This is a genomic window from Bifidobacterium sp. SO1, from assembly GCF_018555335.1.
Lineage (GTDB): Bacteria > Actinomycetota > Actinomycetes > Actinomycetales > Bifidobacteriaceae > Bifidobacterium > Bifidobacterium simiiventris.
Window position 1 is genome coordinate 57,672 of sequence record NZ_JAFEJR010000009.1, and the last position, 57,671, is coordinate 115,342.

Consider the following 57,671-nt stretch of genomic DNA (forward strand, 5'->3'; position numbering starts at 1 on the left):
TCTACTACTGGTTTGGCTCGCAGCTGACCGGCTGGGACTGCAACGACAACATGTACGCGACCGCGACCGACCTGCACGGCCCGTGGAGCGAGTGGAAGCCGTTCACGCCGGCCGGTTCGCGCACGTTCGACTCGCAGTGCGACATCATCGTGCCGCTCGACGGTGTGGCTGCCGGCGGCGACGACTATCACGCGAGCCGGTTCCTGTACGTCGGCGACCGTTGGCATAACAAGGATCTCGGCAACTCCGAGCTCGTCACACTGCCGATCGAGATCGGTGACGGCGAGGCGCTGCTCGAATGGCACGACGAGTGGGACAACGGCCTGTGATGTGATGCGGGCCGCGCGTTCGGTCGATGCAGTGGTCATTGAATAATCGTCGGCGGGTTGGCCAGTCGCTCCGGACGGCCCGCCGGCTCAATGGCGGCGTATGCGTGGGTTTTCCTTTCTTTTTCCTGCGTGTGCGTCGCCGTTTTGCATATATGTGCGTATATTCGCATATATTGGAAGACGGTATGCACGGCATACCGGAATCGGGGGAATCATGGATTGCAACGGCAAGGTGCTGTACGCGTTCGGCGACAGCATCATCGAGGGGCACACGTATCCGCAGCGTTCGTGTGCGAACGTTGTCGCCGAAGCCGAGGGGATGCGTCTGTTCAAGTTCGCTCGCAACGGTGCGGCTATACTGCCGCGGCCGATGACGCGGCCTGACTTGGGCGGCCAGATCATCGACCAGTGTGACGAGGTTCCGGCCGGTACGCCCGCGCCCGACGTGATCCTGTTCGACGGCGGCACGAACGACGGTCATCTGGATCGGATCATGGACCGGCTCGGCGAAGTGATCGATGGTTTTGATGTGCCATCATTCGACCGCGGCACGTTTGCCGGCTGTTTTGAGGCGACGATCGCGGAATGCCGTCGTCGTTGGCCGTCTGCGAAGATCGTGTACGTGGCGACCGCAAGACTTGCGAACGTTGACATGACGATCCAGTCGGCTCTGTATGCGATCGAGCTGGAGGCATGCCGCAAGTGGGGTGTGGGCGTTGCCAACGTATTCGACGACGCCGATCTCGACCCGCACCGCGATGCCGATCGTGTCGCGTATTCCTTCGATCGCAACGGTTCCGACGGTTTGCCCGGCACCCCGCAGACCGTCACCTACGAGCACCCCGAAAGCCAGCCCAGCGGCACCCATCCGAATCTGGTCGCCGTCGAACGCTTCTACGCCCCCATCATCCGCCGCGCCCTGCGCTTGCTGTAGCGGGCAAGCCGTCACGCGTTTGGCGGCCTATTGCTTTGCCGTGTACACTGACGCGCTCCGCCCTTGTCGGGCGTTCTTATTCTTGGCTCCCTCGGTTGAGGGAGCTGGCCGCGAAGCGGACTGAGGGAGCGTCGAACCCATCACATTAAGCCCCGACACAGCACCAGTCCGATGCTGTCTCATCGAGTCGATAATGTCTCAGTGCAACTATTTTGGGCTGAAGCCGTTCTTTTCCGGAAATAGTTGCGCGTTATTCGTCGTGTATGGGTGGCGCTTGCGGCAATGGTATTCACTGGATGGATTGTCGGCTTGGTTTTTCCATCCCGTGCGCACACGATTTCTCGCTCGATGACATGGTCGGGTGGTTTTTCGTCCAGCGCGCAGCAAATGACAGTGATTCGGCGTTTTCGATTTGTGTGTGTCCGCGAAATCGTATAGAATCGCAGCGTTGCGATTTTTATGCGATACGACGACGTGCAGAAGCGTCGATGCTTCATGAAGAAAGGACTGGCGTATGTACTCGCTAGGCAAGAATTCCCCGGAAATCCCGGCATATGCGGACACCAGGTCCATGGTCTCGGAACTGGGTGCTCCCGGAGACGTAACGATTCGATTTTCGTCCGATCCGGCCGGCATGAACTGGCTGCGCGACGATCATCCGTACGCCGCGGTCAGCACCCCGGACGGCATCCAGTCGTCCGTCCACATGCTGCGCGACGGCGACACCATCGTCACCACGGTCCTGCTCGGCAACGCCACGAGCAAGCCGATCACCACCGCGGTCGGCGACATCGGCATCACCCTGCCGCTCGAGGACCGCTATTTCGACGAGACCGACGACTACTCGATCGACCGCCACTGCAACGTCCACCTGTTCTGCGGCGGCGCCTGCAGCTGGGCACTCGCCCTGCGCATGAGCGGCAACGCCCCGCACCTCGGCCTGATCCTCACGGAAGGCGCGCTCGCCGACTACAGCACGAGCCGAGACTTCGTCCACTACAGCAACGACCGCGGCTGCTTCGTCCTGCACCCCGAGGCGATGGAATTCGCGCCCGGCCAGACCCGCACGATCTCATGGACGATCTTCCCGTGCGATTCACGCGAGGATTTCTTCCAGCAGGCCGCCGAACGCAGCGCGTTCATCGACGCCCGCTGGAACACGTACGTCGCGTTCCCCGGCCAGACCGCTGTCCTGCACATCCGCCCGTCGTTCCAGCCCGGTCAGGATGACGCCGTCACCGTCAACGGCATCCCCGCCGCCCCCGAACCGGACGGCTCGTACACCTTCGCCTTCACCCCGTCCGACGACGACCCGTACACCCACGACGAATACCGCGACCGCACCGGCGAGCACACCTTCACCGTCCGCGTCGGCGACCGCACCGTGCGCACGCGACTGTTCGTCTCCGCCCCGCTCGACGAACTCATCGCCCAGCGCGTGCGCTTCATCGCCCGCAAACAGCAGTACCGCGGCCAGAACGAGCACCTGATCGGCGCGTACCTGCCGTACGACAACGAGGATCGCCGCCAGTACTATTACGCCGGCGACGACAAGGGCAACGTGGTCAACGACTACAACGCCGGCCGCGAACGCGTCGGCATGGGCTTGCTGATCGCCGCGTATCTGCGCGAACTGGATCGCGGCATCGTCACGGACGAGAACGGCGACCTGCTGGCCGACGTATCGATGGCGTTGTCCGGCGCGATGCCGGGCGGCGAATGGAAACCGCTGCGCGACGAACTGTCCGACAGTCTGCGTGACTACCGCACGTTCGTCGAACGTGAGCTGGTCGATGCCGAAACTGGCGAGGTGTTCAACGACGCGCCGCGCGACAACACGGTCACGCGACTGTACAACGCGCCGTGGTTCGCACGGCTGTACGTCGAGTTCTACAAGTTCGGCGGCGATGTGGAGGACCTACGCGTCGCATGCCGCATCATCCGCTGGTTCTACGCGGGCGGCGGCAGCCGGTTCTACCCGATCGAACTGCCGATCCTCGCGCTCAGCCGTGCGCTCGAACAGGCCGGAGAGTTCGGTCTGCGCGACGAGATGCGCGACCTGTTCGTCGACCATGCACGAACGTTGGCGGAACTCGGGCTGCACTATCCGAAGCATGAGGTCAACTACGAGCAGTCGATCGTGGCGCCGGCCGCGAGCGTGATCCTGCAGACGGCCGCGCTGACCGGCGACCGGGACCTGCTGCGGGCCGGATTCGAGCAGTTGCGCGTGCTCGACCAGTTCAACGGATGCCAGCCGGACGCGCACATGAACGAGGTCGCGATCCGTCACTGGGACGGTTTCTGGTTTGGCAAACGTAAGCAGTACGGCGACACGTTCCCGCATTACTGGAGCGGACTGACCGCCGACGTGTTCGATCTGGCGGCCGATCTCATGGACGACGAGGATGCGGCCGAGACGCTGCGTCGCCGTGCGGCCGCGTCGCGTCGCGCGCTGTTGCAGCTGTTCTTCCCGGACGGCACCGCGTCGTGCGCGTACGTGTTCCCGTTCTCGGTGAACGGCGAGCGAACGCATTTTGCCGATCCGATGGCGAACGACCAGGACTGGGCGCTGTATTTCATCGTTCGGCATATGCTGGACGCGGAGTGAATACGTTGGCGGCCGCGTGCGGGGCCTTGTGACGGATGTCTGGCGGATATCCGCCACAAGGTCGGCAGGCGGTCGCCGTCATACGTGACGCATCGCAATGATGTACTGCGGTGACGTAGACGACAGACATAACAAGGGAGTTTTCAATCATGACCGGAACATCATCAACCCAATCATCGGCCGCATCAACCCAGCCGACGTTCGCCGAGCGTCTCGCCTCCCGCGGCAGCATGCTCTACGGCGGCGACTACAACCCCGAGCAATGGCCCGAATCCGTCTGGCACGACGACATGCGGCTGTTCAAGGAAGCCGGCATCAACGAGGTCACCCTCAACGTCTTCTCGTGGGCGCAGCTGCAGCCCAGCGAAGACGAATACGACTTCAGCAAACTCGACCGCATCGTGCGCACCGTCTCCGACGCCGGCATGTCGATCGTCATGGCCACGTCCACCGGCGCGCTACCGGCGTGGATGAGCCTGCGCCACCCCGACGTCAACCGCGTCGACGAGCGCGGCCGCAAGATGCGCCACCGCGAACGCCACAACGCATGCATCAACAGTCCGACCTTCCGCAAGTACTCCGCGGCGCTCGCCGGCAAACTCGCCGAACGCTACGGGCGACTGCCCAACCTCGTCGCGTGGCACGTCGGCAACGAGTACGGCGGCATGTGCTGGTGCGACACGTGCGCGGTCAAGTTCCGCGAATGGCTGCGCGCACGCTACGGCACGATCGAGGCCGTGAACGAGGCGTGGAACTCGGCGTTCTGGAGCCACACCTATCACAGCTTCGACGAAATCTTCCCGCCGAACGAGCTCGGCGACACGACCAGCTGGGGCGGCAAGGCGATCCTCGGCGGGTTTTCGCTCGACTACCAGCGTTTCTACGGCGAGTGCGTGCTCGAGTCGTACAACGAGGAGAAGGCCGCGATCCGCGAGTTCGACCCGGTCAATCCGGTCACGACGAACATGATGGGAACATACCCGACGTACGACTACTTCCGCTGGCGGGCGGGCGCGAATCCGGCGGACGGGACGGTCGGTGACGCGGCTGTTGCGTCCGACGATGCGACTGCCGCGCCCGCGCCGACAGCACCGACCGCCGGCGGCGTGGATGTCGTCTCGTGGGACTCCTACCCGCGCCCCGACACCGACCCCGCGAACGTCGCGTTCTGCCACGAGCTCATGCGCGGCGTGGGCGGCGGTAAGCCGTTCATGCTCATGGAGCAGACCCCGAGCCGGCAGAACTGGATGGCGTACAACACGCAGAAGCGCCCCGGCCAGATGCGCGAGCTGAGCTGGCAGGCCGTCGCGCACGGCGCCGACACCGTGCAGTTCTTCCAGTTGCGGCAGAACCGGTCCGGCTGTGAGAAGTTCCACGGCGCGCTCATCAGTTCCGACGGCACCGACCGCACACGCGCGTTCCGCGAATGCGCCGAGCTGGGAGCCGAGCTGGGGCGAGTCTCCGGCCGTATCCTCGGCAGTCGCGTCGCGCCGGCGAAGGTCGCGCTGGTCTTCGACTGGCAGTCGCGCTGGGCGATCGGCATGTCCGCCGGCCCGACGATCTCGATGGATTACGTGGCCGAAGTGCAGCGTTGGTATCGCGAACTGCACCGCCGCAACATCCAGGTCGACATCGTCGGACCGTACGATTCGTACGATGCGTACGATCTCGTGCTCGCGCCGTGCCTGTACATGATGCGCGCGGATCTGGTCGAGCGGTTGCGCGGATTCGTGGCCGGCGGCGGACGACTGCTGCTGACCGCGCTGAGCGCCCTGACCGACGAGCACGACAGCCTGTACCAGGGCGAGATCCCGGTGCCGCTGCGCGATTTGACCGGCGTGTGGGTCGAGGAGACGGACGCGCTCGACCCGAGCGAGCACGTGGTGCCGCTGCGGTTCGCGGATGATACGGATCTGGCCACGCCCGCGGACTATACTGAGGATTCTTCCGTCATTGCAGATAGTGCGAACGACGCAGCGGCCCCTCACGGCCGCGTGCTGTTCGACGTGCTTGAGGCCGATGAAGGCACAGCGGTACTCGCCACCTATGGCAGCGAATACTATGTTGGTACGCCCGCCTTCACGTTCCGCCCGAGTACGGGCAATGGCGGTGTGTTCTATGCGGCCACGTTCCCGGACGATGCGGCCATGCCGCGATTCGTGGACGCGCTGCTCGCCGGCACCGGCATCACGGGTCTCACCGATGCGCCGCTGGTCGGCACTGTTGAACGGTCCGCGATCGCGCAGGATGCCACGGTGCGATCCGATCTGCGCACGGTTGATCTCGAAGTCACGCGTCGCATCGCGGCCGACGGTACCACGTTCACGTTCGTGCTCAATCCCGTGAATGCACCCGTTGCCGTCGACCTGCCGGCCGCGCTCGCCGGCCGCGATCTGCTGACCGACACGACCGTCACCCCCGGCCACCGCGTCCTGCCTCCGTTCGCGGTGCTCGTCATCGAATCGAAATAAGGAAAAGGAGCGTGCCACTATGCCGGTGGTGCTGAACGGACGTTCCGCAGTCCGTTGGAATGATGCGGAAGACGAGACTGTACCGGAGCCGGTCGCGTATGCGATCGAAGATCTGACGCATGACCTGGGTGTCGCGTTTGCGGGAGATGGCAGTACGGACGACGCGGACGACACAGACGGCGCGACGATCAGCGTGCGTTACGACCGCACGCTGGCTGAGGAGCAGTATCGCGTGACCGTCGACCCGTCCGCGAACGCGGTGATTGTTGCCGGTGCGGACGATCTCGGCTGCATCTACGGCCTGTACGCGATCAGCCGCGAATGGCTCGGCTTCGAGGACTTCTGGTTCTGGAACGACCAACGCCCGGCGCCGCGCCGCTCGCTCGAACTGCCCGATGCCGCGCGGCTCGACTCGCATCCCGCCGCCGTGCGCTACCGCGGCTGGTTCGTCAACGACGAGGTGCTCATCGTCGCGTGGAACATCCGCAACGACAACGAACTGACGTGGCGCATGATCTTCTCGACGCTCCTGCGCTGCGGCGGCAACCTCGTCATCCCCGGCTCCGGCCAGAACATGGCCCCGCACTGGGATCTCGCGCACCGCATGGGCCTGTACGTCAACCAGCACCACGCCACGCCGCTCGGCTCGCGCCTGTTCTCCGAAGCCTACCCCGGTCTCAAGCCGCGCTGGCCGGAGGATCGCGACAAATACGAGGCGCTGTGGCGCGAGGCGATCGCGCAGCGTTGCGGCGCTGCAACGGCCGACGGGGCGGCCAAGCGCGGCGATCCGAAGGTCGTGTGGACGCTCGGCTTCCGCGGCAGCTGCGACGGCCCGTTCTGGACCGACGACCCGCGGTACACGACCGACGAGGAACGCGGCCGCGTGCTGTCCGAAGCGATCAAAGCCGAATACGATCTCGTCCGCGCCGCCGATCCGAACGCGCCGGTGAGCACGTATCTGTATTCCGAATCGCTCGAACTGTACCGCAAGGGACTGCTGCACTTCCCCGACGACGTGATCAAGATCTGGTCCGACAACGGTTACGGCCGCATGATGGTGCGCCGCAACGGCAACTGGGACCCGCGCGAGCCGGCCATGCCCGACGCCCCCGATCCCGGCGAAAACGGCATTTACTATCACGCGTCGTTCTTCGACCTGCAGGCCGCCAACCACATCACCCAGATGCCCGAGTCGGCCGACGACATCACGCGCGAACTCGAAACCGTGATCGCGAACGGCGGCGACTCGCTGTGGGTCGTCAACTGCTCGAACGTCAAGCCGCACGCCTTCACGCTCGACCTCATCGCCCGCCTGTGGCGCGACGGTTCGCTCGCATCGCAGCCGGCCTCTGCCGAGTCGTCCGTGCCTGTCGTGTCGGCTGCAACACAGCCGTCATTTCCTGTCATTTCGACCGAGGCGAAGCCGAGCGGAGAAATCTCTTCCCCCGCCGCTCCCTCACAAGATGTCTCGACTGCGCTGCGCTCCGCTCGACATGACACAAAGCAACCGGCCGATCCGCATGCGCAGGTCGACGCGTTCCTGCTTAACTACTGCCGCCGCTACTACGGCGAGGCATTCGCGCCGGCCGTGGCCAAACTGTTCCGCGCATACTGGGATGCGGCCGCGAGCTTCGGCGGCGAGTGGGACCAGAAGTGCGGCGAGCAGCTGTACACGTACATTCCGCGCATGATGATCACGCACTATCTGTCCGGAAGTCGCGACGAGGAAGACGATCTCAAGTGGCTGGTACGTGGGGACTTCGTCGCGCAGATCGCATGGGTCAAGCGGCTGTGCGCCAACGCCCTGCCGCGGTACGAACGGCTTGTGCGCGACTGCGAACGAGCAGCGCTCGACGCGGAGGATGCGGAGATTGCGACGGCCTGTACGTGCGGTGACGCAGCGTCGGATGGTCTGCATACGTCGGCTGCCGATTGCGCAGACCCGACGTTGCGGCAATCCACCGGCACCCGCGCCGCCCGACTCATCCGCGACACGATCGGCCTGCAATCGACCGTCTACCGCGAATGCGTTGCCGGCACCCTGCTCGTCTGCGACGCGCTCGAACAGGCGCTCGCCGGCGACTTCAAGCACGCGTTCTACCACGCCGGACTCGCCCGAGAACGCTTCCAGGCCGGCGACGCGGCGATGCGCGCCCGCGAACACGGCGTCTGGCAGGGCTTCTGGGCGAACGACTGCCTTGCGGACGTGAAGTTCTCCGGGCAGGTGTGCGCCACGCTCATGTCCTACCTGCGCAACCGCGGCGACGGCCCGCACTACGTCGGCTGGAAGCATGAGTTCTGCTACTCCGAGCAGTGGCGTGACGTGATCGTCGTGCTCAACATGGAGAACCACGAGTCCGACGACGAGATCTTCCAGGCCATGAAGCGCGCGTGGCAGCGGTGATCTGTATCGGTACGGAAAAATATCGGTGATCGATGATCGTGTGGAAAGCGTGAAAAACGTTGCGATAGTGCGGGACTCACCGAGCTGATTGCGCGGTTGTGGATTGTGTTTCGATCGGTAATATATGTAACGGTACATATATGACCGACAAGTGGACGGCGATGTCATGCTGTGTGTCGCCGCCGACCGACGAAACGTAAGGGGTTTGACATGACCGACAAGCTCGTCGCGACGCTCGACAAGGCCGGGGTGCGCAAGATCAGCACCGACCTGTGGGGCATCTTCTTCGAGGACATCAGCTATTCGGGCGACGGCGGCCTGAACAGCGAGCTCGTGCAGAACGGCGCGTTCGAATACAACCGCGCGGACAGCCAGGACTGGAGCAACTACACCGCATGGCGCAAGATCGTGCCGGCCGGTTCGTTCGCCGCGTTCGCAGTGGGGGAGAAGGCCCCGGTCGCGATCGAGAACCCGCACTACGCGACCGCCGAGATCGGTTCGGTCGACGGCGGCTCGCCCGCGCTCGAGAACCTCGGCTTCGACGGCATGGTGTTCCGCGCCGGCGAAACCTACCACTTCTCCGTCTGGACGCGCGTCCACGGCAAGGAACTGCCGCTGACCGTGACTTTGCGCGGCGATCACGGTGAGACGCTTGCCGAAGCGAACCTCGTCGCCCCCGAATCCTACGCGTGCGGCGACTGGTCGTGGCTTCAGGCATCTTTGACTATTCCGGCTCAGGAAGGCGAGGGGTGTACGCTCCCTCAGTCACAGCCTACGGCTGTGCCAGCTCCCTCAGCCGAGGGAGCCGAGAATGAAGACCACCCCATCGTCGCCACGCAGGGCACGCTGCGCATCGCCTTCGACCAGCCCGGCACCATCGACATCGACTTCGTCTCCTGCGAGCCGCAGACCACCTATCAGGGCCTCGAGCACTTCCGTCCGGACCTTGTCAAGGCGCTCGCCGACCTGCATCCGCGCTTCATGCGCTTCCCGGGCGGCTGCATCACGCACGGCCTCGGCATGAGCAACATGTACCGCTGGAACACCACCATCGGCGACGTGGAGCACCGCCCGCACAACTTCAACGTGTGGGGCTACCACCAGTCGTTCCGCATCGGCTTCTACGAGTACTTCCGCCTGTGCGAGACCATCGGCGCCAAGCCGCTGCCCGTGCTGCCGGCCGGCGTGAGCTGCCAGAACACGAGCCAGGGCCCGGTTCCGGTCGCGCAGGAGGATATGCCCGCCTACATCGACGAGGTGCTCGGCCTCATCGACTTCTGCAACGCCGACCCGGCCACCAACGAGTGGGCTGCCATGCGCGCCGAAATGGGCCACCCGGAGCCGTTTGGCCTCGAATATCTCGGCATCGGCAACGAGGACCTCATCGACGATGTGTTCAAGAACCGCTTCCAGCAGATCTTCGACGCGGTCAAGCGCGAGTATCCCGAAATCACCGTCGTTGGCACCGTCGGTCCCTCGCCGGAGGGCAAGGACTATGAGGAGGGCTGGGCGTACGCGCGCGAGGCCGGCATCCCGATCGTCGACGAGCACTCGTATCAGGCGCCGAGCTGGTGGTTCCACAACCTCGACCACTACGATGATACCGATCGCAAGGGTCCGAAGGTCTACCTCGGCGAATACGGCTCGTGGGGCACGGGCCTGATCAACGGCCTGTCGGAAGCCGCGTTCATGAGCCGCATGGAACTGAACGGCGACGTGGTGCACATGGCATCGTATGCACCGCTGTTCTGCAAGCACGGCCACGGCAGCTGGAACCCCGACCTCATCTACTTTGACAACGAACGCACCTATCTGCCGTACAGCTACTGGGTGCAGCGGATGTACGCGACCACCACGGCCGACACCGCATGGCCGGTCGCGGTCAGCGGCCCGACCACGTTCCGCCGCGAGCTGCCGAACAAGATCGGCCTCGCGCTCGGCGGCGGCGCGCACGCCGACTTTAGCGACTTCTCGATCGAGACGGCGGACGGCCAGCGCGTCGACCTGCCGGACGTCGAATACCGCGGCAGCGGCATGACGCTGCCGGTCGATCTTGCGGCCGACGCGTACACGATCCGCGCGACCGTCACGTACTACACCGGCATGTGGGGCGTGCAGATCACGTCCGGCGATCTCGACGGCAAGAACCGCAACCGCGTCTCGCTCGGCCGCGGCTTCGCGCTGCAGGTCGTGCGCGACGGCAGCGGCTACAACATCGGCGGCACGGAGACGTCGATGGATGCGGTGCGGCCGGGCACGGTGTGGCATGTGCGCATCGACGTGGCCGATCGCGGCGAGTCGATGAAGCTGTACATCGACGACCAGTTGGTCGCCGAAGGCCGTGAGGTCGCCGACGAGCCGCGCCGCACGGTGACGGTGTCGCGCGATTCGACCGCCGGCGTGGACTATGTGCGCATCGTCAACGCGCTGCCCGATGCGGTGGACGTCGACCTGACGCAGGTGCTCGACGAGCTGGGCGTTCCGGCCGAGTCGCGTGCGACCGTGACCGCGACCGTGCTCGCCGGCGATGACCCGTACGCCGGGCAGGAGCCGGTCGGCAGCGAATCGCCGCAGCCGACCGCCCACGAGGTGAACCTCGTCGCCGGCACCTACGCCGCCCCCGCCTGGTCCTTCACCACCTTGGCCATCAAGTAGTCGATTCCCTGTCATTGCGAGCGAAGTGCATCCCATGTCATTTCGACCGAGCGAAGCACATCCCCCGTCATTTCGACCGAGCGAAGCACATCCCCCGTCATTTCGACCGAGCGAAGCGAGCGGAGAAATCTTATGGAGAACAACACCTCAGTAAGATTTCTCGACTCCGCTTCGCTCCGCTCGAAATGACACAGGGCGACGCTTCACTCGGTCGGAATGACACAAGAAACAGACGTTGCGTTCCTGTCGAAATGACATGAATCGGTGTGTCTCGGTCTGTCGGCAAGGGGAGTCGGAAACGTAACATCGTGACGGTACGATCGGCACGACGCCAATAACGCAAGGAGCACATGGTGACAGATCGGAACACTGACCATCCAGCTGATCGCGAAGTCGCCTCCACTCCTTCCAGCGCTGCCCTGCGCGCCGCCGTCTCCACGCCCGGCCCGCGCAAAATCACCCTGCGCGACGCCATCGGCTTCGGCATCGGCGACTTCTACGGCGGCGGTCAACTCACGCTCATCGCCACCTATCTGTCCCTGTTCTGGACGCGCTTCTGCGGCATGTCCATCGCGCAATCGCAGACCATCATCGGTCTGAGCGCGTTCGTCAGCGCCGTCGCCGCACTCTGCTTCGGCGTCGCCGACGACAATCTTTATCGTTACCCGATCGGCCGCCGTTTCGGCCGTCGCCGTCTGCTCCTGCTCATTACCGCGCCACTCATCCTGTTCGGCGTCTTCCTGTGGATCCCCGGCCAGCCGCTCGGCGTCTACATCGCCGCATACGTCCTGTGGGTCGTGCTCGCGCAGCTCTTCCAGACCGCCTACAATCCGCTGCCCGGCGAAATGACTCCCGACTTCAACGGCCGCACCAAGCTCTCCACCGTCCGCATGTTCATCTCCACCGGCTCGGCCACCGTCATCCCGCTCGCCGGAGGCGCGGCCATCGCCATCGCGGGCGAGTCCAGTCCGGCCGGTTACATGGCGTTCATCATCGCCACCACCATCCTGTTCGCGCTCGCCGTGTTCGCCAGTTGGCGCGCCACATGGGAGATGACCCCGGAACAGGCCGGTTTTGGCGCGTATGAGCGTGGCGAGATCCGTGAGGGCCACATCGGGGTCGCCGGCTGGCTCAGGCGCGCCGGCAAGGTGCTGCGCGAGTACGCGAGCACCCTGCGCGTGGTCGAATTCCGCAAGCATCTGACGATCTACCTGCTCGTGCAGATGTCGATGGACGTGTTCGGCCAGACCTTCGTGTTCTTCGTCGTCTATGACTGGAACCGCACCGCCGCGTTCGCCTCGCTCCTGCTCGGTTGCACGGCGATCTCCCTGCCGCTTATGCCGCTGTTCGGCCTCGGCATGGCCAAACTCGGGCCGCGGCGCATGTACGCGATCAACTACGCCGGGTGCGCTCTCGGCGTGATCTGGCTGTTCGTCGCGTGGATGATGGCCGATTCGGGCGTATTGGCCGGTTCCGCATGGACGGTGTTCGCCGTGGCCGGATCGTTGTGGTTCTTCGCGTTCAAGGCGCTGTGCGGCTATCTGCCGTGGGCCGTGTTCCCGTACATCGCCGACATCGACCAGCTGGTCACGCGGCGCTACCGTTCGGCCACGTTCGCCGGACTGCAGGCGTCGCTGCGGCAGGTGTGTTCCGGCATCGGCACGATCGCGGTCGGCGTGATCCTGTCCGCGGTCGGCTTCGACGCGACCCGGGCGTCGCAGTCGCTGCCCGCGCGCATCGGCTTGGGCGCGGTGCTACTCGGCGGATTCGCAGCCGCGATGATGATCTGCTGGATCGTCTCCGCGCATCTGATCATCGACAAACGCACCGATGCGATCGTGCTGCGCGAGATCGACCGGCTGCGCAACGGTGGCGGCAAGACCGACGTCGATCCCGAAACCCGCCGCACCGTCGAGTCCCTCACCGGACTGCCCTACGAGCAGTGCTGGTGAGTCGCCACGCGGAAGGATTGACACGATTGAACAGGTCGTGGCGTACAGTGGAACGCAGAATCCTACCGATGTGAGCAAAGGACGAGATCATGGTCACGATGAGCGATGTCGCCAAAGCAGCCGGCGTGTCACGCGCTACGGTGTCGTACGCGTTGCGCGGCGACCCGCGCATCACCGAATCCACCGCGAAGAAAATCCGCGAAGTGGCCGCCAGCCTGCACTACAACGCGAACCTATCGGCCCGCTCGCTGCGTTCCGGCCGCACCGGCATCATCGGCGTGGCGATCTTCGAACTCGACCGTCCGTATCCGTCCGAAATGAGCGCCGCCATGTCGCGCGAGATCGCGAGTCGCGGCTATCAGGCCATCGTCCAGCAGACATCCAGCGAAAAGGACGACGAGATCGCGATCCTGCAGAAGGTCACGAGCCAACTGTGCGACGGCATGATCTTCAGCCCGGCCAAGGTCGCCGACGAGGAACTGCGGGCCATGTCGCACGGCAAGCCGATGGTGCTGCTCGACGACCTGTCGCCCGACCCGGTGTTCGATTCGGTCGCCACGGCCTGCGAGGCGGGAGCCCAGGCTGCCGTGAGCCATCTGATCGAAGTCGGCTGCAAGCATATCGTCGTGGTCGGCTCGCCCTATGAGCTGCTCGTGGAGGACCGCATGGCCACGACCGTGCGCGGCCGGCGCGTGCTCGGCTGTCTGCGCGCGTTCGAACAGGCCGGCATCGAGACCGGGCCGAACAACTTCCTCGACATCGAAACGTGGACGTCGGATTGCGCGCGCGAGGCCGCGCATCAGTTGGTCGATGCGGATCACGATCGTCAGGTCGACGGCGTGTTCTGCATGACCGATACGGTCGCGCTCGGCTTCCTGCGCGGACTGGCCGACCGCGGCGTGCGCGTGCCGGACGACATCGCGGTGGCCGGCTTCGACGGCATCTCGGAAAGCGAGTATTCGATTCCGTCGCTGACCACCGTGCGCACCGATCTGGACGATCTGGCGCACAAGGCCGTCGGCCTGCTTCTCGACCAGATCGAAGGCGACGGTGATCCGCGCGAACCGCAGCGTCTCACCGCCGATTTCGATCTGGTCGTGCGCGAATCCACCCGCCGCTAACGGTCCGTTTTTTGTCATTTCGACCGAGCGAAGCGAGTGGAGAAATCTCTTTCAGTCAATGCCTTCTGGAAGATTTCTCGACTCGGTTTCGCCTCGCTCGAAATGACAGGTAAGTCACCGTCACAGGCTGCGGGCGGCTTCGACGACCCAGCGGATGTGATCCCAGTCGATGTTCGCGTCGATCGTGCAGTCGCCGCCCAGAATCAGTCCGCGCTTGCCGTGGTCGAGGATCAGGTCGCGCGTGTACTGCTGCAGCTCGTCCTTGCTGCCGGTGTAGATCAGTCCGCGCTGGATCTTGCCATCCCAATGCGTCTCGAACCCGCCCATGCACGAGCGGCCGCCGAAGAACGCGCGCCCGTCGTCCAGGCTCAGCCCCTCCACGAACACCGCCCAGTTCACGGTCTTCACCGGGTAGTCCTGCCAGATCGCGAGCTGGTTCGGCGCGCCCGCCCAGCCGCACATGTGCATGATGTTGTTCTCGGAATACCGGTTCGCATGCTCGAGCACATACAGGTCGCTCGGCGTGACGAGCCGGCGGTACTGCTCGACGCTGAAACGCGTCGCCTCGCCGCCCTGCACGCAGTAGTACACGCCGTCGCATCCGGCCTCCTCGATCAGGCGGCGGCACAGTTCGGCCTGCGTGACCGCGATCCGGTCGAGCGCGGCCATCACCGGTTCCGGCGTGGCCTTGAGCGCGTCGGTCACGTCGTCGTACGTCTTGCCGGCGACCTCGTACGCGAACCGCAATGCGGACAGCGGGCAGAACACGTTGTAGAACACGCAGCGTTCCTTGCCGATCGCCTCGACGATGCGCTTGGCGCGTTCGACCTGATCGATGATGTACGGGTCGTCCGGCGCGAGCGGGCGGATCGCCGACCAGTCGTCGTGCGCGATCGTGTTCGCGTCGATCGGATACGGGAAGTAGCCGTCGCACATGATCTTCACGAAGTCGAGATCGGTGTCGCGATAGTACTTGAGATGCGCCGCGATGTTCGCCTCGCCCGTGGCTTCGTCGCCGGCGAAGTGGAACCAGAAGCCGACCGGCACGTGGTCGACCGGCTGGTTGTTCATCGCGTGCAGCATGCGCGTGCGTTTATCCATGATTGCTCCTTTGGGGTGGTTGGGTTGATGTGCAGTATTTTTCCTGGTCATTTCGGCTGGCGTGGTCTTTCTAGTCATTTCGACCGAGCGCAGCGAGCGGAGAAATCTCTTCCCGCTGACGGCCCTGGAAGATTTCTCGGTTCGGCTTCGCCTCACTCGAAATGACATGACGCGTGTGCTGATTGATGCGGCACTAGCGCTCACGCCAGCGACCGATCAAGCCGCGGAATCGCCGCCACGTAAATCGCGAACGTTTGCCACAGTGCCCCCATCATTGTTTGAATCGATTAAAAGACCCATATGCATCATCCTACCCGTTTCCGGTCGGCCGGTACATACCCATTCCGGATAGTTGAACGGCCGGCCGAACGTCACCGTCTTACGCGGCGTCGCGCAGATCGGCGCGGCTCAGCGAACCGGTCGCCGGCAGCAGCCCGTCGGCTTGCAATGCCGCCGCCATCTGATCCAGACACCGTTCGAGCAGCGGGTACGGCATCGCGAAGTTCATGCGCACGCATCCCGCGCCCGCAGCCCCGCACTCGCGGCCGTCGGTTAGCGCCACGCCGGCCTTCTCGAGGAAGTATCGAGCCGGATCGGCGATCCCCAAACCGTTGAAATCGAGCCACGCGATGTACGTGCCCTGCGGCCGCACATACCCCACGCCCGGGAACTGCCCGTGCATCCGCTCGTCGACCAGCGCCGCGTTGCGCTTGACGTACTTGAGCACCTCGTCGAACCACAGTCCGCCCTCCTCGTAGGCGGCCGTGGACGCGATCGCGCCGATCGTGGCGGTCTGGTGCTCCGACCACTCGCAGCGCGCGTCCCACATCGCCACGTCGTCGGGATTCGTCAGAATCACCTGCGCGCACTTCGTACCCGGGATGTTGAACGACTTCGACGCGGAGGTCGCCGTGAACGCCTGCCGCGCGGTCGTCTCGTCGATCGCCGCGAACGGCACATGACGGTAGCCGTCGAACACGAACGGCGCGTGGATCTCGTCGGAGAAGACGCGCACGTCGTAGCGTTCCGCCAGTTCGGAGATCCGCAGCATCTCGTCGGTCGTGCAGACCTTGCCGATCGGATTGTGCGGGTTGCACAGCACGAACGCATGGCAGCCGGCGCGGAACGCGTCCTCGATCGCCGCGAAGTCGAACTTCCAGTCTTCGGCCGCGTCGTCGCGCAGCATCGGAATCTCGATGCAGTCCACGTCGTACAGCCGCGGCAGGCTCAGGAACGGCATGTACGCCGGCGTCGGCACGATCACGCTGCCGCCGTGGCCGACGATCTCGCGCAGGAAGATCTCGAACGCCTCGACCACGTCGGGCACCACACGCACCTGCGCGGCATCCACGTTCCACCGGTAGCGGTTGCGCTGCCAGTCGGCGCACGCCTTGGCGACCTGCCGCTTCCACGGTGAGGGGATATAGCCGAGCGCGCACTCGCTGACGGCCTGGTCGATGGCCCGCTGGATGCACGGCGCCAGACCGAAGTCCATTTCCGCGATGAACGCGCCCACGCAGCCGGGGTAGCGCGACCACTTATCGCTGCCGCCGCGCGCGAGTTCGTCGGCGGTTTTCTGATCGATGGCCTGTGCGTCGAATCCGATGATGTCCTTGATGTAATCCATGACTTCTACTGTGGCGCGCCGCGACCACGGGCGACACCGGGATCGTCCGCATGTTGCTTAGACAACCTATAAGCAAACGAATGGGTCGGGCAGTCGTGCGTGGCGATCGTCTGATTGTCCAATCGTCTTGTTTCCTGTCATTTCGACCGAGGCGATAGCCGAGCGGAGAAATCTCTTCCCGCCAACGCCTCAGAGGGTTTCCGGTTTGGCTTGTCTCGTTCGATGAGGCGCGCAAGCTGCTCAGTGCTCAAGCAGCGGCCCTGCGGCCCACCGCAGCTCGTCGCACAGCGTGCGTACGGCCGGTCGCGCATCGCCTCGTCGCGTGATGATGCCGACGCTGCGCCGCGCGTATGGGTCGTCGATCGGGCACAGCGTGAGGTTCGCCGGCAACGGCGCCATCGAGGCAAGCCTGGAGACGATGGATACGTTCTCACCAATCGCGACGAGGTTCTGCGTGGTCGCGTAATCGTCCACGCAATACGTGATGTTCGGCTTGAAATCCTCGCGCGCGGCCATGCTCAGCAGGTTCGTCTGGCAGAACGGGCAGCCGGCGATCCAGTTGCATGGTGCGAACGTGCGCAACCTGACCGGCGTGCCATGTTCGCGGAACCGCTTGGCCGACGCGAACGAGCTTTTCATGAGCAGCAGCAGCGGATCATCGCCGAGGTCGTCGAACGCCAGCTCGTCGTCGTTGATGACGAGATACTGCGGGATGCTGTCGTAGCGGAAGATCATCGCGCAGTCGGCCGTGCCCTGCGTGACGGCCTCAATCGCCTCGGGCGGTTCGGCCTGCGCGAGGCTCACGTCGATCGGCGAGTCGACGCTGAGCTTGGCGAGCGCCTTCGAGACGATGGTCGAGCAGATCGACGGCGGCGCGAGCAATCGCAGCGTGGTGTCGGCGCGGCGTCGGTATTCGTCGAATTCCTTGCCGGCCTGCGCGAGCCGCAATGCGATGAGTTCGCCGTGTTTGGCGAGGATCATGCCGGCTGCGGTGAGCTTGACGCCGCGTCCTTCCCGTTCGAGCAGCGCACAGCCGCAGTCGCGTTCGAGCTTGCGTACCTGTTGGCTGATGGCCGGCTGCGACCAGCCGAGTGCGCGTGCGGCGGCCGACAGTGATCCTTGCGTTTCGATGTGCCACATGGTGACCAGCAGGTTCGGGTCGAATGATGGACACTCGACACGCCGATCGTCGGCGGTTGCGCTGGGTGCGGTGCTCATATTCGTCTCCTTATGGATGCGTGGCCGTGACCGTCCGTGCGGTGTGCGTCAGTCGTTCGCGAGGGCGCATGATTGCGGCGATCCGGCGTGACCGAGGCGGCTGCGGATGGTGCCGTGACGCGGGGCGGATCAGTCCTGATATCCCGATCATAGCGGCGATGCCGGCATGGACGAACGATTTGACACGATTGAATTACGTGAGGTATAACGTCAAACAAACCGTAGTTAATCGAGTCAATTTCGTTTGACGCAGTGTACGGGAGATCGGATTGGCGTGGCGACGGGGCTGCGGCAGTCTGCGCGCGCTCGCGCGAACACAACCCAAGGAGAGCATCATGAACCACAAGGAAACCCCCAACAGTATCGTTCCGGTCATCCCGGCAACGGGCAACCCGGCGTCCGCACACGGCCTCCGTCGCCGCACTCGCGCGATCAAGGTCGCCGTCGCATCCGCCGCCGTGCTCGCCATGCTCGTCCCGATGGCCGCCTGCGGATCGACCTCGGCCGGGTCAAACGGTGGCAAGACCACGCTCACGCTGTTCTCGTGGGACAACGACAAGACGATGGAGCCGTATATCGCCGCGTTCGAGAAAGCATACCCCGACATCACTGTCGACCAGTCCAGCGCGCCGAACAACGCCGACAAGGACTCCACGCTTGCCGCGCGCATCTCCGGCAACCAGGCCCCCGACGTGTTCTACATGGGCGGCGCGAAAACCACGCGCACCGTGCGCAACGGCTACGCGCTCGACGTGACCAACGAGCCGTTCGTCAAGAAGATGAGCGACGCGAACCGCGACTGGATGAGCAAGGACGGCAAGGTCTACGGCGTGTCCATGACCTCGTGGGAGTCCGGCATCGTCTACAACAAGGATCTGCTCGCCAAGGTGGGCGCGACCGGCATCCCCGAAACATGGGACGAATTCCTCGACCTGTGCAAGAAGCTCAAGGCCGCCGGCATCACGCCGTTCCTCGAGCACCTCGACGAGACGCCGCACCTGCTCGCCGCATGCCTCGGCGGCCAGTACGCCAAGAAAGGCAACTCGATCGGCGACGAGATCATCACCGTGGAAGGCAAGTCCACGTTCGCCAAGGAATACACCGACTGCCTGACCCAGTGGAACCGCCTGTACAGCGAGAACATCGAGGACCGTTCCGCGGTCGGCGTCAGCTCCGACGAGGTCGTGCAGCAGTTCGTCGGCGGCCAGCTCGCCATGTACATCACCGGCCCGTGGGATATCAAGACCCTCAACGACTCCGGCGTCAACTGGGACATGGATCTCGTGCCGACGTTCAACGACGCCGAGGCCCGCTACGGTGCGGGCGCGGCCAGCAACGGCTACGCGATCTACTCCAAGCTCACCGGCAAGAAGCTCGATGCCGCCAAGAAGTGGCTCGAGTTCATGGTTAGCGACGACGCGCTCAAGATCCAGGCCGCGGCCGGCAACGCCGTCACCGTGCAGGGCTTTAAGCAGGATGTCGACGAGCACTACAAGAAGGTTTACGAGAACGGCCTCGTCAAGAGCCGCTACTACCTGCCGATCATGCACTGGAACACCTACAGCTCCGGCCTGAGCCCCGAGGTCGTCGCGCAGATCCAGCTGCTGGTGCAGGGCCGGCAGAACCCGCAGCAGACCGCCGAAAACCTCGATAAGAAACTGGCGACGCTCAAGTGAGCCGCGCAACGAGGCCCGAGACGGTTACTCGGGGGAGCGCGGCTGACATGCGGGGAAGTGTGGCTGCGACGGATGCGGACCGTCCGACGCTGGATTCGTCACGGTCCGATGTGCGGTCCGGCAGTGCGCAGGTCGCCTACGACGATCGCCGCTGCCTGATCCTCGGCGTGATCGCCTCGGCCTCGCTGTTCGCATCCAGCGCGTTCGGCGTCGGCTCCAGCATCGCCCTGCCCAACTGGCAGACCGCGTACGGTTTGAGCAACTTCGTCACCGGACTGCTGCCCACGCTCATGCTGCTCGCGGGCGCGGCCGGCGCGCTGTTCGGCGGCATCCTCGCCGCCCGGTTCGGCAACCTGCGCGTGCATCATCTGGCGATCCTGTTCGTCGCGATCGGCAACCTCGTCGTACTGTTCGCGCCGAACCAGTACACGCTCGCGGTCGGCCTCATGGTTGGCGGACTGGCCGGCAGCTTCGACACCCCGGTCGTGCTCGCGGTGATCGCCGAACGTGTGCCGCTTGCCCGGCGCGGCCATGTGATCGCGATCTCCGACATGGCCGGCCTGTTTGGCCTGATCGCCGCGGAAGGACTCGCGTTCGCCGCGACCGTGACCGGTGCCGCCGACGTGACGATCGTGTTCGTGTTCAACGTAGTGCTGTGTTTCGCGGTGTGGGGGATCCGCATGTTCAGCGTGCGCTACCACCGGCTCGAGGACTCGTTGCTGGAGGCCGAAACGCGGCGGCTGCACGCGGAGGCCGTGCGTGCCGGTGATGACGACGATGCCGCACGCGCGGCTGCAAACGTCGCCGAGAACGGTGCAAACGCGCGTATGCGCCGGCAGCAACTGCTTCCGTCGCTGCTCATCACCTGGGGATTCTTCCTGTGCTGGCAGCTGCCGGCGAACACGTGGGGAGGCTTCCTCAACTACTTCCTCGTGTCGGTCGGCGGTCAGTCAAACGCCTTCGCGACCGGCGCCGCGTTCTTCGCGAACATCATCGGCATGCTCATGATCATCTTCGTCTACCGTCGGTTCATCGACAGCCGTCACCGGTACGTCATGATCTACTGCGGACTGGCGGTCGGCATGATCTCGTTGGTCGCCGTCGCGCTGGCCGGCGGCCAATGGCAGATCTTTACCGTCTGCTACTTCCTGTACTGCGCGGTCAACATGCTGCACGGCAGTCCGGTGTACAAGATCTGGTGCCAGGAGCTGTTCCCGGCACGGTTCCGCGCACTCGGTATGGGCGTGACCACGTTCGGCGTGCAGATGATCATCGCCGTGTTCGGTCTGCTCACGCCCACCCTCATGCACGGCCATTTGCACGCGATGCTGTGGTTTCTTGCCGGTTGCCTGTGCGTCAACGCCGTCGTCGCCGCGCTCGCCATCGGCTATATCCGCCGCCACCATATTCCCGACCCTGCGGTGTGATTTGCGTGGGGCGGCATAGTGTTGCCGTCCCACTGCGCTGACGAGGTGTCGCGGAGTTCGCGTCGCGTGTATCGGAAGTCTAAACGCAAAAAGCGGTGGGTCGGTTCCCGAAGGAGCCGACCCACCGCTTACCAGGAGGAAGGAAGGAAAGGTAGGGAGGTCAGATCAGGACAGGGACTTGAGCTTGTCGTCCATGTTCTTGGCGGTCTGTGCCGGCGTCTGGCTGCCCTGCACGAGGAGCTGGAACTGCGCCGTCCACTCGGTGTTGATCGCGTTGCCCTTGAGTCCCCAGTGGTTGACCGGCAGGTAGTACTTGCTGGTCAGCAGGCCGTTCTTGTATACGTCGGTGTAGCCCGGGTCGACGTCCTGCTTGTAGCCCTGCACGGTGACGATGTTGCCGGCCTTGGCCTGCAGATCCAGCGCCTCCTTGGAGACCATGAACTCGAGCCACTTCTTCGCGGCGTCGGCGTGCTTCGTCTTGGAGTAGATCGCATAGCCGGGGGACGGGGAACCCGCGCCGTAGTTGGCCTCGCCGCCCTCGAACGTCGGCACCAGACCCATCTTCCAGTGCTGGCCGCCCTCGTTGAGCTTGGTGAAGTCCCATGCGCCGGTGATGAACATCGCGAGCTCGCCTGCGTTGAACTGCTGCACGATCTGGTCGCCGCTGACGCCGACCGAATCACGGGATTCGATGTCCTCGTCGTACAGCTTGTACCACTGCTTCAGGCAGTCGGTGTACTCGGCTGAGAACGTGGTGGTACCGTCGATGATCTTTTCGTCGCCGTCCTGGTTGCCTTTCTTGGCGTACTGGCCGCCGACGCAGGCCGCCACGAGGTGCGGGGTCTCGTCGATGTGTTCGAGGAACGGGGTGATGCCGGCCGCCTTGAGCTTCTTGCACAGCTCGAGGAACTCGTCCCATGTGGACGGGATGCCGGTCGCGCCCACCTTCTTGAGCAGGTCCTCGTTGTAGACGATGCCGGACTCCCACGAGGTGACGGACACGCCGTAGATCTTGCCGTTGGCGGCCAGGTAGTCCTTGTTGGCCTGTGCCACGTTCTTCATGAACGGCTCGTTGGTCACGTCCATCACCAGTCCGCTCTTGACCTTCTGGTCATGGCGAGCGTTGCCGAGCGTGAACACGTCCGGGGCCTGGCCGCCGGAGAAGCGTTGGTTGAGGATGGAGTCCTTGTCGCCGTTGTTGGGGGCGCTGGACTGGTCGACCTTGATGTTCGGGTATTTCTTCTCGAACGCCTCGATGTACGGTTTCATGGCCTCGTCGTTGTCCCACGTGAACATGGTCAGCGTGGTCTTGCCGTCCGCCGAAGTGCCGCTGTTGCCGGAACCGCATGCCGCCATCGGCGCGATCGTGGCCACCGCCGCGACTGCCGCCACCGCCGTCTTGACGAAGGTGTTGCGCTTCATTTTCGTTCTCCTCACTGCGATCTGCCGCGACCGCATTCTCAGCTACTATATCCACTGCGATATCCGTAGTTTGAAACGATTATTTGAACCGTTTCAACTGCGTTGGTACAGTTATATACCCGCGGATTGAATCGAGTCAAATTCCTGCCGGCGGACAGCGTCGTGGCGGGATGGATGTGTGACGATAAACGAAACGCATGTCTCATGCGGAAAGACTTGGAAAATCAACGGAAACGATGATTGCGGTGATGATGATGCCGGACTGTCGCGTCGGCGTGTCGCGTGGACGTATCTCTGCCGATGCGGACGAGGTGAGGTCGCGGGGTCCTGCGGCCGATGGTTCGGGAAGATTTCTCGACTCGGCTTCGCCTCGTTCGAAATGACGGAGAACGGGTTGGGCGCTTTGGGGTAGCGGTAATTCGACGGCTTCGCGGCCATGCCCTTGGGAGCGACTCCTCATCGCAAAAAGGCGGTGTTTCGGTCATTGGTGACCGAAACACCGCCTTAGATGCGTGATCGCGGGGAGTGCCCCCCTAGGTCGATTCAGTTCGGATCGTCGCTCAGCTCAGCGAGGCGAGCTTGGCGTCCATGTTCTTCGCGGCCTCCTCCGGAGTGACCGAACCCTGCACGAGCAGCTGGAACTGCGCCGTCCACTCGGTGTTGATCGCGTTGTTCTTCGCGCCCCAGTGGGTCACCGGCAGGTAGTACTTGCTCTCCATCAGGCCCTTCTCATACACGTCGGTGTAGCCGGGGTCGACCTCCTGCTTGTAGCCCTTGACCGTCACGATGCTGCCGGACTTGGCCGTGATGTCGAGCGCCTCCTTGGACGTGATGAACTCAAGCCACTTCTTGGCCGCGTCCATGTGCTTGGTCTTGGAGTAGATCGCGTAGCCCAGCGATGGCGAACCCGCGCCGTAGTTGGCCTCGCCGCCCTCGAACGTCGGCACGAGGCCCATGGCCCAGTTCTGGCCGCCCGCGTTCAGGTTCTTGAAGTCCCATGCGCCGGTGATGAACATCGCCAGTTCGCCGGCGTTGAACTGCTGTACGATCTGCTCGCCGCTGACGCCGACCGAATCGCGCGTCTCGAGATCGCGGTTGTACAGTTCCATCCACTGGTTGAGGCAGTTCGGATACTCCTTGGAGAACGTGGTGGTGCCGTCGATGATCTTCAGATCGCCCTCGGTGTTGCCTTCCTTGGCGTACTGGCCGCCGAGGCAGGCCGCCACGAGGTGCGGCGACTCGTCGATGTGCTCGAGGAACGGCGTGATGCCGGCGTCCTTGAGCTTCTGGCACAACTCGAGGAACTCGTCCCACGTTTCGGGGATGCCGTCATAGCCGACCTTCTTGAGCAGATCCTTGTTGTAGACGATGCCGGATTCCCACGAGGTGACGGACACGCCGTACACCTTGCCGTCCTTGCCGAGGTATTCCTTGTTCGCCTCGCCGAGGTTCTTGACGAACGGCTCGTCAGTAATGTCGAGCACGAGGCCGCCATTGACCTTCTGGTCGGAGGCCGCGCTGCCGAGGAAGAACACATCGGGTGCCTGGCCGCCGGAGAATCGCTGGTTCAGGATGGAGTCCTTGTCGCCGTTGTTCGGCGCGCTGGATTGATCGACTTTGATGTTGGGATATTTCTTTTCGAACGCCTCGATGTACGGCTTCATGGTTTCGTCGTTGTCCCACGTGAACATCGTCAGCGTGGTCTTGCCGTCCGCGGAGTTGCCGCCGCTCGTCGACCCGCATGCCGCCATCGGGATGATCGTCGCGCCGACCGCAAACGCGGCCACCGCCGTCCTGATCCACTGGTTGCGCTTCATTGCTGTTCTCCTCACTGCGATCGTCCGCGATCGCCTCTTCTTTGTTGCCATCTACTGCGATGACTGTCGCTTCGGATTGGTTGTTGATTGTGGCTGTGTTCCGAAGCTGTCATTTAACGTTATACGCTACGATTTTAATCGTGTCAAATTCTGCGGTACGATACTTACGTGACACGATTCAACCTAGTTTCCCAACGGTCGAAAAACCTAGGAATCACAGCCGATCAGAAGGAGTCCGAACGTGGTGACCATCAATGATGTGGCGAGGGCCGCCGGCGTGTCGCGGGCGACGGCCTCCTATGCGCTGCGTGGCGATCCGCGCATCGCCGTGGCTACCGCGAACAAGGTCCGTCGCGTGGCCAGCCAACTGCGATACACCGCGAATCTGTCCGCGAGATCGCTGCGATCGGGCCGCAACGGCGTGATCGGCGTGGCGATCTATGAGCTCGACCGCCCGTACCCGGCCGAGATGAGCGCCGCGATGTCGAACGAGATCTCCCGTCGCGGCTGCCAGCCGATCGTGCAGCAGACCTCCAATTCCAAGGAAGGCGAGATTTCGATCCTGCAGCGCGTGACCAGCCAGCTGTGCGACGGCATGATCTTCAGTCCGGGCAATGTGGGCGATCAGGAGCTCAAGATACTCTCGCACGGCAAGCCGATGGTGCTGCTCGACGACAGTTCCCTCGCGCCCGTGTTCGACTCGGTCGACACGCCATGCGAGGAGGGTGCGGCCGCCGCGATCCGTCATCTGGTCGACGTCGGCTGCCGCGACATCGTGGTGGTCGGCCCTGACTATGGGCTGTTGGGCGACCCGCGCGCCGCCGCCGGCGTGGAGGGGAGGCGCATGCGCGGCTGTCTGGCCGCGTTCGAAGAGGCCGGGATGATGACCGCCGATGTGGCCGCCCGGTTTGTGCACACGCGGTGGAACGCCGACGATGCGCGGCAGTGTGCGCGCGATCTCGTGCGTTCCGGGAGGCGGTTCGACGGCGCGTTCTGCCTGACCGACACCACCGCGATGGGATTCGTCCGCGGGCTCGCCGACTGCGGCGTGCGCGTGCCCGACGACGTGGCTGTGGTTGGATTCGACGGCATCGCCGCGGGTGCGAATCTCGTGCCGTCGCTCACGACGATTGCCGTTGACCTGGACGATTTGGCCCGCAAGGCCGTCGACCTGCTCATGGGCCGCATCTGCGAGGATCCGTCCAATCCTGCCCCGCCCCGCCGCCTCACCGCCGATTTCCATCTCGTCCAGCGCGAATCCACGCGTCGATGACAATCTCCGCGACACGGTTTGACACGATTCAAACTTGTGGTGTATAACTGAGTCATCACGGTTTGAAACGGTTCAAATAATCGTTCCAAATCGATGGGCTTCGTAGAAGACAGTCATCGAGGCGATCGTCGCTGATCGCAGTGAGGAGACGGAAATGATCGGTTCGATCAACCCACCCGGCCGACTGCCGATGTCCATCGCCAATACCTTCCAGGGAATCGAGTAACAATGAGCAATCAAGCAACCGGCGTCGTGCTGAGCGACAAGGATCTCGACAAGCGCCGTCGTCACCGCAACTTCATGGAGGATCTCTCCGCGTTCTGGTTCCTCCTGCCGATCATCGCCTGCTTCGTGGTGCTGCTGCTGGTGCCGCTGATGCAGACCCTGTACTTCTCGTTCACCGACTTCGACGGCCTGAACCTGAACCCGAACTGGGTCGGCGGCAAGAACTACGCCAAGGTCTTCTCCGACTCCTCCATCCTGCAGGGCCTCGGCTTCACCCTCGCCTACGCGATCCTGACCACCCTGCTGGTCACCGTCATCGCCATCCCGCTGGCCGTCCAGCTCAACAGGCGCTTCCTCGGCCGCAATTTCGCGCGCTCGCTGTTCTTCTTCCTGTCCGTGCCGTCCGCCGCCGTGCTCGGCATGATCTGGAAGTTCATCTTCTCGCCGCTCAAGTCCGGCCTCATCAACTCGATCCTCGCCGCCGTGGGCCTCGGCCCGATCCCGTGGCTGTCGAACTCCCGCCTCGCCCAGTTCTGCGTGATCTTCGTGGCCGTCTGGGCCCAGATAGGCTGGCATGCCACACTGTACCTGGCCTTCCTGCAGTCCATCCCGTCCGACCTGTACGAACAGGCGCAGGTCGACGGTGCCAGTCCGATGCAGCAGTTCGTGCACATCACCCTGCCGCAGCTCGTGCCCGGCATCGTCACCTCCACGTTCCTGCTCATGTCCGGCGGCCTGAAGGTCTACGATCTGCCGTTCACCCTCACCAAGGGCGGCCCGGGCTACGCCACGAACACCGTCTCGCAGGCCATCATCACCCGCGGCATCGGCATGAACGAGTATGGCATCGCCTCCGCGCTGTCCGTGCTGTTCGCCATCGCCATGCTCGTCGTCACGTTCGCCCAGCTCGGCGTCTCCCAGCTCATCGCCAAGCGGTTCGAGTAGGCATCGCCGCCGCATCGAACCAGGCAATCGAAATCAGTAATCAGACATCAAGCAAGAAGGTCGTTATGAACAATACTGTCGCCAAATCCAAGGGACTGGGCAAGTCCGGCCGCGAACGCGTCGGCTACTGGGTGCGCACGGTCGTCATCCTCGCGCTCGCACTGATCTGCGCCGTGCCGCTGTGGTACGTGGTCATCAACACGTTCAAGACGTCGAAAGACATGATGGTGCACCCGCTTGCGCTGCCGGAAGGCGCATGGCAGTTCGGCAACTACGTCACCGCGTTCGAGAACCTGCCGTTGGTGCAGGCGTTCGGCAACACGCTGTACGTGACGATTCTCGGCGTCGCGTTCCAGGTGTTCATCGGTTCCCTCGCCGCGTACGGCATGATCATCCGCAACTCCAAGTTCACCGCCGCGATCGGCGCGATCCTGATGATCGCGTTCGTCATCCCCGGTCAGGCCACGTTGATCCCGCTCTACCGCATGGAGGCGCAGACCGGACTCGTCAACACGCTCACCGGTCTGGTCGTGCTGTACCTAGGCGGTTCGGTGTTCTGCTACTTCCTCATCGTCGGCTACATGCGCAAGCTGCCGTTCGAGCTGGTTGAGGCGGCGCGCATCGACGGCGCCGGCCCGTTCCGCATCTACTGGACGATCATCCTGCCGCTGATCCGCCCGATCCTGACCACCGTGGTCGTGTTCCAGACGCTGAGCACGTGGAACGACTTCATGAACCCGAACGTGTTCCTGTCCTCCGGCGACAAGAAGACGATCGTGCTGCAGGTCTACAACGCGGTCGGCGAGTTCAGCACCGACTGGACCACGTTCATGACCATCATCGTCATCTCCCTCATCCCGGTCGTCATCTTCTTCATCTTCTGCCAAAAGTGGATCGTCGCCGGCCTGGCTGCTGGCGCGGTTAAGGGCTGACGCGTTAAGTGGGAAGCCCGGTGGGCTTCCCGTAGCGTCAGCCTGAGCGAGCCGATAGGCGAGTGAAGGTCGGATTGAGTCCGAGCGTAGCGAGGTCCTTAATTGCAGGGCCGGAGGCGAGCCGTTAAGCAGCAAACAAATCTCGCGCATGGCGCGAGTTCCTCATTGCGGCGCCGCAGGCGACGCGTCGGAAACCCATCCCCTTAGCCTCCTGACGTTGACGGAGCCTCGGCCCCCTCGGCTGAGGACATTGCCGTTAAGCAAACAGCGGAGCTGTTTGTAGGCGATGCGCGAGCCGACAGGCGAGCCAGCAAGAAGTCAGCCGTAAGGCTGTCCATAATTGCGGATGGCTGTCAGCGAAGCTGACTGGGGGAGCGTCGGCGGGCCGACCGTTTCTCACGCTGCCATCCGTATCCGAGTTTCACGTAGAGCAGATGCCAAACCAAGAACATCCGCCGAACACAACCGTTCAAGAAAGGTCGCGTTTCAATGAACCGTCGCTGGACCCAAGCCGAGATCTGGTCGTGGTACCGCAACCACGATTGGATCTCCGGCTGCAACTTCTCACCGAGCACCTCGCTCGGCGGCATGTTCGCGCTGCTGCAGGAATACGGTCACGAACAGATCCGCCGCGAGTCGGCCAAGGAGATCGCCCTCGCCGCATCCGTCGGACTCAACTCGGTGCGCGTCTTCCTGCCGTTCGAGGTCTGGCATCACCAGCGCGACGCGTTCTTCGCGCACCTCGACGAGTTCCTCGCCCTGCTCGACTCCTACGGCATGACCCTCATGCCGGTCATCTTCAACGACTGCCGACCGCCGAAAAGCCAGTACCGCGAACCGGTCTTCGGGCCGCAGCCCGAACCCAAGCCCGGCTTCTTCGGCGGCACCGACGAGAACTCGTTCGACACGGCCACCCAGACCGGCAAGCACGTCGGCTACAGCATCTTCGACGAACCCGACATGCAGCCGGTCGCCGAACAGTACGTGCGCGACCTCGCCCGCCACTACGGCGATGATCCGCGTATCCTCATCTGGAACGTGTGGAACGAGGTCGGCAACTCCAGCCGCGACCGCATGTCGCTGCCGCTCATGCGCAAGGCGTTCGCGTGGCTGCGCGAGGAGAACGTGAGCCAGCCGCTCACCGCCGAAGTCTGGGGTGCGCAGATGCCCGACGACGCGTCGTACTACGAGTGGCTCAACAACCCGCACTTCTTCGGCGACATCGACCGCGAAAGCATCGAACTGTCCGACATCGTCACGTTCCACTACTACGGCGACTACCTGCACTCCAAGCGGCTGATCGCGTGGCTCAAACAGTTCGGACGGCCGATGATCAACACCGAATGGATGCACCGCCCGTTCGCGAGCTGCATCGAAACGCATCTGCCGCTGTGGAAGCGCGAGGGGATCGGCAGCTACTTCTTCGGATTCGTCAACGGCAAATCGCAGCTCAACGTCGTGTGGGACTTCATCAAACCGTATCCGAGCGTCGACCAGACGCTGTGGATGCACGACATCTTCCACGCCGACTTCACGCCGTACGACCCCGACGAGATCGCCGTGCTGCGCGCATGTAACGCCGACAAGACCCTGCCGGATTCGTGCCGGCCGCCGGTCGATCGCTAGTCGATCGCCGACTTCACGAAAGGACCATCATCATGACCACCGTTCTCGAGCCGCCGGTCGCGCGGGCCGTACCGTACGATCAGCTGCCGCACCGCGTCAACAACGCCGTGCTCGCCACCAATCCGCTGCACCGCTACTGCGCCGATCCCAACCTCGCCATCTTCGACGGCCGCTACTTCCTGTACTGCACCGACGACGGCGTGGACGACTGGGGAACGACGTGCTTCAGCGTGTACGTGTCCGACGATCTCGCCTCGTGGGAGCGTTACCCGGCGCTCGACCTGCGTGACGTGCCGTGGTGGGACGGCTCCGACGGCGCGTGGGCGCCGAGCATCGTGCGGCGTGCGGACGGCCGGTACGTGTTCTATTTCGTGGCCGGATCGTCGATCGGCGCGGCCGTGGGCGAATCCCCGTACGGGCCGTTCGTGCCCGAACCGGAGCCAATCGTGCGGCGCGGCACGCACCAGTGCCATACGATCGATCCCGGCGTGTTCGTGGACAAGGACAGCACGCGGTACCTGCTGTTCGGCAACCGTCGTGCGTGGGCCGCGCCGCTGAACGAGGACTGCCTCTCGTTCGACGAATCGCAGGCGTTCTCGTGGGTGCCGGGCGACTTCCGCGAGGCCATCTGGATCCATGAGCGGGGCGGCATCTACTATGCGAGCTGGTCGGAGAACGACGCGAACGACGAGGACTACCAGGTGCGCTACGCGACGGCTCCGTCGCTGCATGGCCCGTGGAGCGGGCCGCGGCCGTTGATCGATTTCGACCCCGCGCATAAGCTGTACGGCACCGGGCACCACAACATCGTGAACATCCCCGGCACCGACGAATGGATCGTGGCCTACCACCGCTTCGCCTACAATCCGGACGGCCGCTGGGAGGGCGGCAACGGATTCCATCGCGAGGTCGTCTTCGCCCCGCTCGTGCATCGCGACGACGGATCTTTGGAGCCGATCCATCCCCAGACCGGTTCGTACGTCCGGCCGTTGACGTTCTGACGCGTCCCGTTCCTCGCCCGCGGAGATGACTTCGCGGGCGATATTGTCTTTGCCGTGCGCGCCGGTGTCGGTCTCGTCTCGGGGCTCTCGTTTCGGGGCTTATGGGCTGCGCCGACTTCGACCCGCCGACCGGTCGTGATGATCTGGTTTCTGCTGTCTGGTGTTGGCTATGCCTCGCCGTTTACACTCCCGGGCATACGGTCGTTTCCACGCCTCGAACCGGCCGTATGCCCGGTAGCGTCCGTCGAGATCGGGCCCGAATCCGGGCTTACGGTCGTTTCCGTGTTCCGAACCGGCCGTATGCCCGGGAAGTTGCGCGTGGTGGTGGCCATGTTCCCGGGCATACGGCCGTTTCCGACCTCCATGCCGGCCGTATGCCCGGGAGGTTTGCGTGTCCGATGGGTGTGTCCCGGGCTTACGGTCGTTTCCGGTCTCTATGCCGGCCGTATGCCCGGGAAGGGGAGGGGTGAGCCGAGTCCCGTCACCATTTGTTGCGGCAATGGCGTGCGAGTGGGGGGAGTTGAACTCTGCCGACGTTGCGGGCTTGGGTCATGATGACTGGTTTGGCCTGTGTTCGCTTGGCTCCTGTCCGGTGTTGAATCACGCGTTTTCGGCTGGTTCGGGTTCGTTCGTCACTTTTTTTGTTACGGCGGATCTGAGAAGGGCTGGTATGTCGGAGCTTGTGCTATGAAGAGTTAAGGGGTGCCAGATATGAATCCGGCACCCCTTGCGGCTCTAATGGGGATGGGTTTGGAGCCACCCCGCCGGTTTCGACCCGTTCCCTAAAAGTCCTTCGTGCGCGCCTGAAGAGCGGGAGCGGCTAGCAGTGTTTCCACCGGCACCATCCATCATAGTCGATATCATGATCGGCGTCGATGACGTTCTCTAGCAGGAATCGATTCGGCCGTCCGACAATAGTCGGGCGACGTTGCCGCGTCCTACGCGGCGCGGCCCTAATGAAAGGCGCGATCATGCGCAGTTTGGATGAGGAGCCGCGCGGCGGCTCGATGCTCGGGTACATGACGGTGATGTTCATCGTCGTTTCGGCCAAGATCGATACGGTCACGGCCGACTGCATCTGCATGGGCTTGACGGCCTACGTGATGTGGCAGCATCACAAGGAAAGCCGCGAGTAGCGACACACTCAGCCCCGGCGGTATGAACTGGCGGGGTCGATGACGGCCCGTGCAGTGCCCCGAGAGCTTGGCCCGCACGGGTCTTTTTTCATGATCGCTGAACCTTCCTGTTGTATTTTTGTATCGGAAGGAAAGTTGAGGAAAGTTAAATCCGATAAGGCTGTTCATGATGAGATCGTTGGAATTTCAACGATCATAGGATTTTTGTGAGTGATGCGGTCAAAGGGAAGATGCCGGATTGGAAAGTTAGGGAAAGTTAAATCCGCTGGTAGGTGACTCGCGCTGTGCTGCTCTGCTCATCGTCTCGGATCCGAGGTTCGGGACATGTGTCTCGGGCATGATATGTTGGGGCGTCCGCATTCCTCTGGTACGCGGGCTCTTCTGGAAGGATCCGGACGCTGCGGCGGCGTATTGAGGGCGTTTGCTCCTAGGATGGCCGTTTTCTGGTGAAATCCGGACGTTCGGGGTCGGATCGGTGTCCGTTTTCTCCTAGAAGGAGGTTTGATATGTGGGGTTCTGTGTGGGATTGCTGGATTCCGTCAAATTTCCGTCTTGTCGTCGGATACAGGAAAGCCCCGAACCATTGGTATTCCAACGATTCGGGGCTTTCGCTCCTGCGTGCGAGTGGGGGGAGTTGAACCCCCACGAGCATACACTCACTGCCACCTGAAGACAGCGCGTCTACCATTCCGCCACACTCGCAGACAATCGACTAACTTACACCCGACTTGCATTTTGCGCCACTTCGGCGTGTCGCGATGGATGCCGGATGCGGCGCGGTGAGGAACGCGGCGGAAAGCACGGTGAAGCGATGTGTCCAAAAGCGAGTGTTTTCGCCGTTTTTGGCGCGTCGCGTGGGGATGGCTGTTTGTATGGTGGGATCGTATCGTCCAAGTTGTGGGGTGGAGAGACGAAAATGAATCGGCTGCAATCTCGGTCGCGGTGCATGATACTCATGTGCGCCATGTTCGTGGGCGCGGTCATCCTATTGTTCTGCTCGTGGTTTGCGACGGCAGCGCTGGTCGCGATCGCTGCATCCGTCATCGGCCTGTGCTCGCTGCGCGAATGCCGCATCTGTCACCGTTTCGATACCCTGATCCGTACCGACCAATACGGCCAAATCTGCCCTACCTGCCAGCGCATGATCCTCGAAGGCCGTCAGCAGGAACTGCTCGAGCGCCGGATCGGCTGAACGGTCGCCGGCGACGATCGGCCTCCGCGCAACTACCAGCACGCGATGTTGCTGTCAGTGCGCGATTCGGTCCCGCCGACCAGCGAAACTCCGCCGCGAGCCCGCGCGCAATCATCGCAGCCACAGCCGTCCAGCCGCATGATCATCTGTCCGCGGCCGAAATCGGCCGTTTCCAAACCGACCGTCACCTCGTGCCCGCGCCGGGCCAACTCCCTCGCAACCGCCGCGTCGAACCGCGTCTCCACGCGCATCGCATTGCCGTGATCCCATCGCCAGCGCGGCGCGTCGAGCGCCTGCTGCGGGTCCATCCCGAAATCGATCGCGTTCATCGCCACCTGCACATGCCCCTGCGGCTGCATATACGCGCCCATCACGCCGAACGGCCCGATCGGCCGGCCGCCCCGCATCAGAAATCCCGGAATGATCGTGTGATACGTGCGCTTGCCCGGCTTGAGCGCGTTCGCGCGCGTCGGATCGAGCGAAAAATCGGCCCCGCGGTTCTGCAGCGCGATCCCCGTCCCCGGCACGACGATGCCCGAGCCGAACCCCATGTAATTCGACTGGATATACGACACCATGTTGCCCTCGCCGTCCGCGCAGCACAGGTACACCGTGCCCGAACTCGACGGCGTGCGCGTCGTGCGTACCTCGGCTGTCTCGCCGATCAGCCGCGCCTTCGCCTCGCCGTACTCGGGCGCAAGGTACCGCGCGTAGTCGAATCCGGTGTCGTCCGGATCGCTGACCGTGTCGAACGCGTCCGCGAACGCGAGTTTGATCGCCTCGATCTGCCGGTGGTACGTGAGTACGCGGTCGTCGTGCGCGACGTCGAAGTTGCGCAGGATGTTCAACGCCATGAGTGCGACGATGCCCTGTCCGTTCGGCGGGATCTCGCATACCTGCCAGCCGTCGCGGTAGTCGAGCCGCATCGGATCGACCCAGCGCGGCGCGTATGCGGCCAGATCGTCGTATCTGAGATAACCGCCGTCCGCGCGACTGGCCCGGTCGATCGTGCGGGCGAGATCGCCTTCGTAGAACGAGCGTGCGTTGGTCGCGCCGATCTCGGTCAGCGAGTCCGCATGATTTGGCAGCGTGACGATGTCGCCGGCCTGCGGCGCATGATGATCGTCGCCGTACGTGAATGTGCGGAACCATTCCGCGAACCGGCCATCGTTGTCATCGCTGCCACCGTTCGCACGACGGTAGCTGTCGGCGCCGCGCCGCCACCAGTAGGCGAGGTTTGGATTGGCCGCGTAGCCGTTGCGCGCGTAGTCGATGGCCGGCGCAAGATCGTCGGCCAGGGAGAGATTGCCGTAGCGTTCGTTGAGCGCGGCCCATGCGGCGGGCGCGCCCGGCACGGTGACCGGCGTCCAGCCGAGGTACGGCATGCGACCGTTCGCAGTGATGTTGCCGTCCGCGATGACGCGGTCGATGGAGATTCCGCGCGGCGCCGGGCCGCTGGAGTTGAGTCCGACGAGCCGCTGATCGCGGGCGCTCCAGGCGATGCAGAACGCGTCCGATCCGATGCCGTTCGACGTCGGTTCGACCACGGTGAGTGCGGCCGCGGCGGCGACCGCCGCGTCGAACGCGTTGCCGCCCTTGAGCATGACCTGCAGCCCGGCGGCCGACGCCTGCGGCTCGGAACAGTTGACCATCGCGCGGTTGGCGTAGATCGGGTAGCGCTGGGATGGATAGCGCTGGGCGAGCGGATCGAAGGTTGCGGATGCCATGCGTCCATTATCGCGCCGCCGGCCGGCGGGTGAGTCCCGGAAAATTCTTACGAGAATCGGGAATAAAAAGTTGCGACACAAAGTTGAGTGGTGTAGGCTCAAGTTTTGGAAAACAAAAAAGGCCGACATCCTCGAGACGAGGGCGGTACGGCGGCGATCATGAGATCGCGGCCGCGCGGCTTCCCGAAACTTGAGCGAAGAAACGTCAACGAATCATCAACCAAAGGAGCACATTATGGGACGTGCAGTAGGTATTGATCTTGGTACTACGAACTCCTGCATCGCTACGCTGGAAGGCGGCGAGCCGACCGTCATCGTGAACGCGGAAGGCATGCGTACCACGCCGTCCGTCGTCGCGTTCTCCAAGTCCGGCGAGATCCTCGTCGGCGAGGTCGCCAAGCGTCAGGCCGTCACCAACGTCGACCGCACTATTTCTTCCGTCAAGCGTCACATGGGCACTGACTGGACCGTCGAGATCGACGGCAAGAAGTGGACCCCGCAGGAGATCTCCGCGCAGATCCTGATGAAGCTGAAGAGGGACGCCGAAGCGTACCTCGGCGAGCCGGTCACGGACGCCGTCATCACCTGCCCGGCATACTTCAACGACGCCCAGCGTCAGGCCACCAAGGACGCCGGCACGATCGCCGGCCTGAACGTGCTGCGCATTATCAACGAGCCGACCGCCGCCGCGCTGGCGTACGGCCTCGAAAAGGGCAAGGACGACGAGCACATCCTCGTCTTCGATCTGGGCGGCGGCACCTTCGATGTCTCGCTGCTGGAGATCGGCAAGGACGAGGACGGCTTCTCCACCATTCAGGTGCAGGCCACGAACGGCGACAACCACCTCGGCGGCGACGACTGGGATCAGAAGATCATCGACTGGCTGGTCGGCGAGGTCAAGAACAAGTATGGCGTTGATCTGAGCAAGGACAAGATCGCGCTGCAGCGTCTGAAGGAAGCCGCCGAGCAGGCGAAGAAGGAACTGTCTTCGTCTACCTCGACCTCCATCAACATGCAGTACCTGGCCATGACCCCTGACGGCACCCCGGTCCACCTCGACGAGACGCTGACCCGTGCGCACTTCGAGGAAATGACCTCCGATCTGCTCGGCCGTTGCCGCACGCCGTTCAACAACGTGCTGCGCGACGCGGGCATCGGCGTGAGCGACATCGACCACGTCGTGCTCGTCGGCGGTTCGACCCGTATGCCGGCCGTCAAGGAACTCGTCAAGGAGCTGACCGGCGGCAAGGAAGCGAACCAGTCCGTGAACCCGGATGAGGTCGTGGCCGTCGGCGCCGCCGTGCAGTCCGGCGTCATCAAGGGCGACCGCAAGGACGTCCTGCTGATCGACGTGACCCCGCTGTCGCTGGGCATCGAGACCAAGGGCGGCATCATGACCAAGCTCATCGAGCGCAACACCGCCATCCCGACCAAGCGTTCCGAGGTCTTCTCGACCGCCGAGGACAACCAGCCGTCCGTGCTGATCCAGGTCTACCAGGGCGAGCGTGAGTTCGCCCGCGACAACAAGCCGCTGGGCACCTTCGAGCTGACCGGCATCGCGCCGGCTCCGCGTGGCGTCCCGCAGATCGAGGTCACCTTCGACATCGACGCCAACGGCATCGTGCACGTGTCCGCCAAGGACAAGGGCACCGGCAAGGAGCAGTCGATGACCATCACCGGTGGCTCTGGCCTGCCGAAGGACGAGATCGACCGCATGGTCAAGGAGGCCGAGGCCCACGAGGCCGAGGACAAGCAGCGCAAGGAGGAGGCCGAGACCCGCAACCAGGCCGAGGCGTTCGCCTACCAGACCGAGAAGCTCGTGAACGACAACAAGGACAAGATCTCCGACGAGATCGCCAAGGAAGTCACCGAGAAGGTCAACGCGCTGAAGGAAGCCCTCAAGGGCGACGACATCGAGAAGGTCAAGACCGCGCAGAGCGAGCTGATGACCTCCGCGCAGAAGATCGGCGAGGCGCTGTACTCGCAGCAGGCCGCGGCCGGTGCCGCCGGCGCTGCTGGCGCGGGTGCTGCCGCCGGTGCCGGTGCGTCGGGTGCCGCGAATGGTGGCGACGACGACGTGGTGGACGCCGAAGTCGTGGACGATGACGACGACAAGAAGGACAACAAGTAATCATGTCCGAGTTCAACAAGGACGATTACCTGAACGACCTGCCGGACGTGGACGACGTGGCTGCTGGCGCGGCTGCATCGGCCGCCTCTGCCTCGGCTGACTCGGCGAAGGCCGAGCAGCCGGCCTCGGATTCCGCGACTAAGGAAGCGTCGGAGGACAAGCCCTCCACGAAGGAAGAATCGACTGAGAAGCCTGAGGATTCCAAGGATGCTTCCGCTACCGCTGATGCCGCCGCTGACTCCGACGCCAAGTCCGACCAGTCCGCCGACGACACCCTCACCCCGCTTGGCAAGGCCAAGAAGGAGGCCGCCGATTATCTCGAGGCCCTGCAGCGCGAGCGCGCGGAGTTCGTCAACTACCGCAACCGCGCCCAGAAGGAGCAGGAACGCTTCCGCCAGCACGGCATCATCGACGTGCTGACCGCGCTGCTGCCCGCCCTCGACGACATCGACCGCATTCGCGAGCACAGCGAGATGGACGATTCCTTCAAGGCTGTGGCCACGAAGATCGACAAGGCGTTCGAGAAGTTCGGCGTCGAGAAGTTCGGCGAAAAAGGCGAGGACTTCGACCCGACCAAGCACGAGGCGATCCTGCACAAGCCGGACGCGTCGGCCGAGAAGGAAACCGTCGACACCGTGGTGGAAGCCGGCTACCGCATCGGCGACCGCGTCATCCGCGCCGCCCGAGTGGTCGTCGCCTCCCCCCAAAACTAAATCCCATCCCTATCCCTAAAAATCACGTTGTAGAAGTCGGCATATGCTTTCGTGCGAACTTCTACCAACGTAAGGTGTGGCAACCAACGAGCGTGGGGCAGTGGTATGTGTTGCCCGGCCGTAAGACTTGGCCGAGCGGCCCGGAGCGTGCCGGGCAACACATACCACTGCCCCACGCGGTCACCGCACATCATCACACACGTAATGAAAGGAGACATGATGGCTGAAAATGAATGGCTGAGCAAAGACTTCTACAAAGTCCTTGGTGTCTCCAAGGACGCCAGCGACGCCGACATCACCAAGGCATACCGCAAGCTGGCCCGCAAATACCATCCTGATCTGAACAAGACCAAGGAGGCCGAGGAGAAGTTCAAGGACATCTCCGAGGCATACGACGTACTTAATAACAAGGAAACCCGCCAGAAGTACGACGCGATCCGCCAGTTCGGCATGGGAGGCGCGCGCTTCGCCGGCGGCTCCGGCAGCGGAGGATTCGACGCGTCCGGCTTCTCCGACGTCTTCGGTTCGATGTTCGGCGGTGGCAACGGCGGCAACATCCGCTTCTCCACGAGCGGCGGCGGCCCGACCAATCTCAACGACATCTTCTCGATGTTCGGCGGCGCGGCGGGTGCCGGCGCAGGCCGTGGCGGTTTCGGCCAGCAAGGCGGCCCGTACGGCCAGTACTCGCAGTACGAGTCCGCTCCCGAGCCGGAGAACGGCGAGGACCGCACGTCGAAGATCAAGCTGACGTTCCGTCAGGCGGTCAAGGGCGCGACGGTTTCGCTGAGCGTGGACGGCAAGAAGTTCAAGACGCATATTCCGGCCGGCGTGAAGGACGGTCAGAAGATCCGTCTGGCCGGTAAGGGCAAGCCGGGCCGCAACGGCGGCAAGGCCGGCGACCTGTATCTGAACGTGAGCGTGGCGGATGACCCGAAGTTCACGATGAACGGGCATGATCTGGTCGTGGATCTGCCGGTGACCGTGGGCGAGGCCGTGGCCGGCGCGAAGGTTGAGATGAAGGACATCGACGGCGAGCCGGTGACGTTCAAGGTGCCGGCTGGTTCGTCGAGTGGTACGGAAGTGCATGTTGCCGGTAAGGGCGTGAAGAACGGCAATGCGTTCGGCGACCTGATCGGGCGCGTGCAGATTCACGTGCCTGCCAAGCCGGGGCTGGGCCTGAAGCACGCGGCGAAGGAGTTCGACAAGGCGTCGGACGATTTCGCGGCGGAGCTGGCCGAGCAGCGGTGATGTGATTTCCTGTTATTGTGGCTGAGCGAGGCGAGCGGAGAAATCTTTTCAGGGGGAGTGACTCGATGAAGATTTCTCCGCTCGGCTGCGCCTCGGTCGACATGACAGGGGTGAGACTCTGCTCGGGTGACATGACGGGGCGTGGGTATGACGCTCCCTCAGTCTCGCTTTCGCGAGCCAGCTCCCTCAGCCGAGGGAGCCAAGAAACAGTAAGGAGATGAGTGCATATGGCGAGAATCGCGCAGGAAGTCAAGCGTGCCTACGCCGCGTGTGCGGCGGCGCTCGTCTCCGGTCGCGCCGATCTCGACGCGGTGGACTCGTTGGGATTGAACGTTGAGCTGCCGGTGTTCGCGGTCGGTCAGGCGGCCGAACTGGCGGGTGTGCATCCGCAGACATTGCGGCAGTACGACCGTCTCGGGCTGGTTGTGCCCAAGCGCACTGAAGGCGGTGCGCGCCGCTACACGTTGCGTGACATCGACCGGCTGGCCCAGGCTCAGCATCTGAGCCAGTCCGAGGGTATCAATCTGGCCGGTATCACGCGCATCCTCTCGTTGCAGGAGGAGAATCGCCAGCTGCGCCGGCAGAACCGTCATCTGCGTCGTCGGCTTGAGGGCGACAGCGTGTTCGAGGCCGGCATCGACGGCGAGGTCGTCGAAGTACGTCAGGCCAAGTCGAAGTATTACCGCATCTGGCGGCGTGGCAGCGGCAAGCCGTTGCAGATTACGGCCGGCCCGGCCGACGAGGCCGAGCTCATCCCCTCCGAGCTTGTGCTGCTTGGCGATTAGCCGGTCGGTCGCGGCCTCTTGTGCCGTCTTTCCGATCCTGATACGGGCCGATACGAAATCGACATTGCGCGGCGCGTGCTCGTCCGTGAGGTTTGGTGAGATAGATACAGCAAACCGATATCGAAGGAAAGGTGCCTTGCGATGCTGCTCAAAGCCGTGTTCTGGGATATGGATGGCACGTTGATCGACTCCGAGCCGTACTGGCATGCCGGGGAAATGGAGATCGCCAAGGCACATGGCGGCTACTGGGATCTCGACCTCGCATGGCAGGGGTCGGGCACGCCGGTGCCGCAGGTCGCGCAGCGCATGGTCGACCACGGATGCCAACTGTCGATCGAGGAGATCGGCAAGGGCATGATCGATTACGTGGCGAAGGCCGAAGCCGCGCACATGCCGTGGATCCCCGGCGTGACCGCCGTGCTCGAATCGTTGGTCGCCGCGGGCATCCCGTCTGTGCTGGTCACCACGTCGCCGCGCCATCTGGCTCAGGGACTGGTCGATCAGGCGCCGAAGGACGCGTTCGCCGGGTTCATCTGCGGTGACGACGACGTGGAGAAGAAACCGTCTCCCGAACCGTATCTGGCCGCGGCCAAGTTACTGGGCATCGCGCCGGAAGACATGGCATATTGCGTGGCGCTGGAGGACTCGATGAGCGGCCTGAAGTCGGCGGCCGCGTCGGGCGCGACGTTGATCGCGCAGACCGGATACATCAACACGGATACCTCCAACGGCCCGCAGTTCGCGTCGATCTCCTCGTACGACGGCGTGACGGCCGACGTGCTCGACGGCTACGTGCGCCAGCGTGTCGGCGCGTGATGGTTATTAAACGTGTGAATGGGTGTGACGCTCCCCCAGTCAGCTTCGCTGACAGCCCCCTCAGCCGAGGGGGCCAAGATTCTTCCAATGTCGCAAGGCGTTTTGACCGCTGAAGTCGCGTGAAAATATAGCTTGCGCGGAGTAGGCTGGTCAGTGACCATACACGCGTATTAAGGAGGCGTATCATGGCTGATTTTGATTTTGGCGATGGCCTGCGCAAGGTGTTCCTTGCAGGCGTCGGTGCTCTTGCCACCACCGTGGAGAAGAGCCAGGAGATCGTCGACGATCTCGTCAAGAAGGGTGAACTGACGGTCGAACAGGGCAAGGCTCTCAACACCGAGCTCAAGCGCAAGGCCGCCGAGGTCAAGGAGGAGTCCGCCAAGAAGGATGCGGCCGCCGAGGAGCCCAAGGCCGAGTGACCGCAAGGTCATTCATCGTCATTTCGACCGAACGTCAGTGAGCGGAGAAATCCTATGAAGCCTACCAGCGCATAGGATTTCTCCGCTTGTCATATCAACCGTCATATCAAGCTCAGGGGTGCTTATGGCCAACGGAATCAACGCATACACGCAGACTGAATGGTCGGGGGAAACGCTCGACCTGTTCGGTCCGCGCCGCGACGTGTTCTCCGAACGCTACCATCTCACCCGCTGGGGCAAGATCAAGCGGCTCAAGCAGATCGCCGGCATCGCCAAGCAGTTCGACGTCGCCCACGGTCTAACCCCGGTCAAAATGCGGCTCATGCTCGAGGCGCTCGGGCCCACGTTCGTCAAAGTCGGCCAGATCCTGTCGATGCGTTCGGAAATGCTGCCGCAATCGTTCTGCGACGAACTGGCTAAACTGCGCGCCGACGCCGATCCGATGCCGTACGAAACCGTCGTCGAAACGCTGTCGCACGAATACGGCCGCCCGGTCGACGAGATCTTCGAGCACATCGACGCCACACCGCTCGGTTCCGCATCGCTCGCACAGGTCCACCGCGCCACGCTCCTCACCGGCGAGGACGTGGCCGTCAAGGTCCAGCGACCCGGCGTGCGAGAAACGATGGCACAGGACGTGTCGATCATGCGATCGATCGCAAAAGTCGCCACCAAAGTCGTCTCCACCGCGCAGGTCGTGGACCTCGGCGGCGTGGTCGAGGAACTGTGGGACACGTTCGAATCCGAAACCGACTTCCTCGTGGAGGCGCGCAATCTCGCGGAATTCAAACGATTCTGCGAGCCGTACAAGTACATGGACTGCCCGAAGCCGTACATGGACCTGTGCACTGAACACGTTGTCGTGATGGACTACATCGAAGGCATCTCCGTCTCCCATCCCGACCGGCTCATTGCCGCCGGCTACGATCTCAAGGAAATCGGCACCAAACTCGTCGACAACTACGCCACGCAGATATTGGACGACGGCTTCTTCCACGCCGACCCGCACCCCGGCAACATCATGGTCGCCGGCGGACAGATCGTCCTGCTCGATCTCGGCATGACCGGTCGGCTCAACATGAAGACGCGGCAGGTCATGAAACAGATGATCTTCGCCGTTGCCAAGCAGGACACGCCTGCGCTCGCCGACGGTTTGCTGCGGTTCGCCGGATCTGCCAATAATCCTGAGGACTATCCCGCGCTGCTTGCCGATCTCGACACGATCGTCGCCGAGTACGGCACGGTCGATCTGTCCGATCTGGACATCGCCGCGTTCATCACCGAACTGACTCAGCTCGCGCAACGGCACGGGATCGAGGTGCCGAGTTCGGTCACGACGGTCGGGCGCGCGTTGGTGACGCTCGAGGGGTTGCTCGACGAGTTCATTCCCGACGTGAACATGATCGAGATCATCTCGAAGCACATCGCGACGAGTAAGTCGCCCAAACAGGCGGCGCGAGACGAACTGGAGTCACTTGGTGTCGAGGGACATCTCGCGCTGCACGGGCTGCTGAGCGCGCTGGCCGAGGCGAAGACCGCGTCGCGCATGCTTACGCGCGGGCAGTTGCGCGTCAATGTGGAACTGATCGGTGCGGAGGAGCCGATGAACAAGCTTTCCGACATGGTGAACCGCTTAACTATGGCGCTGATCGTCGTTGGGCTGTTCGTCGGGTCATCGATCGTGTATTTCGCCGGCATGAAGCCGATCATTTTCGGCATCCCGGTGGTTGGTTTTATGGGCTACGTGGTCGCGTTCGTGCTGTCCGCGTGGATCGTCTTCGACATCAACTTCAAGCGCCGCAAGAAGCGGTGAGCGCTGGGCGGTACTCGTGTTCGCAACTTCATAAGTCAGTTATGAAGTTATGGACCAAACTTCATAAAAATTTTATGAAGTTGCGGTGGTGTCAGTTGAGTGCCGCGAGAATGTAAGGGTCGGTGAGCGCGGGCGGTACTTGGTCTACGGTGGCGCCATCGTTGTCATTTCGACCGAGCGCAGCGAGCGGAGAAATCTTCCGCGGATTTGCGTTTTCGGAAGATTTCTCGACTCGGCTTCGCCTCGCTCGAAATGACATGAAGACAGCTTCGCTCCGCTTGAAATGACACAAAGACAGGTTTGACTCACTCAGAATGACGTGGAGACAGCTTCGCTCCGCTTGAAATGACGTGGAGATGTATGGGCTTCCGCTGTTACCGGCGGCGGGAGGAGATCCACCAGTTGAGGATGGAGCCGGCGGCGACGAGGAGCGCGCCGCACCAGAACGGCAGGGACAGCGCGAGACCGAGCAGGACAGCGCTGGCGGCGGTGGACAGAACCGGTGCGGCGTAGCTCGCCATTGCCAACGTGCGCATGCTGCCGTGCAAAATGCCGTGACCCCAGCAGGCGTAGCCGCCCGCGATCGACGCCGCCGCGCCGAGCACGGCCAGCCATCCCCAGATCGACGGGGCGGCTGGAGGCCAGCCCTCGCCCGACGTGAAGTGAATCACCCACAATGCCACCGCCACGAACGGGAAGAACACGGACGTGCCATCCTTTCCGTCGGCCATCGCGGGCGTGAACACCGCATACACCGACCATGCGGACGCGCCGGCGAACGCAAGCAGATACGGCAGCGGATTCGCGGCGATATGCTGTGCGGCCAGTCCCCAGTCCAGGCCGCTGTTACCGCCGACCGCCAGCACCACGCCGGCAGTGGCGACGATCGCGCCCGGCAACACGCGCAGTACGGAGCGCAGTCGGCTGGGACGCGTGTTGCCGTCGCTGCGCCCGCCGACGCCATCGGCGGTGCCATCGTTGGCAGCCGCGGCGATATTGCGGCGATCTGCCGCAACGCCGCGTCGCCGCACGGTCGGGAACACGGCGGCCGTCAGCAGCACCATCATCGTCGGCCACAGATAATTCACCAGACTCACCTCGACCGACGATTCGGCCGTGCTCGCGAGCCCGATCGACAGCGAGATCGACGATTCGTAGAACACGAACAGCAATCCACCGAACAGCAGGTATTTGCGCGGATATTCGCGCAACGGCGCGGGACGGTGGAAGATCATGAGCAGCACGACGCCGGTGGTGTAGATGAGCGCCGAGCCGAGCGTCGCGCCGAACGCGTCGGCGACCACGCGCACGAGACCGGTCATCATGCTCCACAGCAGGATCGCGCACAAGCCGACCGTCGTCGCGGCCGACGAGATGGGGTGGCCGCCGGCGGAGGGCCGCTGGGTGGCCGATGCCGGCGGCTGTGATTGCGCGGATTGCTGCGGATGATCGGTCATGACGGGTCCTTCGTCTGGGGTGATGCTGATGCCAGAGCCATTCTATGTGGGATGGTGCCGGGCTGGGCCTGGATGCGCGGAACGACTTGCCGACGGTTTCTCGGAGCTGCCTTCGCAGGTATGGGGCGGGTGCGTGCGATGGAGAGCAGACGTCACCCGCCTTGGCGGTTGAAGATGCGGCCGGTGCTTTCGAGCGGGGTGCGGCGCATGGGGTCGGTGGACTCACGCACGACCATCGGGCACTCCACCGTGAACACCCCGTGGTGCGGCCGCCCGGCCAGCGCATCCAGCAGATACCGCGCGGCCATCTTGCCGAGCATCGGAATGTTGTTGTCGAACGTGGTCAACGTCGGATGCGCGTTCGCCGCGAACACGAACCAGTTGTCGTGCCCGACCACGGCCACGTCCTGCGGCACGCGTTTGCCGGCCGCCATCAGCCCGCGCACCGCCCCGCGCGCGATCTCGTCGCTCAAACAGTAGATCGCGTCGAGATGCGGGTGCTGCTCGATCAGCAGTTGTGCCGCCCGCTCGCCCCACTCCTCGCTCCACGCGTCGAACAGCACCGCCACGGGCCGGAAATCGTACAGTGTGAACGTGCGCCACGCCCCGCGCGCACGGTCCTTCGCGGCCTGGAAATCCTCCGGCCCGGCGATGATCGCAATATACCGCCGACCCAGGCTGAGCAGGTACTCGATCGCCTGCGCGCCCGCGCCAACGTTGTCACAGATGATCGAGCAGTCGGCCGGATCGCGCGACGGATCGTACGCGTAGATGACCGGCAGTCCCATCGTGGTCTTCGGATCGAGCGGAGGCCGCGGGTTCGTCGTGCTGCCGACGACGATCAGGCCGTCCACACCATGCGCCGCGAGCCGGTCGATATGGCTGCGTTCGAGCGCGGGTCGGCCGTGCGAACTCATGAGCAACGCGGCGTGATTGGAGGCTCCCAGCGTGGTCTCCGCGCCGGTGAGCATCGGCAGGGCGAACCGGCCGTTGTAGTCGGAGGTGATGAGTCCGACGAGTCCGGAGCGTTGGCGGTGGTGCGGCGACGACGCGGAGGCGGATTCGGTCGATTTGCGATAGCCGAGCTGCTGGGCGGCTTCGATGATCGCGCGCTGCGTGCTCGCGGAGACGCGGTCGGTGCGGTTGGGCGCCTTCGATGCGGTGGCGATGGATACGTTCGCAAGACGCGCGACGTCGGCAAGGGTGGGACGGCGGCGTGACGGTTGCGGGGCGGGAGGGAGATTTCTCGACTCGCTGCGCTCGCTCGAAATGACAGGGGATGGAGAGTGGCGTGCCGACTGATGCGATTGCGACGGTGCGATATCGGCGATGGTTGCGTGAGCGTTCACAAATAATAGGGTATGCGAAAATTTTCGCATTCGCAAGACCCGCGGACGCGACGGTTAACGCTCACTTAATATCGTCATCGACAACAGCCGAAAGGGCGCCACCGCATGGCAGCGGACCTCTCCGACGGCCGGAAACAACAGCAGTAAGCAGTACCTACAGTGTCGAAAGGACGCACCATGACTACGCAACATGTCACGGTCACTTCGCCGTTCTGGAAGCGGTATCGTGAGAACGTTGCCAAGGAAGTGATCCCCTACCAGTGGGCGGTCATCAACGACGAACAGAAGATCGACATCCCGCGCGACCCGTCCGGCGCCAAGCAGGACATCGACTACCACTACAGCCGCGCCGTGCGTAACCTGCGCATCGCCGCCGGCGACGAGAAGGGCGAGTTCAAGGGCTTCGTCTTCCAGGATTCCGACGTGTACAAGTGGCTCGAGGAAGCCGCGTACTCGCTCGCGTACGAGCCGGACGACCAACTCAAGGAGCTGTGCGACAAGCTCGTCGACCTCATCGCCCGCGCCCAGCGCCCCGACGGCTACCTCGACACCCCGTACATCATCAAGTCCGGCGCGTTCGCCAAGCGCAACCGCTTCACCCAGATCCAGCAGTCCCACGAGATGTACGTGATGGGCCACTACATCGAGGCCGCCGTCGCGTACTACGAGGTCACCGGCAACCAGCAGGCGCTCGACGTCGCCAAGAAGATGGCCGACTGCCTCGACGCGAACTTCGGCGAAACCGACGGCAAAATCCCCGGAGCCGACGGCCACCCGGAGATCGAACTCGCGCTCGCCCGCCTGTTCGAGGTCACGCACGAAGACAAGTACCTGAAGCTCGCGCAGTTCTTCATCGACGTGCGCGGCAAGGACCCGAGCTTCTACGACAAGCAGAACGAGAAGATCGGCGACGGCTCGACCGACATCTTCCCGCAGATGCGCGGCTGGACGCACGAGTACACGCAGACCGCACGTCCGATCCGTCAGCAGCTCACCGCCGAAGGCCACGCCGTGCGCGTCGGCTACATGCTCACCGGCGTCGCCCACGTCGCCCGTCTGACCGGCGACACGGAACTCGAGGAGACCGCCAAACGCCTGTGGCACAACATCGTCACCAAGCGCATGTACATCACCGGCGGCGTCGGTTCGACGCACGTCGGCGAGGCGTTCACCTACGACTACGACCTGCCGAGCGACACCATGTACGGCGAGACCTGCGCGTCCGTCGCCATGAGCTTCCTCGCGCACCAGATGCTCGAACTCGAGACGCGTGGCGAATACGCCGACGTGCTCGAGAAGGAGCTGTTCAACGGCTCCATCGCCGGCATCGCGCTCGACGGCAAGCACTTCTACTACGTTAACGCGCTCGAGGCCGACCCGCAGGCTACCGAGCACAACCCCGACCGCTACCATGTGCTCATGCACCGCGCCGAATGGTTCGGCTGCGCGTGCTGCCCGGCCAACATCGCGCGACTCATCGCGTCCGTGGACCGCCACCTGTACACCGTGCATGAGGACAAGCGTGAGATCATCGCCCACCAGTTCATCGCGAACGACGCCGAGTTCTTCGACGGCGTGAAGGTCTCGCAGAAGTCCAACTTCCCATGGGACGGCCACATCGAGTTCACGGTGAGCGTGCCGGAAGGCGCGCAGCCGGTTCAGTTCCTCGTGCGCATCCCGTCGTGGTCCGCATCCAAGCACGAGATGACCGTGAACGGCGAGGACGCGCGCCGCCTGCCGGTCGTGGACGGATTCGTGACGATTGCCGCGGCCGCCGGCGAGACGACGACCGTGACGCTCGACCTGGACATGGCCGTGAAGTTCATGCGTTCGAAGACGCTGGTTCGCCACGACATCGGCAAGATCGCCGTGATGCGCGGACCGATCGTGTTCTGCGCCGAGGAAACCGACAACACCGCACCGCTGTGGAACTACCACATCGGCAGCCACGACGCCGACCGCGCGAAGGCCGAATACCACTTCGGCGAACTCGACGGCGTGGAGGTCATCACGATCCCGGCCACCAAGCGCACGCATGACGGCGACGACTTCCCGCTGTACGCGGACGTCGAGGAGCACCCGGTCGGGGAGAAATCCTACGACTTGAAGCTCATCCCGTACTACGCGTGGGCCAACCGCGAGATCGGCCAGATGCAGGTCTGGTTCGACTCCGACTTCTGATCCCCGTCCTGGCCCCTCGGCCGAGGGGCCGTCGCCCTGTCATTTCGACCGGGCGAATTGACCCACCTGTCATTTCGACCGAGCGCAGCGAGCGGAGAAATCTTACGAGAGCGTATCGCATCGAAGGATCTCTCGACTGCGCTTCACTCCGCTCGAGATGACAGTGAAGTGACTTCACTCCGCTCGAGATGACAATCCGACAGTTTTTCACCAATCAACGAAGAAGGAAACAACAACAATGAGTGCTGCAACTCAGGACGCTTCCGCAGTGAAGCTTTCTACGAAGGAGAAGATCGCCTACTCCTTCACCGACATGGCCGGCAACCTGCTGTACGTGACGATCTCGTCGTACATCATGTACTTCTACACCAACGTCTTCCACATCCCGGCCGCCGGCGCGCTGGGCGCGGCGACCATCCTGCTCGTCGCCCGCTTCGCCGACGCGATCTCCGCCATCGTGTGGGGCTCCATCGTCGACCACACCAACACCAAGTGGGGCCAGTCCCGCCCGTGGTTCCTGTGGCTGTGCGTGCCGTTCGCGGTCACCGTGTGGATCGCGTTCACCGCGCCGAGTCTGCCTGAAGGCGCCCCGAAGTTCGCGTACGCGCTGATCACCTACATCCTGGCCGCCGGCGCCGTCTACACCGGCATCCAGACCCCGATCACCGCCATCCTGCCGAACCTCACCTCCGACCCGACCGAGCGCAACAACGCCAACTCCTTCCGCATGGCCGGCGGCCAGATCGGCTCCTTCATCACCTCGTCCTTCACCATCCCGCTGGTCGGTGTCTTCGGCACCATGGTTGGCGGCGGCGACAAGGCCGGCTTCATGATCGTCACCGCGATCTGGGGCGTCATCGCCATCGCGCTGCTCCTGTTCTCCTTCAAGAACCTCAACGAGCGCAACTACCACCCCGAACTCAACAAGCCGATCCCGCTGAAGGACTCCTTCAAGGCCGCCAAGGGCAACTGGCCGTGGATCATCCTCGTCGTCGCGTTCGTGATCTACTGGGTCGCCCAGTCCACCCGTAACGGCGTGTCCACCTACTACGCGCAGTACGTGCTCGACAACCGCAACCTGACCTCGCTGTTCAACGGCGTGCAGGTCCTCGGCCTGCTCGGCACCATTGCCATGCCGATCATCGCCAACAAGACCAAGAACAAGACCCTAACCATGATCATCGGCCTCGTCATCGGCGGCGTCGGCCAGGCGCTCATGCCGCTCGCCGGCACCAACGTCCCGCTGCTCGTTATCTTCTGGACCATCGGCGTGTTCGGCGCGGCCATCGCCATCGGTATGCCGTTCGGCATGCTCGCCGACACCGTCGACTACGGCGAGTGGAAGACCGGCGTGCACGCGGCCGGCTTCCTGACCGCCGTCGGCTCCGCGTTCTGCATCCAGGTCGGCTCCGGCTTCGGTGCGTTCCTGCCGCTCGAGATCATGGGCGCGGCCGGCTACGACGCCAACAAGGAAGTCCAGTCGCAGTCCGCGCAGGACGCGATCAGCTTCTGCTTCATCTGGCTGCCGGTCATCGTCTACGTCATCGTCGGCGTGATCATGTGTTTCTACCGCAAGTACGAGAAGATGGAGCCGCAGATCAAGGCCGAGCTGGCCGAGCGTCACGCGAAGGCGCTCGCCGAAGCCGGCGAGTGATCCCGCCTCGGTCGGTCTGCCGGCCGATCGAAACAGCCGAATGCCGATAACCGAATAACCAAACGGATTCCGCGTGGAGCGTGACCCGGTGCGCGATTGGCCGGGGCGTCACCCGCGCGGGATCCGACTCGTCATCCGCAAGCCGTGTGTATGTAGCGTTACGCCCCGCCGCATCCGCACGGCTTGCGTCGTATCCGGCTGCATTCCGAATCGGTGATCCTTGGCTAGGTTCGCTGAGCGTCCGTTTTCTGTCAGGATAGTTCCGGTTCTTGTGGGAAGCGGACGCTGATCGTTCTTCTTACGTCCGTTTCTCGCTAGGATCACGCCGGTTCTTGTGGGAAGCGGACGCTCTTGCCGTGCTTAGCGTCCGCTTTCGTCCAGTAGTGGGGTGGTCCTGGACGAAAGCGGACATATCCGTATGTGCCGGCAGCTGGGGCAGTGGGTGGGCTAGGCTCGGAATGGAAATCCAAGCGGGTGGCCTAAGGGAGGAAACCATGGCATCCAACACGTTCCTCAAGCATCTTCTCGTCGGCGGCGCGGTGGCCGCCGGAGCCGCGGCATGGGCGATCAAGCCGCGTTCGTTCACCGACAAGCAGCACAACTACGTGCCGTCCGTGCCGGACGTCTGGTACGCGCACCGCGGCCTGCACGACGCCGGTTCCGGCCTGACCCCGCAGTACGCGATCGAAAGCGGCGAATACGTGGCCCGCGCGCGCCGCATGGCCATGAAGGCCGGCTACGGCGACCCGTCCGTCACCACGTCGATCGCGCCGGAGAACTCGCTCGCCGCGTTCGCCGCCGCCGCCGAGGCCGGTTACGGCATCGAGCTCGACCTGCAGCTGACGAAGGACGGACAGGTCATTGTCGTGCACGATCCCGATCTCAAGCGCGTGGCCGGCGATCCGCGCCGCGTGGCCGATCTGACGTACGACGAGCTGACCCGCATCCCCCTGTTCCCGAACGATGCTCCGGGCACCGCGATCGCGTCCGAACTGCCCGGCGCCGACGATCCGGCGACCGTCACAACCCCCGCGAACCCGCCGGCCGGCTACTACCAGCACGTGCCGCTGTTCTCGGACGTGCTGCGCGTGGTCGCCGGCCGTGTGCCGCTGATCGTGGAGTACAAGTTCGACGACAACGCCGCGTTCGGTTCGCGCGAAGAAGAGCTGGTGGAGAAGGGCGACGCGCTGCTGCAGGCGTACGACGGCGCGTATGTGATCGAATCGTTCAACCCGCGGGCCGTGGAATGGTACAAGAACCATCGTCCGGAAGTGTGCCGCGGTCAGCTGGCGGGCGGTGTGACGCTCGAGGAAGACGGTTGGCTGGAGTGCGTGGCCGGACTGCTGATCTTCGACTGGATGTCGCGGCCTGATTTCGTGGCGTATGACTGGCATGGCGGCAACTATCCGCAGGTTCGTGCGTCCCGTGCGATGGGCGCGACGGCTGTCTCATGGACCGTGCGCAGCAGCGACGAGTTGGCCGAGTGCGATGACTGGTTCGACCGTCACATCTTCGAGGCGTTCGTGCCCGAGCGCTGAGGCGGGGTGCCCATCTCATCTCATAGGTGGGTGAAATAGGACACCGAAAATCATAAGTGGGTATTTGTGGACTAGTTAGACTCCGATCGGAGGTCCAAATAGTCCACAAATACCCACTTTCGTTATTTCGACGTGTGGGATGGTCCGGATCTACCCACCTTTGCCGTTGTGAGATCCGGATTCACCCACTTTCCGTCTTTCCCCGATCCGGGTTCACCCGTCCGTCATCCTGTGAGGTCCGGGTTTGCCCACTTATCATGTCACGTATCACCGTGACGATCGGTTGATCGGTTCCGTGTACGACTTCGTCAGTCGACCACGCCGTAGAGGCGGTCGCCGGCGTCGCCCAGACCCGGCACGATGTAGCACTTCTCGTTGAGCTTCTCGTCGACCGCGCACACGACGACCTTGAAATCGATGGACGGGTCGATGTGCTCCTGCACGAACTGGATGCCTTCCGGCGCGGCGATGATGCACACCGCGGTGACATCCTTGGCGCCGCGCTCGGCCAGATAATGCGTGGCGGCGACGAGCGTACCACCGGTGGCGAGCATCGGGTCGATGAGGAAGCACTGGCGGCCGGTCAGGTCGTCGGGCAGGCGGTTCGCGTAGGTGATCTGCTGGGTCGGGTGCTCCTCGTCGCGCTTCATGCCGAGGAAGCCGACTTCGGCGGACGGGATCATCTTGGTCATGCCGTCGAGCATGCCGAGGCCGGCGCGCAGCACGGGCACGATGATCGGGCGGGGTTCGGCGATGTGCTTGCCGATCATCGGGGCGACCGGCGTTTCGATCGGCTTGTCGACCACGTCGAGGTTGCGGGTGGCCTCGTATGCCTCCAGCATGACGAGTTCGGAGACGAGCTCGCGGAAGGTGGCGGAGGAGGTGTTCTTATCGCGCAGGACGGTGAGCTTGTGCTCGACCAGCGGGTGATTCAAAACAGTGAGTTCCATAAGACCCAAGCGTACTACGAAAGCCCCGCGCAATCGCTGGCCGGGGAGGGGTGCCGCGCCGGACGTTTTGGGATGGCGGCGGGCGGGGACGTGTGTCTCGCCGGACGGACTGCCGCGCCGGATGATTGCTCGATACGTTGACGCACCGCGCGTCTATTCGGACGTCGGCGCCGCATCGTCCGGCGCCATATCGTTCCGACATCGCCCGGAATCGGACGGATCGCACGGCGGTCGCGCGGGACGGCATACAATAGCGGCCATTGCATACGGTTGCATCGATTGGCGATACGCGAACCGATGCACGTCCGATCGACCGGCTCTCTGCAACGAGAGCAAGAGAGAAAGAAGCAAGATGGCAGCATCACCCGTCCCAACCACGTCTCGCCACCCACGTGAGACCGACGACGTCCCCGTTCCCGCAACCCTGCGAAAATCGCTGAAAAACCGCCACATCCAGCTCATCGCCCTCGGTGGCGCGATTGGCACCGGCCTGTTCTACGGTTCGAGTGAGTCGATCAGCCTCGCCGGCCCGAGCATCCTGCTCGCTTACCTGGTCGGCGGTCTCGCGATCTTCATGATCGTGCGAGCGTTGTCCGAAATGTCGGTCGAAGACCCGAAGGCCGGCGCGTTCAGCTACTACGCCACCCGCTACTGGTCGAAGCGCGCGGGCTTCGTCTCCGGCTGGAACTACTGGTTCAACTACATCCTCGTGTCGATGGTCGAGCTGTCGGTCGTCGGCTCATTTGTCAACTACTGGTTCCCGAACATTCCGCAGTGGGTGTCCGCGGCCGTGTTTCTCGTCGTGATCGCCGCCGCGAACCTGCTCGGCGTGAGCAAGTTCGGCGAGTTCGAATTTTGGTTCGCGATCATCAAGATCGTGGCCGTCGTCGCGATGATCCTCGGCGGTCTCGCGGTACTCGTCGCCAATCTCCCGACCGCGTCCGGCATCAAGGCCAGCTTCGCGAACTGGTTCGCGATCGACGGCGGTTTCTTCCCGCACGGCCTCATGCAGCGCACGGCCGACGGCCAGTGGACCGGTCTGCTCATGGCCCTGTGCGTCGTGATGTTCAGCTTCGGCGGCACCGAACTGATCGGCATCACCGCGGGCGAGACCGAGAACCCGCGCACCACGATCCCGCGTGCCACGAACGGCATCATCTGGCGCATCCTCGTGTTCTACATCGGCGCGCTCGGCGTGATCATGGCCGTGGTGCCGTGGAACACGATCGACGGCAAGTCCAGCCCGTTCGTGCAGATCTTCGACTCGGTGGGCGTGCACGCGGCCGCCGGCATCCTCAACTTCGTGTGCCTGACCGCCGTGATGAGCGTCTACAACTCCGGCCTGTACGCGAACTCGCGCATGCTGTACTCGCTCGCCAAGCAGGGCAACGCACCCGCGTACCTCGGCAAGCTCAACTCGCGCGGCGTGCCGGTCGCGGGCGTGATCACCTCCGCGATCATCACCGCGCTGGCCGTAGTTGTCGTGTTCCTGTGGCCGGAGTTCGCGTTCAACTATCTCATGTCGATCGCGACGATCGCCGGCGTGATCAACTGGTCGATGATCATGATCACGGAAGTGCACTTCCGCAAGGTCGTCGCGGCCGGCGACGGTCCGGCCGAACTTGCCGGACTGCAGGGCAAGACGGCGTTGGACGCGATCCACTTCAAGCTGCCGTTCGCGCGCGTGATGCCGTATATCGTGCTCGCGTTCCTTGCGCTCGTCGTGGTGCTCATGTGCTTCTCGCCGAGCTACCGCGTGGCCGTGGTCGCCGGCGTGATCTGGCTGGCGATTCTGCTCGCCGCCTACCAGATCACGCAGGTGCGCAAGTAATCACGCGCGGTAATCACTTGCTGGCAGAGAGATAGTCGGCCGCGTTGGTCGGGCTGGACGGCACCGCATGACCCTCGGTCACGGTGCCGAGGCCCGCAAGATACGCTTCGCGGCCGGCCTCGATCGCGTGCTTGAACGCGCGCGCCATCACCGGGATGTTGCCCGCGGACGCGATCGCCGTATACGCCATCACCGCGTCCGCGCCCATCTCCATCGCCTCGGCGGCCTGGCTCGGCCGGCCGATACCCGCGTCGATGATGACCGGCACATGCGCGTTGGCGATGATCACCTCGATGAAATCGCGCATCCGCAGCCCCTTGTTCGAGCCGATCAGCGAGCCGAGCGGCATCACGCACGCCGCGCCCGCCTCCTCAAGCTGCCGCGCCGCGATCGGGTCCGGGAACATGTACGGCATCACCACGAACCCCTCCTTCGCGAGCATCTCGGTCGCGCGGATCGTCTCCGCGTTGTCCGGCAACAGGTACTTCGTCTCGTGCTCGATCTCGACCTTCACGAAATCGGTCTGGCACACCTCGCGGGCGAGTCGCGCGATGCGCACCGCCTCTTCCGCGTTGCGCGCGCCCGACGTGTTCGGCAGCATCGTGATGCCCTTGGGGATGTAGTCGAGCAGGTTGTTCTCGGTGGTGCGGCAGCGGCGCAGCGCCATCGTGACGATCTGCGTGCCCGCGTTCTCGATCGTGGCCTTGATGAGGTTCAGATCGTAGCGGCCCGAACCGAGGATGAACCGGCTCGTGAACTTGTGCCCGCCGAGGATGAGCGGATCGGCGTCGCCGGTCGCAATCGCGTCGTAGGCGTGGGCGTCCGGCTCGGGCAGCAGCGCGGTGTTCGTGGCAGTGCCGACGAGTTCGTCGAGCGTCGGTTCGGTGGGCGAAACGTTGGGTTCGGTGGATGGTGCAGTCATGGTTACTCCAGTCATGGTTACTCCTTCGTATTCGATGTCGTATGGATGCCGTTGGTTGCCGCGGCATGCCCGTTGCCGGTCGTCACGGCCGTCACGGCCGTCAGCCGCCCTGCACGAACGTGACGATCTCCACGGTGTCGGTGCCCTTGAGCATCGTCTGCGCGCGCTTTGCCCGCGGCACGATCTCGCCGTTGAGCTCGACGGCCACACGGGCCGGCTTGAATCCCTTGCGCTCGATGAACTCGGCGACGCTGATCGGCCCGTCGAGCTGCTCCTCCTGACCGTTGACGATCATCGGTTCCCCTTCCCCGGCCGCGCCGGATTCGAAAAAAAGGGTCGCTGAAGCAGCCGTACCCTGTGAGGTGGTGCGCCCCTTCATGACCCTTGTCGTAAGTATCACTGGTTGTTCTTGAATTATGTTGAGTTGTCGCGCAAACGATCATCCGAACAGCGGCGCGGCGACACGGTGACGAGTCCGCGCGCAACGACGATGCAACGGATGCGAAAACCCGCGCAGACTGAAAAAATGATCGCGAACCGCCGCGCATCGATTGCGACGGCGAAACAACCCGTTTCCTTACGGCGGCATGACCCGCATCAAGTTGACGGTCGAAGTTCGCGACTTCCTCTCAGCCCAGCCGGGCTCCCGTTCGGTTGCGTGACCATCATAAGCCCCGGGGTGCGACAGGGCATCCAGCGGCGGTGCGATCCGCCGTGAAACGATGAAGCAGCGTATCCGCGTCAGGGGCTCGCACGATGATGGGCGGTATGACGACGTTGCAACATGGCACTGATTTCGCGAACACGGTCGATTTCGCGGGGCATCGCATCTCCAGGCTCGGCATGGGCACGATGGCGCTCGCCATCGAGGGACGTCCGGACCGTGAGACGGCGATCGGCACGATCCACGCCGCGCTCGACGCCGGCGTGCGCTACCTCGACACCGCGTGGTCGTACTACCTGCCGACCGCTCCGGGCGCGGACGGCACGGGCGTTCCCGGCGATTTCGGGTACGGCGAAATGCTGGTGCGCGACGCGCTCGCCAGTTGGGACGGTCCGCGCGGCGAGGTGCTGGTGGCGACGAAAACCGGATACCGGCGCACGATCGACACGGACGTCGCGGCAGGGGAGGCTGTGGCGCAGGACGACCGCCAACGATTGCAGGCGGCCGGCAGCCGGTACGGTTGGATGGCCGATTCGCGGCCCGAGACGATGATCCGCGACGCGAAGGAATCGGCGCGTCACCTTGGCGTGGACGCGCTCGACCTGCTGTATTCGCACGGTCCCGATCCGGCCGTGCCGTACGAGGATCAGATCGGCGCGCTCAGGACGCTGCTCGACGAAGGCGTGATTCGCTACGCCGGCATCTCCCGCGTGAACAACGCGCAGATCGACACGGCCCGCGCGATCCTCGGCGACAAGCTGATCGCCGTGCAGAACCAGTTCTCGCCCTCGCACCCCGATCCGGAACATACGATGGAGCATTGCGCCGAACTCGGGCTTGATTTCGTGTGCTGGTCGCCGCTCGGCGGGTTCCTCGACCCGTTCGACCGGCATGCGTACGATCCGTTCCGTGCGGTTGCTGCCGCGCGTGGCGTCTCGTACCAGCGGGTGGTGCTCGCATGGGAGCTGACCCGGTACGACCGTCTGTTCACGATCCCGAGCGCCCGCAATCCGCATGAGATCAACGATTCGTTCGCCGCGACTGATCTGCGGCTGACCCCGGACGAACTCGCGCTGCTCGGCTGAGACCGGGCGAAACAACAGAGGCGTGGCGGTTTTCTCTCGCTGAGCGCTGGCTCAGCGAGAGAAAACCGCCACGCCTCATAACAGCGCGCTGTATGCGGCCGCGATGGAGCTGTGACAACTAACTAGAAGTTGCCGCCGTTCCACCCCCAGTCCGTCGTCGCCGTGTAGCGGATGTACGTGCGGTCCTGCGGAATGCCCAGCGTGCCCTCGAGCGCCGCCATGATCGACTCGGTCAGCTTCTCCCACGCCGAACCGGGCACGGAACGACCGAACACGTTCACCTCGACGTACGCCGCCGGCTTGTCGTCGGATCCGGCGAAGTAGATCGGCATGTCGTCCTCGAACGGGCACATCAGCCAGCCTTCGGACTTGCCGGGCACCGCGCTGATCGCCTTGCCGTACGCGGCCTTGAGCGCCTCGCGCTGCTCGGGCGTGGTCTTGACGGAGACGTGGGTGTGAATAACGGGCATGATTCCTCCTTGATACGTGTGTATCGTTGCCGCTTCCATCCTAATCGCCGTCGCGGCGGCGGAACAGCCGTGCGTCAGCCGAGGATGACGAAGGACTGCGGAGGCAGCGTGAGCGTGGCGCCGTCGACCGCGGGTTCGCCGATGGCGAGGCGGACGGCGGGGGACTGCGCGGCGAATTCGGTCGGGAGCGTGACCGTTTCGGTCTCACGACCGGGATTCATGGCGATGAGGAGGGGAAGACTGCCTGACTCGTTGCGCTCGCCCGAAGAGTCGACCGGAGTGCGCAGATAGGCGAAGACACGGCCGGATTCAGGTGCAGCGACCGGTTCGAACGCCGCGTTGGACCTCAGCGCGGGGGAGTCGGCGCGCAATGCCAGCAGCGACGTGATCCAGTGGTACAGCGAGTCGGCGCGTGCGGATTCCGATGCGACCGTAGGAACGGTCACAGGCGAGACGGCGCCGGTTGCGTCATGGGCCGTATCACCCGCCGGTTCGACCGGCAGATACAGCGCATCGGCGGGCGCGGCGGAGAAGCCAAGATTCGGCAGATCGCCGTCCCACTGCATCGGCGTTCGGCTGCCGGTGCGCGTGTAGCCGCCTTCCTTCGTGGGCAGGTCGCGGTATCGCATGCCGATCTCGTCGCCGTAATACACGAACGGGCAGCCGGGCATCGTCAGCAGCATGCCGAAGGCGATCTTGCGCTCGCGTTCGGTCAGTCGCGGCGCGAACCGTCGCGTGTCGTGGTTGCAGGAGATCAGATCGAAGAGGCCGCCCGCGCGCTCGCAGTCGCGCAACTGCGGCAGGTACTGGTCGAGGAACGGCTTGA

The 57,671-nt window shown here is 63.8% G+C and carries 42 protein-coding genes, 1 tRNA gene and 1 riboswitch (2 of these 44 cut by a window edge); of the genes, 29 read left to right on the forward strand and 14 right to left on the reverse strand.

The window, feature by feature from the left end:
* The 8 genes from JS541_RS08580 to JS541_RS08615 form a co-directional block, all read left to right on the forward strand.
* Nucleotides 1-329: the end of a family 43 glycosylhydrolase gene (locus JS541_RS08580; protein WP_214374050.1), read on the forward strand. The gene continues 598 nt to the left of window position 1, outside the view; the window shows 329 of its 927 coding nt (coding positions 599-927); its start codon lies off the left edge, out of view; the stop codon is at nt 327-329.
* A gap of 214 nt (nt 330-543) precedes the next feature.
* Nucleotides 544-1,263 (forward strand): SGNH/GDSL hydrolase family protein, encoded by a 720-nt coding sequence (locus JS541_RS08585; protein WP_214374051.1) that lies wholly within the window; start codon nt 544-546, stop codon nt 1,261-1,263.
* Nucleotides 1,264-1,834: 571 nt separating this feature from the next.
* Nucleotides 1,835-3,871, forward strand: a complete 2,037-nt coding sequence (locus JS541_RS08590) for a hypothetical protein (RefSeq protein WP_214374052.1) — start codon at nt 1,835-1,837, stop codon at nt 3,869-3,871.
* A 149-nt stretch (nt 3,872-4,020) separates the two neighbouring features.
* Entirely contained in the window at nt 4,021-6,342 is a 2,322-nt protein-coding gene (locus tag JS541_RS08595; protein WP_214374053.1) for a beta-galactosidase, read from the forward strand.
* A gap of 19 nt (nt 6,343-6,361) precedes the next feature.
* Nucleotides 6,362-8,746, forward strand: coding sequence for a glycosyl hydrolase 115 family protein (locus JS541_RS08600; RefSeq protein WP_214374054.1), 2,385 nt, complete (start codon nt 6,362-6,364; stop codon nt 8,744-8,746).
* Between the two features lie 210 nt (nt 8,747-8,956).
* On the forward strand, nt 8,957-11,401 hold the full coding sequence (locus JS541_RS08605; protein ID WP_214374055.1) for an alpha-L-arabinofuranosidase C-terminal domain-containing protein: 2,445 nt from the start codon (nt 8,957-8,959) through the stop codon (nt 11,399-11,401).
* 350 nt (nt 11,402-11,751) lie between these two features.
* Nucleotides 11,752-13,353, forward strand: coding sequence for an MFS transporter (locus JS541_RS08610; protein ID WP_214374056.1), 1,602 nt, complete (start codon nt 11,752-11,754; stop codon nt 13,351-13,353).
* 89 nt (nt 13,354-13,442) lie between these two features.
* Complete coding sequence (locus JS541_RS08615; RefSeq protein WP_214374057.1) at nt 13,443-14,474, forward strand: LacI family DNA-binding transcriptional regulator; 1,032 nt, start codon at nt 13,443-13,445, stop codon at nt 14,472-14,474.
* 120 nt (nt 14,475-14,594) lie between these two features.
* Here the strand turns inward: JS541_RS08615 and JS541_RS08620 are convergent, their stop codons facing one another.
* From JS541_RS08620 to JS541_RS08630, 3 genes are all read right to left on the reverse strand, one after another.
* Complete coding sequence (locus tag JS541_RS08620; RefSeq protein ID WP_214374058.1) at nt 14,595-15,575, reverse strand: uroporphyrinogen decarboxylase family protein; 981 nt, start codon at nt 15,573-15,575, stop codon at nt 14,595-14,597.
* Nucleotides 15,576-15,954: 379 nt separating this feature from the next.
* Nucleotides 15,955-17,202, reverse strand: coding sequence for an aminotransferase class I/II-fold pyridoxal phosphate-dependent enzyme (locus JS541_RS08625; protein ID WP_214374059.1), 1,248 nt, complete (start codon nt 17,200-17,202; stop codon nt 15,955-15,957).
* Nucleotides 17,203-17,442: 240 nt separating this feature from the next.
* Nucleotides 17,443-18,420 (reverse strand): LysR family transcriptional regulator, encoded by a 978-nt coding sequence (locus JS541_RS08630; RefSeq protein ID WP_214374060.1) that lies wholly within the window; start codon nt 18,418-18,420, stop codon nt 17,443-17,445.
* A 335-nt stretch (nt 18,421-18,755) separates the two neighbouring features.
* Here JS541_RS08630 and JS541_RS08635 point away from each other — a divergent pair, with 335 nt between their 5' ends.
* Complete coding sequence (locus JS541_RS08635) at nt 18,756-20,096, forward strand: extracellular solute-binding protein (protein ID WP_214374061.1); 1,341 nt, start codon at nt 18,756-18,758, stop codon at nt 20,094-20,096.
* A gap of 47 nt (nt 20,097-20,143) precedes the next feature.
* Nucleotides 20,144-21,523: an MFS transporter gene (locus JS541_RS08640; RefSeq protein ID WP_214374062.1), complete on the forward strand. Its 1,380-nt coding sequence runs from the start codon at nt 20,144-20,146 to the stop codon at nt 21,521-21,523.
* 165 nt (nt 21,524-21,688) lie between these two features.
* On the opposite strand, the gene JS541_RS08645 is transcribed toward JS541_RS08640, so the two are convergent.
* Together JS541_RS08645 and JS541_RS08650 are read right to left on the reverse strand one after the other, a co-directional pair.
* Nucleotides 21,689-22,945: an extracellular solute-binding protein gene (locus JS541_RS08645; RefSeq protein ID WP_214374063.1), complete on the reverse strand. Its 1,257-nt coding sequence runs from the start codon at nt 22,943-22,945 to the stop codon at nt 21,689-21,691.
* 560 nt (nt 22,946-23,505) lie between these two features.
* Nucleotides 23,506-24,762, reverse strand: coding sequence for an extracellular solute-binding protein (locus JS541_RS08650; protein WP_214374064.1), 1,257 nt, complete (start codon nt 24,760-24,762; stop codon nt 23,506-23,508).
* A gap of 241 nt (nt 24,763-25,003) precedes the next feature.
* Here JS541_RS08650 and JS541_RS08655 point away from each other — a divergent pair, with 241 nt between their 5' ends.
* From JS541_RS08655 to JS541_RS08680, 6 genes are all read left to right on the forward strand, one after another.
* A complete protein-coding gene (locus tag JS541_RS08655; RefSeq protein ID WP_214374065.1) occupies nt 25,004-26,035 on the forward strand; it encodes a LacI family DNA-binding transcriptional regulator in 1,032 nt (343 codons plus the stop codon).
* Nucleotides 26,036-26,263: 228 nt separating this feature from the next.
* Nucleotides 26,264-27,205, forward strand: a complete 942-nt coding sequence (locus JS541_RS08660; protein ID WP_236036958.1) for a sugar ABC transporter permease — start codon at nt 26,264-26,266, stop codon at nt 27,203-27,205.
* Nucleotides 27,206-27,270: 65 nt separating this feature from the next.
* Complete coding sequence (locus tag JS541_RS08665) at nt 27,271-28,137, forward strand: carbohydrate ABC transporter permease (RefSeq protein ID WP_214374066.1); 867 nt, start codon at nt 27,271-27,273, stop codon at nt 28,135-28,137.
* A gap of 489 nt (nt 28,138-28,626) precedes the next feature.
* Nucleotides 28,627-29,763, forward strand: a complete 1,137-nt coding sequence (locus JS541_RS08670) for a beta-galactosidase (protein WP_214374067.1) — start codon at nt 28,627-28,629, stop codon at nt 29,761-29,763.
* A 32-nt stretch (nt 29,764-29,795) separates the two neighbouring features.
* Complete coding sequence (locus JS541_RS08675; protein ID WP_214374068.1) at nt 29,796-30,764, forward strand: family 43 glycosylhydrolase; 969 nt, start codon at nt 29,796-29,798, stop codon at nt 30,762-30,764.
* 971 nt (nt 30,765-31,735) lie between these two features.
* Entirely contained in the window at nt 31,736-31,900 is a 165-nt protein-coding gene (locus tag JS541_RS08680) for a hypothetical protein (protein ID WP_214374069.1), read from the forward strand.
* A 619-nt stretch (nt 31,901-32,519) separates the two neighbouring features.
* Here JS541_RS08680 and JS541_RS08685 read toward each other — a convergent pair.
* Nucleotides 32,520-32,602: transfer RNA gene (locus JS541_RS08685), tRNA-Leu, on the reverse strand.
* Nucleotides 32,603-32,855: 253 nt separating this feature from the next.
* On the opposite strand from JS541_RS08685, the gene JS541_RS08690 reads away from it, so the two are divergent.
* Nucleotides 32,856-33,092, forward strand: a complete 237-nt coding sequence (locus JS541_RS08690) for a hypothetical protein (protein WP_214374070.1) — start codon at nt 32,856-32,858, stop codon at nt 33,090-33,092.
* Between the two features lie 32 nt (nt 33,093-33,124).
* Here JS541_RS08690 and JS541_RS08695 read toward each other — a convergent pair whose 3' ends face one another.
* Nucleotides 33,125-34,819: a gamma-glutamyltransferase family protein gene (locus JS541_RS08695; RefSeq protein ID WP_214374071.1), complete on the reverse strand. Its 1,695-nt coding sequence runs from the start codon at nt 34,817-34,819 to the stop codon at nt 33,125-33,127.
* Nucleotides 34,820-35,054: 235 nt separating this feature from the next.
* Here JS541_RS08695 and dnaK point away from each other — a divergent pair, with 235 nt between their 5' ends.
* From dnaK to JS541_RS08730, 7 genes are all read left to right on the forward strand, one after another.
* The gene (gene dnaK, locus JS541_RS08700; RefSeq protein WP_214374072.1) at nt 35,055-36,950 is read left to right on the forward strand and encodes a molecular chaperone DnaK; all 1,896 of its coding nucleotides are present in this window, start codon (nt 35,055-35,057) and stop codon (nt 36,948-36,950) included.
* Between the two features lie 2 nt (nt 36,951-36,952).
* Nucleotides 36,953-37,663, forward strand: coding sequence for a nucleotide exchange factor GrpE (gene grpE, locus JS541_RS08705; protein ID WP_214374073.1), 711 nt, complete (start codon nt 36,953-36,955; stop codon nt 37,661-37,663).
* A gap of 219 nt (nt 37,664-37,882) precedes the next feature.
* Nucleotides 37,883-38,911 carry a DnaJ C-terminal domain-containing protein gene (locus tag JS541_RS08710; RefSeq protein WP_214374098.1) on the forward strand — a complete coding sequence of 343 codons (1,029 nt, stop codon included), beginning with the start codon at nt 37,883-37,885 and terminating at the stop codon, nt 38,909-38,911.
* A gap of 227 nt (nt 38,912-39,138) precedes the next feature.
* On the forward strand, nt 39,139-39,696 hold the full coding sequence (locus JS541_RS08715) for a helix-turn-helix transcriptional regulator (protein ID WP_214374074.1): 558 nt from the start codon (nt 39,139-39,141) through the stop codon (nt 39,694-39,696).
* A 141-nt stretch (nt 39,697-39,837) separates the two neighbouring features.
* The gene (locus JS541_RS08720; RefSeq protein WP_214374075.1) at nt 39,838-40,512 is read left to right on the forward strand and encodes an HAD family phosphatase; all 675 of its coding nucleotides are present in this window, start codon (nt 39,838-39,840) and stop codon (nt 40,510-40,512) included.
* 185 nt (nt 40,513-40,697) lie between these two features.
* Nucleotides 40,698-40,931: a hypothetical protein gene (locus tag JS541_RS08725; RefSeq protein ID WP_214374076.1), complete on the forward strand. Its 234-nt coding sequence runs from the start codon at nt 40,698-40,700 to the stop codon at nt 40,929-40,931.
* 124 nt (nt 40,932-41,055) lie between these two features.
* On the forward strand, nt 41,056-42,744 hold the full coding sequence (locus tag JS541_RS08730; protein WP_214374077.1) for an AarF/UbiB family protein: 1,689 nt from the start codon (nt 41,056-41,058) through the stop codon (nt 42,742-42,744).
* 374 nt (nt 42,745-43,118) lie between these two features.
* Here the strand turns inward: JS541_RS08730 and JS541_RS08735 are convergent, their stop codons facing one another.
* Together JS541_RS08735 and JS541_RS08740 are read right to left on the reverse strand one after the other, a co-directional pair.
* The gene (locus tag JS541_RS08735; protein ID WP_214374099.1) at nt 43,119-44,069 is read right to left on the reverse strand and encodes a drug/metabolite transporter permease; all 951 of its coding nucleotides are present in this window, start codon (nt 44,067-44,069) and stop codon (nt 43,119-43,121) included.
* 284 nt (nt 44,070-44,353) lie between these two features.
* Complete coding sequence (locus tag JS541_RS08740) at nt 44,354-45,550, reverse strand: LacI family DNA-binding transcriptional regulator (protein WP_346428302.1); 1,197 nt, start codon at nt 45,548-45,550, stop codon at nt 44,354-44,356.
* Nucleotides 45,551-45,727: 177 nt separating this feature from the next.
* On the opposite strand from JS541_RS08740, the gene JS541_RS08745 reads away from it, so the two are divergent.
* From JS541_RS08745 to JS541_RS08755, 3 genes are all read left to right on the forward strand, one after another.
* Nucleotides 45,728-47,731 (forward strand): beta-L-arabinofuranosidase domain-containing protein, encoded by a 2,004-nt coding sequence (locus JS541_RS08745; RefSeq protein ID WP_214374079.1) that lies wholly within the window; start codon nt 45,728-45,730, stop codon nt 47,729-47,731.
* A gap of 238 nt (nt 47,732-47,969) precedes the next feature.
* On the forward strand, nt 47,970-49,385 hold the full coding sequence (locus tag JS541_RS08750) for an MFS transporter (protein ID WP_214374080.1): 1,416 nt from the start codon (nt 47,970-47,972) through the stop codon (nt 49,383-49,385).
* 494 nt (nt 49,386-49,879) lie between these two features.
* On the forward strand, nt 49,880-50,923 hold the full coding sequence (locus JS541_RS08755; protein ID WP_214374081.1) for a glycerophosphodiester phosphodiesterase family protein: 1,044 nt from the start codon (nt 49,880-49,882) through the stop codon (nt 50,921-50,923).
* A gap of 308 nt (nt 50,924-51,231) precedes the next feature.
* On the opposite strand, the gene upp is transcribed toward JS541_RS08755, so the two are convergent.
* A complete protein-coding gene (gene upp, locus JS541_RS08760) occupies nt 51,232-51,873 on the reverse strand; it encodes a uracil phosphoribosyltransferase (protein ID WP_163232729.1) in 642 nt (213 codons plus the stop codon).
* A 352-nt stretch (nt 51,874-52,225) separates the two neighbouring features.
* Between upp and JS541_RS08765 the strand changes: the two genes are divergently transcribed.
* On the forward strand, nt 52,226-53,704 hold the full coding sequence (locus JS541_RS08765) for an amino acid permease (RefSeq protein ID WP_214374082.1): 1,479 nt from the start codon (nt 52,226-52,228) through the stop codon (nt 53,702-53,704).
* Between the two features lie 13 nt (nt 53,705-53,717).
* On the opposite strand, the gene JS541_RS08770 is transcribed toward JS541_RS08765, so the two are convergent.
* Nucleotides 53,718-54,641 carry a thiazole synthase gene (locus JS541_RS08770; RefSeq protein ID WP_236036962.1) on the reverse strand — a complete coding sequence of 308 codons (924 nt, stop codon included), beginning with the start codon at nt 54,639-54,641 and terminating at the stop codon, nt 53,718-53,720.
* Between the two features lie 85 nt (nt 54,642-54,726).
* Nucleotides 54,727-54,921: a sulfur carrier protein ThiS gene (gene thiS, locus JS541_RS08775; protein ID WP_214374083.1), complete on the reverse strand. Its 195-nt coding sequence runs from the start codon at nt 54,919-54,921 to the stop codon at nt 54,727-54,729.
* 261 nt (nt 54,922-55,182) lie between these two features.
* Nucleotides 55,183-55,286: riboswitch (TPP riboswitch) on the reverse strand.
* A gap of 108 nt (nt 55,287-55,394) precedes the next feature.
* Between thiS and JS541_RS08780 the strand changes: the two genes are divergently transcribed.
* Complete coding sequence (locus tag JS541_RS08780; RefSeq protein WP_214374084.1) at nt 55,395-56,375, forward strand: aldo/keto reductase; 981 nt, start codon at nt 55,395-55,397, stop codon at nt 56,373-56,375.
* 122 nt (nt 56,376-56,497) lie between these two features.
* Here the strand turns inward: JS541_RS08780 and JS541_RS08785 are convergent, their stop codons facing one another.
* Both JS541_RS08785 and JS541_RS08790 read right to left on the reverse strand, forming a co-directional pair.
* Entirely contained in the window at nt 56,498-56,845 is a 348-nt protein-coding gene (locus JS541_RS08785) for a phenylpyruvate tautomerase MIF-related protein (protein ID WP_214374085.1), read from the reverse strand.
* A gap of 74 nt (nt 56,846-56,919) precedes the next feature.
* Nucleotides 56,920-57,671, reverse strand: the final stretch of a protein-coding gene (locus JS541_RS08790) for an alpha-amylase family glycosyl hydrolase (RefSeq protein ID WP_214374086.1). It continues 1,162 nt past the right edge of the window; only the last 752 of its 1,914 coding nucleotides appear in the window; its start codon lies beyond the right edge, outside the window — the gene reads right to left on this strand; the stop codon is at nt 56,920-56,922.

Coding starts and splice junctions, on each gene's coding strand:
- JS541_RS08720 (WP_214374075.1), top strand. CDS start 39,838: ATGCTGCTCAAAGCCGTGTTCTGGGATATGGATGGCACGTTGATCGAC.
- upp (WP_163232729.1), bottom strand. CDS start 51,873: ATGGAACTCACTGTTTTGAATCACCCGCTGGTCGAGCACAAGCTCACC.
- thiS (WP_214374083.1), bottom strand. CDS start 54,921: ATGATCGTCAACGGTCAGGAGGAGCAGCTCGACGGGCCGATCAGCGTC.
- JS541_RS08645 (WP_214374063.1), bottom strand. CDS start 22,945: ATGAAGCGCAACACCTTCGTCAAGACGGCGGTGGCGGCAGTCGCGGCG.
- JS541_RS08630 (WP_214374060.1), bottom strand. CDS start 18,420: ATGAGCACCGCACCCAGCGCAACCGCCGACGATCGGCGTGTCGAGTGT.
- JS541_RS08635 (WP_214374061.1), top strand. CDS start 18,756: ATGAACCACAAGGAAACCCCCAACAGTATCGTTCCGGTCATCCCGGCA.
- JS541_RS08755 (WP_214374081.1), top strand. CDS start 49,880: ATGGCATCCAACACGTTCCTCAAGCATCTTCTCGTCGGCGGCGCGGTG.
- JS541_RS08670 (WP_214374067.1), top strand. CDS start 28,627: ATGAACCGTCGCTGGACCCAAGCCGAGATCTGGTCGTGGTACCGCAAC.
- JS541_RS08750 (WP_214374080.1), top strand. CDS start 47,970: ATGAGTGCTGCAACTCAGGACGCTTCCGCAGTGAAGCTTTCTACGAAG.
- JS541_RS08680 (WP_214374069.1), top strand. CDS start 31,736: ATGCGCAGTTTGGATGAGGAGCCGCGCGGCGGCTCGATGCTCGGGTAC.
- JS541_RS08695 (WP_214374071.1), bottom strand. CDS start 34,819: ATGGCATCCGCAACCTTCGATCCGCTCGCCCAGCGCTATCCATCCCAG.
- grpE (WP_214374073.1), top strand. CDS start 36,953: ATGTCCGAGTTCAACAAGGACGATTACCTGAACGACCTGCCGGACGTG.
- JS541_RS08730 (WP_214374077.1), top strand. CDS start 41,056: ATGGCCAACGGAATCAACGCATACACGCAGACTGAATGGTCGGGGGAA.
- JS541_RS08715 (WP_214374074.1), top strand. CDS start 39,139: ATGGCGAGAATCGCGCAGGAAGTCAAGCGTGCCTACGCCGCGTGTGCG.
- JS541_RS08690 (WP_214374070.1), top strand. CDS start 32,856: ATGTGCGCCATGTTCGTGGGCGCGGTCATCCTATTGTTCTGCTCGTGG.
- JS541_RS08725 (WP_214374076.1), top strand. CDS start 40,698: ATGGCTGATTTTGATTTTGGCGATGGCCTGCGCAAGGTGTTCCTTGCA.
- JS541_RS08745 (WP_214374079.1), top strand. CDS start 45,728: ATGACTACGCAACATGTCACGGTCACTTCGCCGTTCTGGAAGCGGTAT.
- JS541_RS08710 (WP_214374098.1), top strand. CDS start 37,883: ATGGCTGAAAATGAATGGCTGAGCAAAGACTTCTACAAAGTCCTTGGT.
- JS541_RS08610 (WP_214374056.1), top strand. CDS start 11,752: ATGGTGACAGATCGGAACACTGACCATCCAGCTGATCGCGAAGTCGCC.
- JS541_RS08605 (WP_214374055.1), top strand. CDS start 8,957: ATGACCGACAAGCTCGTCGCGACGCTCGACAAGGCCGGGGTGCGCAAG.
- dnaK (WP_214374072.1), top strand. CDS start 35,055: ATGGGACGTGCAGTAGGTATTGATCTTGGTACTACGAACTCCTGCATC.
- JS541_RS08665 (WP_214374066.1), top strand. CDS start 27,271: ATGAACAATACTGTCGCCAAATCCAAGGGACTGGGCAAGTCCGGCCGC.
- JS541_RS08640 (WP_214374062.1), top strand. CDS start 20,144: ATGCGGGGAAGTGTGGCTGCGACGGATGCGGACCGTCCGACGCTGGAT.
- JS541_RS08780 (WP_214374084.1), top strand. CDS start 55,395: ATGACGACGTTGCAACATGGCACTGATTTCGCGAACACGGTCGATTTC.
- JS541_RS08620 (WP_214374058.1), bottom strand. CDS start 15,575: ATGGATAAACGCACGCGCATGCTGCACGCGATGAACAACCAGCCGGTC.
- JS541_RS08585 (WP_214374051.1), top strand. CDS start 544: ATGGATTGCAACGGCAAGGTGCTGTACGCGTTCGGCGACAGCATCATC.
- JS541_RS08660 (WP_236036958.1), top strand. CDS start 26,264: ATGAGCAATCAAGCAACCGGCGTCGTGCTGAGCGACAAGGATCTCGAC.
- JS541_RS08785 (WP_214374085.1), bottom strand. CDS start 56,845: ATGCCCGTTATTCACACCCACGTCTCCGTCAAGACCACGCCCGAGCAG.
- JS541_RS08650 (WP_214374064.1), bottom strand. CDS start 24,762: ATGAAGCGCAACCAGTGGATCAGGACGGCGGTGGCCGCGTTTGCGGTC.
- JS541_RS08600 (WP_214374054.1), top strand. CDS start 6,362: ATGCCGGTGGTGCTGAACGGACGTTCCGCAGTCCGTTGGAATGATGCG.
- JS541_RS08615 (WP_214374057.1), top strand. CDS start 13,443: ATGGTCACGATGAGCGATGTCGCCAAAGCAGCCGGCGTGTCACGCGCT.
- JS541_RS08675 (WP_214374068.1), top strand. CDS start 29,796: ATGACCACCGTTCTCGAGCCGCCGGTCGCGCGGGCCGTACCGTACGAT.
- JS541_RS08765 (WP_214374082.1), top strand. CDS start 52,226: ATGGCAGCATCACCCGTCCCAACCACGTCTCGCCACCCACGTGAGACC.
- JS541_RS08595 (WP_214374053.1), top strand. CDS start 4,021: ATGACCGGAACATCATCAACCCAATCATCGGCCGCATCAACCCAGCCG.
- JS541_RS08625 (WP_214374059.1), bottom strand. CDS start 17,202: ATGGATTACATCAAGGACATCATCGGATTCGACGCACAGGCCATCGAT.
- JS541_RS08735 (WP_214374099.1), bottom strand. CDS start 44,069: ATGATGACCGGTCTCGTGCGCGTGGTCGCCGACGCGTTCGGCGCGACG.
- JS541_RS08770 (WP_236036962.1), bottom strand. CDS start 54,641: ATGACTGGAGTAACCATGACTGCACCATCCACCGAACCCAACGTTTCG.
- JS541_RS08590 (WP_214374052.1), top strand. CDS start 1,835: ATGGTCTCGGAACTGGGTGCTCCCGGAGACGTAACGATTCGATTTTCG.